At 71.7% G+C, this 54,891-nt stretch carries 54 protein-coding genes and 1 pseudogene (1 of these 55 running past the window's edge); 21 read left to right on the top strand and 34 right to left on the bottom strand.

Annotated elements, in window-relative coordinates; translation table 11 throughout:
• Positions 1 to 1,181, bottom strand: partial view of a geranylgeranyl reductase family protein gene (locus ACFWVP_RS21245; protein WP_384498723.1) — the 5' portion only. The gene continues 37 nt to the left of window position 1, outside the view; 1,181 of the gene's 1,218 nt are visible here — the first part of the coding sequence; the start codon lies at positions 1,179 to 1,181; its stop codon lies off the left edge, out of view.
• Positions 1,182 to 1,376: 195 nt separating this feature from the next.
• On the opposite strand from ACFWVP_RS21245, the gene ACFWVP_RS21240 reads away from it, so the two are divergent.
• On the top strand, positions 1,377 to 2,741 hold the full coding sequence (locus tag ACFWVP_RS21240; protein ID WP_384498721.1) for a dipeptidase: 1,365 nt from the start codon (positions 1,377 to 1,379) through the stop codon (positions 2,739 to 2,741).
• 321 nt (positions 2,742 to 3,062) lie between these two features.
• Here ACFWVP_RS21240 and ACFWVP_RS21235 read toward each other — a convergent pair whose 3' ends face one another.
• The gene (locus ACFWVP_RS21235) at positions 3,063 to 4,100 is read right to left on the bottom strand and encodes an NUDIX domain-containing protein (RefSeq protein WP_384498720.1); all 1,038 of its coding nucleotides are present in this window, start codon (positions 4,098 to 4,100) and stop codon (positions 3,063 to 3,065) included.
• A 316-nt stretch (positions 4,101 to 4,416) separates the two neighbouring features.
• Between ACFWVP_RS21235 and ACFWVP_RS21230 the strand changes: the two genes are divergently transcribed.
• Positions 4,417 to 4,593, top strand: a complete 177-nt coding sequence (locus ACFWVP_RS21230; RefSeq protein ID WP_384498718.1) for a hypothetical protein — start codon at positions 4,417 to 4,419, stop codon at positions 4,591 to 4,593.
• 86 nt (positions 4,594 to 4,679) lie between these two features.
• On the opposite strand, the gene ACFWVP_RS21225 is transcribed toward ACFWVP_RS21230, so the two are convergent.
• Positions 4,680 to 5,645, bottom strand: coding sequence for an ROK family protein (locus ACFWVP_RS21225; RefSeq protein WP_384498717.1), 966 nt, complete (start codon positions 5,643 to 5,645; stop codon positions 4,680 to 4,682).
• 182 nt (positions 5,646 to 5,827) lie between these two features.
• Here ACFWVP_RS21225 and ACFWVP_RS21220 point away from each other — a divergent pair, with 182 nt between their 5' ends.
• Positions 5,828 to 6,856 (top strand): LacI family DNA-binding transcriptional regulator, encoded by a 1,029-nt coding sequence (locus tag ACFWVP_RS21220; RefSeq protein WP_384498715.1) that lies wholly within the window; start codon positions 5,828 to 5,830, stop codon positions 6,854 to 6,856.
• Positions 6,857 to 6,860: 4 nt separating this feature from the next.
• On the opposite strand, the gene ACFWVP_RS21215 is transcribed toward ACFWVP_RS21220, so the two are convergent.
• The 5 genes from ACFWVP_RS21215 to ACFWVP_RS21195 all read right to left on the bottom strand — a co-directional run bounded on the left by ACFWVP_RS21215 (position 6,861) and on the right by ACFWVP_RS21195 (position 11,365).
• Positions 6,861 to 8,159, bottom strand: a complete 1,299-nt coding sequence (locus tag ACFWVP_RS21215; RefSeq protein WP_384498713.1) for a DUF6986 family protein — start codon at positions 8,157 to 8,159, stop codon at positions 6,861 to 6,863.
• 169 nt (positions 8,160 to 8,328) lie between these two features.
• Positions 8,329 to 9,291, bottom strand: coding sequence for an electron transfer flavoprotein subunit alpha/FixB family protein (locus ACFWVP_RS21210; RefSeq protein ID WP_384498712.1), 963 nt, complete (start codon positions 9,289 to 9,291; stop codon positions 8,329 to 8,331).
• Between the two features lie 58 nt (positions 9,292 to 9,349).
• The gene (locus ACFWVP_RS21205; RefSeq protein ID WP_384498710.1) at positions 9,350 to 10,135 is read right to left on the bottom strand and encodes an electron transfer flavoprotein subunit beta/FixA family protein; all 786 of its coding nucleotides are present in this window, start codon (positions 10,133 to 10,135) and stop codon (positions 9,350 to 9,352) included.
• 200 nt (positions 10,136 to 10,335) lie between these two features.
• Positions 10,336 to 10,842, bottom strand: a complete 507-nt coding sequence (locus ACFWVP_RS21200; RefSeq protein WP_384498708.1) for a flavin reductase family protein — start codon at positions 10,840 to 10,842, stop codon at positions 10,336 to 10,338.
• Between the two features lie 196 nt (positions 10,843 to 11,038).
• Positions 11,039 to 11,365, bottom strand: a complete 327-nt coding sequence (locus tag ACFWVP_RS21195; RefSeq protein ID WP_384498706.1) for a TlpA family protein disulfide reductase — start codon at positions 11,363 to 11,365, stop codon at positions 11,039 to 11,041.
• A gap of 220 nt (positions 11,366 to 11,585) precedes the next feature.
• Here ACFWVP_RS21195 and ACFWVP_RS21190 point away from each other — a divergent pair, with 220 nt between their 5' ends.
• The gene (locus ACFWVP_RS21190) at positions 11,586 to 12,308 is read left to right on the top strand and encodes a lysophospholipid acyltransferase family protein (protein WP_384498705.1); all 723 of its coding nucleotides are present in this window, start codon (positions 11,586 to 11,588) and stop codon (positions 12,306 to 12,308) included.
• 31 nt (positions 12,309 to 12,339) lie between these two features.
• Here ACFWVP_RS21190 and ACFWVP_RS21185 read toward each other — a convergent pair whose 3' ends face one another.
• From ACFWVP_RS21185 to ACFWVP_RS21165, 5 genes are all read right to left on the bottom strand, one after another.
• On the bottom strand, positions 12,340 to 13,032 hold the full coding sequence (locus ACFWVP_RS21185) for a B3/4 domain-containing protein (protein ID WP_384498703.1): 693 nt from the start codon (positions 13,030 to 13,032) through the stop codon (positions 12,340 to 12,342).
• 52 nt (positions 13,033 to 13,084) lie between these two features.
• Positions 13,085 to 13,684 (bottom strand): transglutaminase domain-containing protein, encoded by a 600-nt coding sequence (locus ACFWVP_RS21180; RefSeq protein WP_384498701.1) that lies wholly within the window; start codon positions 13,682 to 13,684, stop codon positions 13,085 to 13,087.
• Positions 13,685 to 13,753: 69 nt separating this feature from the next.
• Positions 13,754 to 14,815 (bottom strand): threonine aldolase family protein, encoded by a 1,062-nt coding sequence (locus ACFWVP_RS21175; RefSeq protein WP_384498833.1) that lies wholly within the window; start codon positions 14,813 to 14,815, stop codon positions 13,754 to 13,756.
• Positions 14,812 to 15,579, bottom strand: coding sequence for an SDR family NAD(P)-dependent oxidoreductase (locus ACFWVP_RS21170; protein WP_384498700.1), 768 nt, complete (start codon positions 15,577 to 15,579; stop codon positions 14,812 to 14,814). Before ACFWVP_RS21170 ends, ACFWVP_RS21175 begins: the two co-directional genes overlap by 4 nt.
• A gap of 26 nt (positions 15,580 to 15,605) precedes the next feature.
• Positions 15,606 to 17,003: a DUF6421 family protein gene (locus ACFWVP_RS21165; protein WP_384498699.1), complete on the bottom strand. Its 1,398-nt coding sequence runs from the start codon at positions 17,001 to 17,003 to the stop codon at positions 15,606 to 15,608.
• Between the two features lie 247 nt (positions 17,004 to 17,250).
• On the opposite strand from ACFWVP_RS21165, the gene ACFWVP_RS21160 reads away from it, so the two are divergent.
• Positions 17,251 to 17,934, top strand: coding sequence for a glycerophosphodiester phosphodiesterase (locus tag ACFWVP_RS21160; protein ID WP_384498697.1), 684 nt, complete (start codon positions 17,251 to 17,253; stop codon positions 17,932 to 17,934).
• 19 nt (positions 17,935 to 17,953) lie between these two features.
• On the opposite strand, the gene ACFWVP_RS21155 is transcribed toward ACFWVP_RS21160, so the two are convergent.
• Positions 17,954 to 18,502: a GNAT family N-acetyltransferase gene (locus tag ACFWVP_RS21155; protein WP_384498696.1), complete on the bottom strand. Its 549-nt coding sequence runs from the start codon at positions 18,500 to 18,502 to the stop codon at positions 17,954 to 17,956.
• 177 nt (positions 18,503 to 18,679) lie between these two features.
• On the opposite strand from ACFWVP_RS21155, the gene ACFWVP_RS21150 reads away from it, so the two are divergent.
• The 5 genes from ACFWVP_RS21150 (at position 18,680) to ACFWVP_RS21130 (ending at position 22,108) form a co-directional block, all read left to right on the top strand.
• The gene (locus ACFWVP_RS21150) at positions 18,680 to 19,282 is read left to right on the top strand and encodes a DUF5134 domain-containing protein (RefSeq protein WP_384498695.1); all 603 of its coding nucleotides are present in this window, start codon (positions 18,680 to 18,682) and stop codon (positions 19,280 to 19,282) included.
• Between the two features lie 87 nt (positions 19,283 to 19,369).
• Positions 19,370 to 20,305 carry a M56 family metallopeptidase gene (locus ACFWVP_RS21145; protein WP_384498694.1) on the top strand — a complete coding sequence of 312 codons (936 nt, stop codon included), beginning with the start codon at positions 19,370 to 19,372 and terminating at the stop codon, positions 20,303 to 20,305.
• Positions 20,306 to 20,338: 33 nt separating this feature from the next.
• Entirely contained in the window at positions 20,339 to 21,037 is a 699-nt protein-coding gene (locus ACFWVP_RS21140; RefSeq protein ID WP_384498692.1) for a phosphatase PAP2 family protein, read from the top strand.
• Between the two features lie 30 nt (positions 21,038 to 21,067).
• Positions 21,068 to 21,790 (top strand): HAD family hydrolase, encoded by a 723-nt coding sequence (locus tag ACFWVP_RS21135; RefSeq protein ID WP_384498691.1) that lies wholly within the window; start codon positions 21,068 to 21,070, stop codon positions 21,788 to 21,790.
• Positions 21,791 to 21,928: 138 nt separating this feature from the next.
• Complete coding sequence (locus ACFWVP_RS21130; RefSeq protein ID WP_384498690.1) at positions 21,929 to 22,108, top strand: hypothetical protein; 180 nt, start codon at positions 21,929 to 21,931, stop codon at positions 22,106 to 22,108.
• A gap of 237 nt (positions 22,109 to 22,345) precedes the next feature.
• Here the strand turns inward: ACFWVP_RS21130 and ACFWVP_RS21125 are convergent, their stop codons facing one another.
• Positions 22,346 to 23,836 (bottom strand): LVIVD repeat-containing protein, encoded by a 1,491-nt coding sequence (locus ACFWVP_RS21125; RefSeq protein WP_384498689.1) that lies wholly within the window; start codon positions 23,834 to 23,836, stop codon positions 22,346 to 22,348.
• Between the two features lie 174 nt (positions 23,837 to 24,010).
• On the opposite strand from ACFWVP_RS21125, the gene ACFWVP_RS21120 reads away from it, so the two are divergent.
• Positions 24,011 to 24,679 carry a DUF305 domain-containing protein gene (locus ACFWVP_RS21120; RefSeq protein ID WP_384498687.1) on the top strand — a complete coding sequence of 223 codons (669 nt, stop codon included), beginning with the start codon at positions 24,011 to 24,013 and terminating at the stop codon, positions 24,677 to 24,679.
• An 87-nt stretch (positions 24,680 to 24,766) separates the two neighbouring features.
• Positions 24,767 to 26,146, top strand: coding sequence for an FAD-dependent oxidoreductase (locus ACFWVP_RS21115; protein ID WP_384498686.1), 1,380 nt, complete (start codon positions 24,767 to 24,769; stop codon positions 26,144 to 26,146).
• Positions 26,147 to 26,217: 71 nt separating this feature from the next.
• Here ACFWVP_RS21115 and ACFWVP_RS21110 read toward each other — a convergent pair whose 3' ends face one another.
• The 9 genes from ACFWVP_RS21110 to ACFWVP_RS21070 form a co-directional block, all read right to left on the bottom strand.
• Entirely contained in the window at positions 26,218 to 26,562 is a 345-nt protein-coding gene (locus ACFWVP_RS21110) for an ArsR/SmtB family transcription factor (protein WP_384498684.1), read from the bottom strand.
• A gap of 49 nt (positions 26,563 to 26,611) precedes the next feature.
• The gene (locus tag ACFWVP_RS21105) at positions 26,612 to 27,340 is read right to left on the bottom strand and encodes a class I SAM-dependent methyltransferase (RefSeq protein ID WP_384498682.1); all 729 of its coding nucleotides are present in this window, start codon (positions 27,338 to 27,340) and stop codon (positions 26,612 to 26,614) included.
• 29 nt (positions 27,341 to 27,369) lie between these two features.
• On the bottom strand, positions 27,370 to 28,476 hold the full coding sequence (locus ACFWVP_RS21100; protein ID WP_384498680.1) for an NADH:flavin oxidoreductase/NADH oxidase: 1,107 nt from the start codon (positions 28,474 to 28,476) through the stop codon (positions 27,370 to 27,372).
• Positions 28,477 to 28,635: 159 nt separating this feature from the next.
• Positions 28,636 to 29,040, bottom strand: a complete 405-nt coding sequence (locus tag ACFWVP_RS21095) for a hypothetical protein (protein WP_384498678.1) — start codon at positions 29,038 to 29,040, stop codon at positions 28,636 to 28,638.
• A gap of 27 nt (positions 29,041 to 29,067) precedes the next feature.
• Positions 29,068 to 29,454: a hypothetical protein gene (locus tag ACFWVP_RS21090; RefSeq protein WP_384498677.1), complete on the bottom strand. Its 387-nt coding sequence runs from the start codon at positions 29,452 to 29,454 to the stop codon at positions 29,068 to 29,070.
• Positions 29,455 to 29,667: 213 nt separating this feature from the next.
• Positions 29,668 to 32,070, bottom strand: coding sequence for a glycoside hydrolase family 3 N-terminal domain-containing protein (locus ACFWVP_RS21085; protein WP_384498675.1), 2,403 nt, complete (start codon positions 32,068 to 32,070; stop codon positions 29,668 to 29,670).
• A 51-nt stretch (positions 32,071 to 32,121) separates the two neighbouring features.
• Complete coding sequence (locus ACFWVP_RS21080) at positions 32,122 to 33,018, bottom strand: carbohydrate ABC transporter permease (RefSeq protein WP_384498673.1); 897 nt, start codon at positions 33,016 to 33,018, stop codon at positions 32,122 to 32,124.
• Positions 33,019 to 33,022: 4 nt separating this feature from the next.
• Positions 33,023 to 33,949 carry a carbohydrate ABC transporter permease gene (locus tag ACFWVP_RS21075; RefSeq protein WP_384498671.1) on the bottom strand — a complete coding sequence of 309 codons (927 nt, stop codon included), beginning with the start codon at positions 33,947 to 33,949 and terminating at the stop codon, positions 33,023 to 33,025.
• 2 nt (positions 33,950 to 33,951) lie between these two features.
• Positions 33,952 to 35,196 carry an extracellular solute-binding protein gene (locus ACFWVP_RS21070; RefSeq protein WP_384498831.1) on the bottom strand — a complete coding sequence of 415 codons (1,245 nt, stop codon included), beginning with the start codon at positions 35,194 to 35,196 and terminating at the stop codon, positions 33,952 to 33,954.
• 213 nt (positions 35,197 to 35,409) lie between these two features.
• Here ACFWVP_RS21070 and ACFWVP_RS21065 point away from each other — a divergent pair, with 213 nt between their 5' ends.
• The 3 genes from ACFWVP_RS21065 (at position 35,410) to ACFWVP_RS21055 (ending at position 38,529) form a co-directional block, all read left to right on the top strand.
• Complete coding sequence (locus tag ACFWVP_RS21065) at positions 35,410 to 36,480, top strand: LacI family DNA-binding transcriptional regulator (RefSeq protein WP_384498669.1); 1,071 nt, start codon at positions 35,410 to 35,412, stop codon at positions 36,478 to 36,480.
• Positions 36,477 to 37,019: a GNAT family N-acetyltransferase gene (locus tag ACFWVP_RS21060; protein ID WP_384498667.1), complete on the top strand. Its 543-nt coding sequence runs from the start codon at positions 36,477 to 36,479 to the stop codon at positions 37,017 to 37,019. Before ACFWVP_RS21065 ends, ACFWVP_RS21060 begins: the two co-directional genes overlap by 4 nt.
• Positions 37,020 to 37,443: 424 nt before the next feature.
• On the top strand, positions 37,444 to 38,529 hold the full coding sequence (locus ACFWVP_RS21055; protein WP_384498665.1) for a WD40/YVTN/BNR-like repeat-containing protein: 1,086 nt from the start codon (positions 37,444 to 37,446) through the stop codon (positions 38,527 to 38,529).
• 206 nt (positions 38,530 to 38,735) lie between these two features.
• Here ACFWVP_RS21055 and ACFWVP_RS21050 read toward each other — a convergent pair whose 3' ends face one another.
• The 4 genes from ACFWVP_RS21050 to ACFWVP_RS21035 all read right to left on the bottom strand — a co-directional run bounded on the left by ACFWVP_RS21050 (position 38,736) and on the right by ACFWVP_RS21035 (position 43,106).
• A complete protein-coding gene (locus ACFWVP_RS21050) occupies positions 38,736 to 39,152 on the bottom strand; it encodes a universal stress protein (protein ID WP_384498663.1) in 417 nt (138 codons plus the stop codon).
• Between the two features lies 1 nt (position 39,153).
• Complete coding sequence (locus tag ACFWVP_RS21045) at positions 39,154 to 40,701, bottom strand: APC family permease (RefSeq protein ID WP_384498661.1); 1,548 nt, start codon at positions 40,699 to 40,701, stop codon at positions 39,154 to 39,156.
• Between the two features lie 120 nt (positions 40,702 to 40,821).
• Positions 40,822 to 42,042 carry a saccharopine dehydrogenase family protein gene (locus ACFWVP_RS21040; RefSeq protein WP_384498659.1) on the bottom strand — a complete coding sequence of 407 codons (1,221 nt, stop codon included), beginning with the start codon at positions 42,040 to 42,042 and terminating at the stop codon, positions 40,822 to 40,824.
• A gap of 386 nt (positions 42,043 to 42,428) precedes the next feature.
• Entirely contained in the window at positions 42,429 to 43,106 is a 678-nt protein-coding gene (locus ACFWVP_RS21035; RefSeq protein ID WP_384498658.1) for a uracil-DNA glycosylase, read from the bottom strand.
• A 181-nt stretch (positions 43,107 to 43,287) separates the two neighbouring features.
• On the opposite strand from ACFWVP_RS21035, the gene ACFWVP_RS21030 reads away from it, so the two are divergent.
• Both ACFWVP_RS21030 and ACFWVP_RS21025 read left to right on the top strand, forming a co-directional pair.
• Positions 43,288 to 44,313, top strand: coding sequence for an N-acetylglucosamine kinase (locus ACFWVP_RS21030; protein ID WP_384498656.1), 1,026 nt, complete (start codon positions 43,288 to 43,290; stop codon positions 44,311 to 44,313).
• A 138-nt stretch (positions 44,314 to 44,451) separates the two neighbouring features.
• Positions 44,452 to 45,375, top strand: a complete 924-nt coding sequence (locus tag ACFWVP_RS21025) for a sirohydrochlorin chelatase (protein WP_384498654.1) — start codon at positions 44,452 to 44,454, stop codon at positions 45,373 to 45,375.
• A 190-nt stretch (positions 45,376 to 45,565) separates the two neighbouring features.
• Here ACFWVP_RS21025 and ACFWVP_RS21020 read toward each other — a convergent pair whose 3' ends face one another.
• Complete coding sequence (locus ACFWVP_RS21020; RefSeq protein WP_384498652.1) at positions 45,566 to 46,642, bottom strand: lactonase family protein; 1,077 nt, start codon at positions 46,640 to 46,642, stop codon at positions 45,566 to 45,568.
• Positions 46,643 to 46,741: 99 nt separating this feature from the next.
• The gene (locus ACFWVP_RS21015) at positions 46,742 to 48,253 is read right to left on the bottom strand and encodes an FUSC family protein (protein ID WP_384498829.1); all 1,512 of its coding nucleotides are present in this window, start codon (positions 48,251 to 48,253) and stop codon (positions 46,742 to 46,744) included.
• A gap of 325 nt (positions 48,254 to 48,578) precedes the next feature.
• On the opposite strand from ACFWVP_RS21015, the gene ACFWVP_RS21010 reads away from it, so the two are divergent.
• The 3 genes from ACFWVP_RS21010 (at position 48,579) to ACFWVP_RS21000 (ending at position 51,232) form a co-directional block, all read left to right on the top strand.
• Complete coding sequence (locus ACFWVP_RS21010) at positions 48,579 to 49,061, top strand: Lrp/AsnC family transcriptional regulator (protein WP_384498650.1); 483 nt, start codon at positions 48,579 to 48,581, stop codon at positions 49,059 to 49,061.
• 24 nt (positions 49,062 to 49,085) lie between these two features.
• The gene (locus tag ACFWVP_RS21005; protein WP_384498649.1) at positions 49,086 to 49,802 is read left to right on the top strand and encodes an HAD family hydrolase; all 717 of its coding nucleotides are present in this window, start codon (positions 49,086 to 49,088) and stop codon (positions 49,800 to 49,802) included.
• 239 nt (positions 49,803 to 50,041) lie between these two features.
• Positions 50,042 to 51,232, top strand: coding sequence for a serine/threonine-protein kinase (locus ACFWVP_RS21000; RefSeq protein WP_384498828.1), 1,191 nt, complete (start codon positions 50,042 to 50,044; stop codon positions 51,230 to 51,232).
• A 10-nt stretch (positions 51,233 to 51,242) separates the two neighbouring features.
• Here ACFWVP_RS21000 and ACFWVP_RS20995 read toward each other — a convergent pair whose 3' ends face one another.
• Positions 51,243 to 52,235 (bottom strand): aldo/keto reductase, encoded by a 993-nt coding sequence (locus tag ACFWVP_RS20995; protein WP_384498648.1) that lies wholly within the window; start codon positions 52,233 to 52,235, stop codon positions 51,243 to 51,245.
• Positions 52,236 to 52,475: 240 nt separating this feature from the next.
• Here ACFWVP_RS20995 and ACFWVP_RS20990 point away from each other — a divergent pair, with 240 nt between their 5' ends.
• Positions 52,476 to 53,081 (top strand): DNA polymerase ligase N-terminal domain-containing protein, encoded by a 606-nt coding sequence (locus ACFWVP_RS20990; RefSeq protein WP_384498647.1) that lies wholly within the window; start codon positions 52,476 to 52,478, stop codon positions 53,079 to 53,081.
• Positions 53,082 to 53,209: 128 nt separating this feature from the next.
• On the opposite strand, the gene ACFWVP_RS20985 is transcribed toward ACFWVP_RS20990, so the two are convergent.
• The 3 genes and pseudogenes from ACFWVP_RS20985 to ACFWVP_RS20975 all read right to left on the bottom strand — a co-directional run.
• A complete protein-coding gene (locus tag ACFWVP_RS20985) occupies positions 53,210 to 53,656 on the bottom strand; it encodes a hypothetical protein (protein WP_384498645.1) in 447 nt (148 codons plus the stop codon).
• 102 nt (positions 53,657 to 53,758) lie between these two features.
• A complete protein-coding gene (locus ACFWVP_RS20980; RefSeq protein ID WP_384498644.1) occupies positions 53,759 to 54,475 on the bottom strand; it encodes a class F sortase in 717 nt (238 codons plus the stop codon).
• A gap of 123 nt (positions 54,476 to 54,598) precedes the next feature.
• Positions 54,599 to 54,891 (bottom strand): annotated as a pseudogene (locus ACFWVP_RS20975) (hypothetical protein); the annotation flags it as partial.

Below are 54,891 nucleotides of genomic sequence, written 5' to 3'. Positions count from 1 at the left end.
GGATGCGTACGCACCAGCTCGGCCAGGGACGTCGTCCCCCGGGTGATCCCGGCGAACGCGCTCCAGGCCGGGCGGAAACCCGTCAGCACCGCGTGCAGGATCCCGGGGCGCCGCTCGAACAGCTTGAGCATGCGCCGGCCGACACCCATTTCGACGCCCAGCCCTGCCTTGATGGCGAACGCGTAGTTGAGTGCCTGCCGCCGGGCGTCCACCGCGTCGTGCGATTCGGCGATCCGGACCGCCCACTCACCGGCGAGCCGGCCCGAACGCAGGGCGAAGGAGATGCCTTCCCTGGTCCACGGCTCCAGCAGTCCGGCCGCGTCGCCGCAGACCACCACGCGACCGCGGGAGAGCGGGGAGTCCTCGCTGCGGCAGCGCGTCAGATGGCCGGAGGAGATCGTCGGCTCGAACCCGGCGAGGCCCAGCCGGCCGATGAAGTCCTCCAGGTAGCGCTTCGTCCCCGCACCGTCGCCACGCGCCGCGATCACTCCGACGGTCAGCGTGTCGCCCTTGGGGAAGACCCAGCCGTAACTCCCGGGCAGCGGACCCCAGTCGATGAGCACCCGCCCCGCCCAGTCCTCGGCCACCGTCGCCGGTACCGGGATCTCGGCCTCCAGACCGAGGTCCACCTGGTCGAGCTTCACCCCGACATGGGCTCCTATGCGCCCCGCGCTGCCGTCCGCGCCGACGACGGCCCGTGCCAGAACCGTCTCGCCGTCGGCCAGAACCACCGCGACCGTACGCCGGTCCGGCACGGCGGGTCCGTGCTGCTCGACCCGTGCCACCGCGGCACCGGTGCGCAGCTCGGCGCCCGCCTTCTGCGCCTCCTCGACCAGACCGGCGTCGAACTCCGGACGGTTGATCAGCCCGAAGAGCATGCGCTTGGATTTGCGCGTGCGGGACAGCTTCCCGTTGAGCGAGAAGGTGACGGCGTGGATGCGGTCCTTCAGGGGCAGTTCGAACCCGGGAGGCAGTGAGTCCCGCGAGAACCCGATGATGCCGCCGCCACAGGTCTTGTAGCGGGGAATCTCCGCCTTCTCCAGCAACAGCACCCGGCGGCCCGCGACGGCCGCCGCGTATGCCGCGGAAGCTCCCGCCGGACCCGCGCCGACCACGACGACGTCCCATACCGACGACGACTCTTCCGGCTCACGTCCGGCGTCTGCGTTCTCGCTGCTCACGATGTGCTTCTGCTCCCGATCCCGACCAGTGGCCCCAGTTGCTCACGGCATCCTACGGCGCGTTGCGGCCGAGCCCCGCTGTGGGAGGATCAGCCATGTTTTCGTCATACATGCGACGCCGCGTGCACGGCGTCGCCGACGGTCGCGTACACACCGCGCCATAGTCCTAACGTCGCACCCACGAGGAGCGTGCCCATGACCGCCCGTCCGATTTCCGAGACCATTGCCTCGCTGATGCCCCGCGCGAAGGCGGAGCTGACCGAGTTGGTGGCCTTCCGGTCGGTGGCGGACCCCGCGCAGTTCCCGAAGAGCGAGTGCGAGGCGGCGGCCGACTGGGTCGCCGACGCGCTGCGCGCCGAGGACTTCCAGGACGTCGCCCTGCTCGACACCCCCGACGGAACCCGGTCGGTGTACGGCTTCCTGCCCGGCCCGGCCGGTGCGCCGACCGTACTGCTCTACGCGCACTACGACGTGCAGCCGCCGCTGGACGAGTCCGCCTGGCTCTCCCCGCCGTTCGAGCTGACCGAGCGCGACGGCCGCTGGTTCGGCCGGGGCGCGGCGGACTGCAAGGGCGGCTTCATCATGCACCTGCTGGCGCTGCGTGCTCTCAAGGCGAACGGCGGCGTCCCGGTCTCCGTCAAGGTGATCGCGGAGGGCTCCGAGGAGCAGGGGACGGGCGGCCTGGAACAGTACGCCGAGGCGCACCCGGAGCTGCTCGCGGCCGACACGGTCGTCATCGGCGACACCGGTAACTTCCGGGTCGGCCTGCCCACCGTCACCGCGACGCTGCGGGGCATGACGATGCTGCGGGTGCGGTTGGACACCCTCGAAGGAAACCTGCACTCCGGGCAGTTCGGCGGCGCGGCCCCGGACGCGCTGGCCGCGATGATCCAGCTGCTGGCGTCGCTGCGGGCCGAGGACGGCACGACGACGGTCGACGGGCTCACGACGGACACCGAGTGGGACGGACTGCAGTACCCGGAGGGCGAGTTCCGCAAGGACGCCAAGGTGCTGGACGGTGTGGAGCTGATCGGTAGCGGGTCCGTGGCCGACCGCATCTGGGCGCGGCCCGCGGTGACCGTCATCGGGATCGACTGCCCGCCGGTGGTCGGTGCCACTCCGTCGCTGCAGGCGAGCGCGCGGGCGCAGATCAGCCTCCGGGTACCGCCGGGCCAGGACGCCGCCGAGGCGACGAAGCTGCTGACCGCCCATCTCCGGTCGCACGCCCCGTGGGGCGCCCGGGTGTCGGTCGAACAGGTCGGCCAGGGCCAGCCGTTCCGCGCCGACATCACCAGCCCCGCGTACACGTCGATGGCCGAGGCCATGCGGGTCGCCTATCCGGGCGAGGAGATGCAGTCCTCCGGCATGGGCGGCTCGATCCCGCTCTGCAACACCTTGGCCGGGCTGTACCCGGAGGCGGAGATCCTGCTGATCGGTCTGAGCGAGCCCGAGGCGCAGATCCACGCGGTGAACGAGAGTGTGTCCCCCGAGGAGCTGGAGCGCCTCTCCGTCACCGAGGCGCTGTTCCTGCGGAACTACGCGGAGTCCAAGAAGGTCTGAGGCCCACTGCCGCGCCGCCGGGTGCCGGGCGGATGTCGCCCGGGGCTGATCTCCGGGCGACGTCCGCCTGCTCGTGCGTACGTTCGCGACACGGATCTCGCCGGCGCCGCTCCTCGGCCGCACTTCGGTCCAGGTGGCGCCGGACACCTTCAACTCGGACTGGGCGCGGGCCTTCACGACGTATCGGTGCTCGGGCGCCCTGGTCACCCGCCCGATTCGGTCACAGCGGTCCGTTCACCGGGAACACGGGCACGCCGGTCATCGGGGGCTGAGGCACGCCGCCGGTGACCGCGGCGGGCCGCTGACCTGCAGACCGTCCCCTCAGCCCACCGGCACCCCGGCCTCCAGGTTCAGGACGGTGGCCCGTTCGCGGGCGCGCAGGGCCCAGCGAAGCCGTTCGAGGCGGGTGGGCGGCAGCATGGCGGCCGCCTCCTCCTCGGTGACGAACCGCCAGCCGCGCAGCTCCGCACCGGGAAGCAGCAGCTGTGCGGCGTCCTCTCGGGGCAGGAGTCCGCCGTCGAACAGGAAGCGCAGGCCCCCGTACGCGGGCGGCTCCGGCGCCTCCCAGTCGACCACGAGGAGTTTCGGGACCGTGCGGAGGCGGAGCCCCAGCTCCTCGGCGACCTCCCGGATCCCGGCCTCGGCCGGTGCCTCTCCCGGCTCCACGACCCCGCCGGGGAACTCCCAGCCGGGTTTGTAGGTCGGGTCGACGAGCAGGACCCGGTCCTGCTCGTCGAAGAGCAGGACACCGGACGCGACGGTCTCCGCGCGCGGTTGCGGGGTCTGGACTATCCCGCACTCCCTGGCCTCTCCCGTGCGTACGGCCTCGGCGATCCGCTCGGCCGTCTCGCGCGGGGTGAGGGCGCTGGTGTCGATCGTGAGGGCGTCCGCGGTGATCCACTCCAGGGCGGCCAGGTAGGGCTCGATGTGTTCGTACACCCACTGCCCGGAGCGCTCGTTGTGCCCGGGACGGCCGGCGTATTCCTCACGGTCGGCTATCCGCCTCCGCAGGATCGTTTCCTCAGGTGAGAGCAGTACATGGCACACCGGAATGCGCCGGGAGGCGAGTCCGCCGAAGATCTCGTCGCGGTACTCCTGCCTCAGCAGTGTCATCGGCACCACGAGCACTCCGGGAAGCTCTGCGAGCAGCGCGGCCGCCGTATCGACCACCAGACGCCGCCAGATCGGCAGGTCCTGGAAGTCGGTCACTTCGGCGAGCTTCTTCTGGGGCAGCAGGTGGCGCAGTCCCCCGCCGATCAGTTCGGGGTCGTAGAAGGTGCTGTTCGGGATCAGGTCGATCAGTTCGCACGCAGCACTGGTCTTGCCCGCACCGAACGCACCGTTGATCCAGACGATCACGGGTCCCCCTCTTCCGTAGCCCCCTGTGGCTTGCCCGCAACACCCTGCTGCGGAAACCCCGCCGGGGCGACGCTTGTTACGGCGAGGCGACCGCCGGGGGCGCGGGGGGCGCGGGGGGCGCGGGGGGCGCGGGGGGCGCGGGGGGCGTCCCACTGTACGAGCCCGGCCGGGGGCGCGGCCGTAACGGGGGACGCCGGCTGTCGTTGGAGCGGACAGCGCAGGAACCACAGCACGCGCAGCACAAAAACCACGGCACGCGCAGCACGCGCAGCCCAGGAACGACGCAGGCAGCACAGGACGAACGGGGGTACGCGCGGTGCGCCGTACGGTGATCGAGCGGTTCCCCGCGGGCGGACCGCGGGGCAGCAGGCCCGCCGAGGAGTTCGCGGCGGCCCGCCGCGGCGAGGGCATGCCCGCCGAGGTGGTGATGGACATGGACCAGGACGCGTTCCTCGTGGTCGTGCCGCGGCAGCCCGCGGACGGGGACCGCTGAGGACCCGGACGGTCCGCCGGAAGACCGGGACCGCCCGTGCGGCCGCCGGTCCGCCGCGAGGCCTCCGTGCGGCCCCACCCGGTCCGCTACGGGGCCGCCACGGCCCGTACGTCCGCCTCGGCGTGACGGACCGCCGACGCGGCGGCGGCGGCGCCCACCAGGCCCGCGTCGGTCCCCATCACGGCCGGCGTCACCGCGATGCCCTGGACGAAGGAGAGCGTGGCGTAGTCGCGCAGGTACCTGCGCAGCGGCCCGAAGAGCACCTCGCCCGCCCCGGCCACTCCCCCGCCGATCACCGCGATGTCGATCTCGGTCAGTGTGGCGGTCGCGGCGATACCGGCGGCGAGCGCCTGGGCGGCCCGCTCGTACGAGGCGACCGCGGCCGGGTCGCCGGCCCGCGCGGCGGCGGCCACCGCGGCTGCGGTGGTGTCGCCGTCCGGGCCGGGCAGCCATCCGTTCTCCAGGGCGCGCCGCGCGATGTTCGGCCCGCTGGCCAGGCGCTCGACGCAGCCACGCGCCCCGCACGGGCAAAGGTCGCCGTCGAGGTCGACGCTGATGTGGCCGATGTGGCCCGCGTTTCCGGTCGGCCCCCGGTGCAGCTTCCCGCCCAGCACGAGGCCCCCGCCGACACCCGTGGAGACGACCAGGCAAAGAGCGTTGTCGTAACCGCGGGCGGCGCCGAGCCAGTGCTCGGCCGCCGTCATCGCGACACCGTCGCCGACCAGCGCGACCGGCAGTCCGCCCGCCGCCGCGCCGACCCGCTCGACCAGCGGGAAGCACCGCCAGCCCGGCACGTTGACCGGACTGACCGTACCCGCTGACGCGTCCACGGGGCCCGCGCTGCCGATGCCGACCGCGCGCGCCCTGTGCCACAGCGGCGAAGCCCTGAGCTCGTCCAGGACGGCGTCGACCGCCCCCATCACCGTTTCGGCGTCCTCACGTGCGGGGGTCGGCCGCTGGGCCCGCACCAGCAGGGATCCGCCGCCGTCCACCAGCGCGCCGGCGATCTTGGTGCCGCCGATGTCGAGCGCGGCGACGAGGTCGGTATGCATCGGTGTGGACTCTCCGGAGGGGTGCGGGGCGGGACCTGCGAGTTCAGTCGGTGGTGGTCACAGTCTCTATTCTGTTGACAACGTTGTCCAGGGCCTATGCTCGACGCCACAGCCTCCGGTCCCTCCCTGCACCACTCAGGGACGGCAGGAACGCCCCGCACCCGACGACAGGACAGCGCACCGTGGCCGAGACCGCCCGTCATCCCGAGTCCCGCTACGGCAACAGGCCGACCATGAAGGATGTGGCAGCCCGTGCCGGAGTGGGACTCAAGACGGTCTCCCGGGTGGTGAACAGCGAACCCGGCGTCACCCCCGACACCGAGCGCCGCGTCCAGGAGGCGATCGAGGCCCTCGGATTCCGCCGCAACGACAGCGCGCGCGTCCTGCGCAAGGGCCGCACCGCCTCGATCGGTCTCGTGCTCGAAGACCTCGCGGACCCCTTCTACGGCCCGCTGAGCCGCGCCGTCGAGGAGGTGGCCCGCGCCCACGGCGCCCTGCTCATCAACGGTTCCAGCGCCGAGGACCCGGACCGTGAGCAGGAGCTCGTCCTCGCGCTGTGCGCCCGCCGCGTGGACGGCCTCATCGTGATCCCGGCGGGTGACGACCACCGCTATCTGGAGCCCGAGATAAAGGCCGGGATCGCCACCGTGTTCGTCGACCGGCCGGCCGGCCGGGTGGATGCCGACATGGTCCTGTCGGACAGCTTCGGCGGCACGCGCGAGGGTGTGGCCCATCTGATCGCGCACGGCCACCGCAGGATCGGCTTCATCGGTGACCAGCCCCGCATCCACACGGCTAAGGAGCGACTGCGCGGCTACCACGCCGCCCTGACCGATGCCGGGATCACCGTCGAGGACTCCTGGGTCTCCCTCGGCCCGACCGATCCGGCCCGGGTCAGGGCCGCCGCCGAGACCATGCTCGCGGGCCCCGCGCCGGTCACCGCGCTCTTCGCGGGCAACAACCGTGTGACGGTCACGGTTGTCCGGGTCCTCGCGGAGTGCGACCGCAGGATCGCGCTCGTCGGCTTCGACGACATCGAGCTGGCCGACCTGCTGGGCATCACCGTGATCTCCCAGGACGCCGCGGCGGTCGGCCGTACCGCCGCGGAGCACCTCTTCCGCCGTCTGGACGGTGCCGACCACGCCCCGGCCAGGGTCGAGCTGCCGACGCGGCTCATCCCGCGCGGCTCGGGCGAGCTCCCGCCCGCCTGAGCCGCTACGGAGCGGTCACGGTCAGCCCGCCGCGGCGGGGTGAGGCGAAGGTGTCCAGGTCGGCGCGGGTGAGGCCGGTGAGCGCGGCCACCTCCGTGGTGTCCAGGGCACCGCAGTCGATGCCCCGCAGCAGGTAGCCGCTGAGGGCCTTCGCGGTGGCGGGCTCGTCCATGACGTCACCGCCGGCCTTGGCGACGTACGCGGCGAGCCGGGACGCGGCCTGTCCCAGGCCCTCGCGGTAGAAGGTGTAGACGGCCGCGTAGCGGGTGGGCAGGTGCCCGGGGTGCATGTCCCAGCCCTGGTAGTAGGCGCGGGCCAGGGCCCTGCGGGTGAGACCGTGGTGGAGGCGCCAGGCGTCGTGGACCTGCGCGGTGGGGCCGACGGGCAGCACGTTGGTGGAGCCGTCGCAGACGCGGACGCCGGTGCCCGCGGCGGCGACCTGCATGACGGCCTTGGCATGGTCGGCGGCGGGGTGGTCACTGGCCTGGTAGGCGGGGCTGACGCCGACGCAGGCGCTGTAGTCGAAGGTCCCGTAGTGCAGGCCGGTCGCCCGGCCGCGCGCGGCGTCGATCATGCGGGCCACGGCCGCGGTGCCGTCGGCGGCGAGGATGGACTGGCTGGTCTCGATCTGGATCTCGAGGCCGAGGCGCCCGGCCGGCAGGCCATGGGCCTCCTCGAAGGCCTCCAGCAGGCGGACGAAGGCCGCGACCTGCTCGGGGTACGTCACCTTCGGCAGTGTGAGGACGAAACCGTCGGGGAGGCCGCCCGCCCGCATCAGACCGGTGAGGAAGATGTCCGTGGTGCGGATGCCACGGTCGCGTACGGCCGCTTCCATGCACTTCATACGGATGCCCATGTAAGGGGCCGCGGTGCCGTCGCCGTACGCGGCGGCCACCAGCCGGGCGGCGCGGGCCGCCGCCTCGTCCTCCTCGGCGTCCGGGCGCGGCCCGTAGCCGTCCTCGAAGTCGATGCGCAGGTCTTCGACGGGCTCGCTCTGCAGCTTGGCCCGTACGCGGTCGTGGACGGGCTCCGCGAGCTCCTGGGGGATGCCCAGGACCCCGGCGAGGGCGTTGGCGTCGGGGGCGTGCTCGTCGAGGGACGCCAGGGCCCGGTCGCCCCAGGAACGGATCGTCGTGGCGGTGAAGGCGTCGGCGGGGACGTAGACGGTGTGGACGGGCTGGCGCGTACCGGGGTCTCCCGGGTAGCGGCGGACGAGTTCCGCGTCCACCTCCGCGAGGGAGGCACCGATCTCCGCGCCGACCGCGCCGGCGAGGCTCGTCGCCACCTTCTCCTGCTGACCCATGACCGCACCCTCCATCTGACAGCGTTTCCGCTTCCCGGAATCATTCATCCGCATAGTGAAGTTATAAGTCGCCAATGCCTGCGTCAATGGTGATCGGAAACGGCCCGGGGCCGCGCGGCGAGAACACCACGCGGCCCCGGGCCGTCGTACGGGTACGGCTTCCGCCGGATCAGCCCTTGCGGGTCTTGACCTCGTCGGTCAGCTGCGGGACGACGTCGAAGAGGTCGCCGACGACGCCGTAGTCGACGAGGTCGAAGATCGGGGCCTCGGCGTCCTTGTTGATCGCGACGATCGTCTTCGAGGTCTGCATGCCGGCCCGGTGCTGGATCGCGCCGGAGATGCCCGAGGCGATGTACAGCTGCGGGGAGACCGACTTGCCGGTCTGGCCGACCTGGCTGGTGTGCGGGTACCAGCCGGCGTCGACGGCGGCGCGGGAGGCGCCGACGGCGGCACCGAGCGAGTCGGCGAGGGCCTCGATGATTCCGAAGTTCTCCGCACCGTTGACGCCACGGCCGCCGGAGACGACGATCGCGGCCTCGGTCAGCTCCGGGCGGCCGGTCGACTCACGCGGGGTGCGGGAGATGACCTTGGTGCCGGTGGCCGTCGCGGAGAAGGACACCGCGAGGGCCTCGACGGCGCCGGCGGCCGGAGCGGCCTCGACGGCGACCGAGTTCGGCTTGACCGTGATGACCGGAGTGCCCTTGGAGACACGGGACTTGGTGGTGAACGAGGCGGCGAACGCGGACTGCGTGGCGACCGGGCCCTGGTCACCGGCCTCCAGGTCGACGGCGTCGGTGATGATGCCGGAACCGATGCGGACCGCGAGGCGGGCCGCGATCTCCTTCGCCTCGGCGGAGGAGGGCAGCAGCACGGCGGCCGGGGACACCGCGTCGTACGCGGCCTGGAGCGCGTCCACCTTCGGTACGACGAGGTAGTCGTTGAACTCCGGCGCGTCGGCGGTCAGGACCTTGACGGCACCGTGCTCGGCGAGCGCGGCGGCGGTGTCGGCGGCCCCGTTGCCGAGGGCTACGGCGACGGGCTCGCCGATGCGGCGGGCGAGCGTCAGCAGCTCCAGGGTGGGCTTGCGGACGGCACCGTCCACGTGGTCGACATAGACGAGAACTTCAGCCATGGGACTTCAATCTCCTGCGTGCGAGGGAGTGCGGGGCGGTTGGGGGAACAGCCGGGGCTCAGATGAACTTCTGGCCCGCAAGGAACTCGGCCAGCTGCTTGCCGCCCTCGCCCTCGTCCTTGACGATCGTGCCCGCGGTGCGGGCCGGACGCTCGGCCGCGGAGTCGACCGCGGTCCAGGAACCCGCCAGGCCGACCTCGTCCGCCTCGATCTCCAGGTCCTCCAGGTCGAACGACTGAACCGGCTTCTTCTTCGCCGCCATGATGCCCTTGAAGGACGGGTAACGGGCCTCGCCCGACTGGTCGGTCACCGAGACCACGGCCGGGAGGGACGCCTGGAGCTGCTCGGACGCGCTGTCGCCGTCACGGCGGCCCTTGACGGTGCCGTCCTCGACCGAGACCTCGGAGAGCAGCGTGACCTGCGGGACGGAGAGTCGCTCCGCGAGCAGCGCCGGAAGCACGCCCATGGTGCCGTCCGTCGACGCCATGCCGCAGATGACCAGGTCGTAACCGGTCTTCTCGATGGCCTTGGCCAGCACCAGCGAGGTACCGATGACGTCGGTGCCGTGCAGGTCGTCGTCCTCGACGTGGACGGCCTTGTCGGCGCCCATCGACAGCGCCTTGCGCAACGCGTCCTTGGCGTCCTCGGGGCCCACCGTCAGCACGGTGATCTCCGCGTCGTCCGCCTCGTCGGCGATCTGCAGTGCCTGCTCGACCGCGTACTCGTCGAGCTCCGACAGCAGACCGTCGACGTCGTCACGGTCCAGGGTCAGGTCATCGGCGAAGTGCCGGTCGCCGGTGGCGTCGGGCACGTACTTCACACAGACAACGATCCTCAAGCTCACGCCGGCTCTCCTACTGCATCGTCATTTCTGGGCTGCCTTGTTGCACGCAGCATAGGCGCCTTATGGGGCGGATCCGGTCGGGGCGACCGGTGCTCCGAGGGCGATATTACTCGTCAGTACACCCAGCATATTCCCCATAAGCAAGCGCTTGGAACTGTGACGTAGCCAACGCGCGCCGCTCAAGTGCCGCCTGCGTGCCCTCAGTCTCGCAGAGCCGTGAAACGGCCCTGGTGGTAGACCAGTGGGCGGCCACCGCCCGCCGGATCCCCGAGCACCGCCTGGGCGATCACGATGCGATGGTCCCCCGCCGGGATCCGGGCCACCACCCGGCACACCAGCCAGGCAACCACACCGCCGAGCAGCGGTACGCCCTCGGGTCCGCTGCGCCAGTCGGTGGGCGGGCCGAACCGGTCGGCACCGCTGCGCGCGAAGGTGGCGGCCAGCTCCCGCTGGTCCTCGCCGAGTATGTGCACACCGACGTGCTCCGCCTCGGCCACGACGGGCCAACTGGACGACGAGGTGCCCACGCCGAAGGAGATGAGGGGCGGATCGGCCGCGACGGAGTTGAGCGAGGTGGCGGTGAAGCCGACCGGCCGCTCACCGGCCGCGGTGATCACGGCGACCCCGGCGGCGTGCTGCCGGAAGACGGAGCGGAGAAGTTCGGGCGAAGCCGTCCGGGGAGTGCCGAGATCGGGCGATGCCGTCATGGAAAGGTCCTTCTGCGAGGGGGCGTACGGGGCCGTGGGTTCTTCAGGCACCCGGACAGCGCGCACCGGCGTGGCGCACCAGGTCGACATGGACCCGGCCGAAGAGAAGGAGTTCTGGCGGCATAACGTCAGGGTGACGATGTGCGGCGTGTGCGGTCAAGCGTGTCCCGGTATGTGGGAGATGTGTCACGGTCCGTCACATCGCCTGTCCCAGTGCGGCGACGACGTCCGCGGTACGCGGCTGCCCCACCGCCCTGCGGACGATCCGGCCGGCCGCGTCCAGCACCAGGACGGTCGGTGTGCGGCTGATGCGGAGTCTGCGTACGAGAGTGAGATGCGCCTCCGCGTCGATCTCCACGTGGGCGACGCCCTCGACCGTCGCGGCCACCTCGGCGAGCGTGCGCCGGGTGGCGCGGCAGGGCTGGCAGAACGCGCTCGAGAACTGCACGAGAGTCGCCCGATCACCCAGTTCAGCGCCGAGTTGGGCTCGGTCCAGCATGTCGGCAGCCGTCTGCCCGTCCATCCGCGGCCTCCTTCTCAGAGCTCTGCGCAAAGAGTCAGCACCGGGCCGCGGCATTACATTCCCGGAGGATTCACGTGACGAGAATCTCGCGCCCTGGGCCCTTTGGGGCTGGCCACGGCGTCGCACATGGGGCACGATCGCCACAATGCCGAATACCTACGGCTGCGTAACTTACGCCGGGAGAACCCTCCCCAGGCACTGAAGAAAGGTCTTCATCCAGATGGCAGAGCTCGTCTATCGGCCGGTCATCGGCGCCGCTCGCACGCTGTTCAAGGCGCTCGACCTGAAGATCGACACACAGGGTTCGGAGCACATCCCGAAGACCGGTGGCGCGGTACTGGTGAGCAACCACATCAGCTATCTGGACTTCATCTTCACCGGACTCGGCGCCCTGCCCCAGAAGCGGCTCGTCCGGTTCATGGCGAAGGAATCGGTCTTTCGGCACAAGGTCTCCGGACCGCTGATGCGCGGCATGAAGCACATCCCCGTCGACCGCAAGCAGGGCGAGGACGCCTACGCGCACGCGCTGGCGTCGCTGCGGTCCGGCGAGATCGTCGGGGTGTTCTCCGAGGGGACCATCTCCGAGTCCTTCATGCTGAAGAGCTTCAAGTCGGGTGCCGCCCGGCTGGCCCAGGAAGCCGGCGTTCCCCTGATTCCGATGGCGCTGTGGGGCACCCAGCGACTGTGGACCAAGGGCTACCCGCGCAACTTCCGCCGCAGCCACATCCCCGTCACCATCCGGGTCGGTGAGCCCATGGCCGCGCCCTCCGACCAGTACGCGGGCGCGATCACCCGTCGACTGCGGGAGCGCGTGCAGGAGCTGCTGGAGGCGGCACAGCGCGCCTATCCGGTGCGCCCCAAGGACGCGAGCGACACCTGGTGGATCCCGGCCCACCTCGGCGGCACGGCCCCGACGCCCGACGAGGTACGCGAGCGCGGCTGACGACGGGGCACGGCCGGGCACGACGGAGGCTTCACGCCGGTGCGTGGAGGGTGATCCGCGCTCCCGGGCTCAGCTTCTCCAGCGACTCGGCGAGTTCGGTGGCCGCGGCCCCGAGCTCGCCGGGTGTGCTGGGGGCCAGGCCTTCCAGCAGGAAGACCGCGTTCACCGAATCCTCGGTGAGGCGGGTACGGACGCCCTGGCGCCAGTTCCAGCGTCGACAGGTGACGGCCTCGTCGTCGCACCAGACGACCTCGCCGGGCTCCGGGTTCTCCACGACGTCCGCCCCGCCCGCGGCCGTGGGGAACGGCTCCCGGCCGGTCGCACGCACGAGCCGCATGGCGCCCTTGATGTGATCGGTGTCCTCGCCGCCGACCGGGATCAGGTGGGCGACGCTGATCGCGTTGTAGAGGTCGACCAGCCGGTTGATGCGGGGCAGCCCTGCATCGGTGAGCGCGCGCCGGGCGAGGGCTTCGGCCGAATTGCGGGTGCGGGACGGCTTGGCGCCGAACGCCGCGTACACCTCGCGCCAGGCCGCGACATGCGGGTCCTCGTGCGGCGCCCGGCCGCCGAGCCGCTCGACGAGCCTGCGGGTCGCGTCGTCCAGGAGGGCCGAACTGCCTTCGTCGCTCGGCCCGTTCACCAGCCCGCGCGCCTCGACGGCGAGGTGGGTGAAACCGGGGGCGAGGCTGCGGACCTCGTCGGAAACGGTGATCGTCAGGGTCATCGTCTGCCTTACGTCGATGCGGTACGGGGAAGGACCGCGCCCGGCGCGGGCGTCAGAGCGCGGTGGGCAGGTTCCGCCACAGCTCCGAGCGGTCCCGGGCGCTCCGCAGCGCACGGAGAACCTCCGGGTGCGGTACTGCATAGAGTACCGGATAGTCCACTTCGCTGAACTGCGCCCGTGGCGCCCAGGCCAGCCGCTCCGCCCCGGCCGAGAACTGGGCGTCGATGCCCGGCTTGTTCCCGCGCGGATCCTGCCGCACCCAGCGCTCCGTCCCCGGGAGCCTCACCGCCACCAGTCCGTGGACGGCCGGGTCGGCACCCTCGTCATCGGTGAGCCGCTGGTAGCAGAGACCGGCCGGGATCCCCGCGGCCCGCAGCAGGGCCGCCAGGGCGTGCGTCTTGGCATAGCAGATGCCGGTACGCGCGGCGAGCACGTCGGAGGCGCGCCAGGTGACCCGCGGATCACCGGCGTCCGCCGAGTGCGGGATGGTGTCGCGCACGAACGTGAACGCGGTGGCGGCGTATGTGTATGCATCAGCCGTCTCGGCACCGAGGCGGCCGGCCGTCTCGCGCACCAGCGGGTGATCATGGTTGACGACCTCGTCTGCGGCGAGGTAGGCAGAGATCCCGGGGGTGTGCTGAATCAGCTCCATGCCCGCCGAGCGTAACGATGCGACCGACCGAAAGCCACTGACTTTCCGGTCGGCCGCATACTTATGCCACTAGTGCGCCATCTCTTCCTTGAGCGCCTGGACGAACGCGTCGACGTCCTCCTCGCGGGTGTCGAAGGCGCACATCCAACGGACGTCACCCGCCTTCTCGTCCCAGAAGTAGAACCGGAAGCGCTTCTGCAGCCGCTCGGACACCGCGTGCGGGAGCCGCGCGAAGACGGCGTTGGCCTGGACCGGATGAAGGATCTCCACGCCGTCCACCGCGCTGACGCCGGCGGCGAGCCGCTGCGCCATCTCGTTGGCGTGCCGGGCGTTGCGCAGCCAGAGATCGCGCGCGAGCAGGGCCTCCAGCTGGACCGATACGAAGCGCATCTTGGAGGCGAGCTGCATCGACAGCTTGCGCAGGTGTTTCATCGCACGGACGGCGTCCGGGTCGAGGACGACGACGGCCTCGCCGAAGAGCGCGCCGTTCTTGGTTCCGCCGAAGCTGAGGACGTCGACGCCGACCGCGTTGGTGAACGTGCGCATCGGCACGTCCAGGGACGCGGCGGCGTTGGCTATCCGGGCGCCGTCCAGGTGCACCTTCATGCCCCGCTCGTGCGAGTGCTCGCAGATGGCCCTGATCTCGTCGGGGGTGTAGACGGTACCGAGCTCGGTGTTCTGCGTGATGGAGACGACCTGCGGCATCGCCCGGTGCTCGTCGTCCCAGCCGAAGGCCTGGCGGTCGATGAGCTCCGGAGTGAGCTTGCCGTCCGGGGTGGGGACGGTGAGCAGCTTCAGCCCGCCCATCCGCTCAGGCGCGCCCCCCTCGTCCACGTTGATGTGGGCGGACTCGGCGCAGATCACCGCACCCCACCGGTCGGTCAGCGCCTGGAGGGCGACGACGTTGGCGCCGGTGCCGTTGAACACCGGGAACGCCTCGGCGGTGGGGCCGAAGTGGCTGTGCATGACCCTCTGGAGATGGCCGGTGTAGTCGTCCTCGCCGTAGGCGACCTGGTGGCCGCCGTTGGCGAGGGCGATGGCCGCGAGGATCTCCGGGTGCGCGCCCGCGTAGTTGTCACTGGCGAAACCGCGTACGTGCGGGTCGTGATGCCGCCGCGCGTCGGTCCTCAGGGTTGCGGGGTCAGCCACAGGCGCTTTCCGTTCACTTCTCCGGCGGGCACGTCCCAGACTCCGGCGATGGCCTCGGCCAGCTCCTTGACGTCGGTGAAACCCGCGAACTTCGCATTCGGGCGCTCGGCGCGCATCGCGTCGTGCACCAGTGCCTTGACGACCAGGATCGCAGCAGCCGCCGTCGGCCCTTCGTCGCCCCCCGCCTTGCGGAAGGCGTCACCGAGGGCGAGCGTCCAGGCCTCGGCCGCCGCCTTGGACGCCGCGTAGGCGGCGTTACCGGCTGTGGGGCTGCTCGCTCCGGCGGCACTGATCAGCACGTAGCGGCCGCGGTCGCTGCGCTGGAGGACGTCCTGGAAGGCGAGCGAGGTGGACTGCACGGTGCGGATCAGCAGCTTCTCCAGGAAGTCCCAGTCCGCCAGGCTGGTGTCCGCGAAGCCGGCGCTGCCGCGCCAGCCCCCGACCAGGTGGACCAGCCCGTCGACCCGGCCGAATTCCTTCTCCGTCTTGGCGGCCCAGTCCTTGGCCGCCTCCAGGTCGAGCAGGTCCACGGTCTCCCCGGTGACGGTCGCCCCGCCGTGCGCGTAGCGCGCCGCGTCGACCGCCTCGGCGAGCCGCTCGGGGTGGGCGTCGGAGGCGACCACGGTCGCACCCGCCTCCGCGAGCCTGAGCAGGGTGGCCCGGCCGGCGGCTCCCGCCGCTCCCGCCACCGCGATCACCGCACCGTCGAGCACACCGCTCCCGTCGCCCATGGCTGTTGCGTTCATGGCCACCGCCTCCTCAGAACGTGCGCTCACGCGGCTGCCCGCCCGGCATCCGCCGCGGTGATCCCCTTGGTGGAGGCGATCACGTGCTTCAGCTTCTTGGAGAGCGCCTCATAGAACATGCTCAGGGGAAACTCGTCCGGAAGCACGTCGTCGACGAGCTTACGCGGCGGCTGTGTCACGTCCAGGGCGTCCGGGCCCTTGGCCCAGCGGGAGCCGGGGTGCGGTGCGAGGTACTCGGCGACCAGGTCGTACGCCGCGAACCAGTGGACCAGTTTCGGGCGGTCGATACCGTCGCGGTAGAGCTTCTCGATCTCACCGCAGAGCTGGTTGGTGACCTGCGGGGCGCGGGCCCAGTCGATCTTCAGCGTGTTGTCGGTCCAGCGGACCACGTCGTGCTTGTGGAGGTAGGCGAAGAGGAGCTGGCCGCCGAGCCCGTCGTAGTTGCGCACGCGCTCGCCGGTGACGGGGAAGCGGAACATCCGGTCGAACAGGACGGCGAACTGCACGTCACGGCCCTGGCCGAAGCCGTCGGCCTCGAGCTTCACGGCCTCCTTGAAGGCGGTGAGGTCGCAGCGCAGTTCCTCGAGCCCGTACATCCAGAACGGCTGGCGCTGCTTGATCATGAAGGGGTCGAACGGCAGGTCACCGTGGCTGTGGGTGCGGTCGTGGACCATGTCCCAGAGGACGAAGGCCTGCTCGCAGCGCTTCTGGTCGCCGATCATCTCGCGGATGTCGTCGGGCAGCTCCAGCCCCAGGAGGTCGACGGACGCCTCGGTGACCTTGCGGAAGCGGGCGGCTTCGCGGTCGCAGAAGATGCCGCCCCAGCTGAAGCGCTCGGGGGCCTCGCGTACGGCGATGGTCTCGGGGAAGAGCACCGCGGAGTTGGTGTCGTAACCCGAGGTGAAGTCCTCGAAGGTGATGCCGCAGAACAGCGGGTTGTCGTAGCGCGTGGCCTCGAGGTCGGCGAGCCACTCGGGCCACACCATCCGCAGCACGACCGCTTCGAGATTGCGGTCCGGATTGCCGTTCTGCGTGTACATCGCGAAGACGACGAGGTGCTGGAGGCCGTCGGCGCGGTCCTTGGCCGGCTGGAAGGCGAGCAGGGAGTCGAGGAAGTCCGGGACGCCGAAGCCGTCCGCGGCCCAGCGACGGAGGTCCGCGACGAGCGCACGGTGGTAAGCGGCGTCGTGCGGGAGGAGCGGGGAGAGCTCCTCGACCGCTGCGGCGACCCGCTCGATGGTGGCTCCGGCCGTCGCGGCCGAGGGGGCGTCCTCGGCCGCGAAGTCGATGGACCCGTCCTTGGACTGCCAGGGGCGGAACTCCTCCACGGCACTCTTGAGCGCGGTCCAGGCCGGGTGCTCGACGACCCGCTGGGCAGCAGCTATCGCGTCGGGGGCGGTGGCGTGCTCAAGAATTTCCGTCATAACTCTTCCTTCACGGGAGAACCTCGCGTCAAGCAACCGTATCCATGTGCGGTTCCTTCAGACAAGTGGGGTCCAGAAAATTATCCTGTCGCCCCTCATTTTCACCGACATTTTTCCTGCCACACATCCATCGGACAACTTCTTCCGTCGGGCAGGCGGGACATACCTGGTCCTCCGTACGGGACCTGGTTCCCTGGGGGTAGGAACAGCACGCGGGGTGTCGACGACGGACGGAAGCGGGATCGCCTTGACTTTTCTCACCATCGGCCATCGCGGAGTCATGGGTGTCGAGCCCGAGAACACCCTGCGCTCGTTCACGCACGCGGAGCGGGCGGGTATGGACGCCGTCGAGCTGGATCTTCATCTGAGCAAGGACGGCGCGCTCGCCGTCATGCACGACGCCGCCGTGGACCGCACGACGGACGGCAGCGGGCTGATCGCGGAGAAGACGCTGGCGGAGCTCCGACAGCTCGACGCCGGGCAGGGCGAGCGCGTGCCGGTCTTCGAGGAGGTGCTCGACGCGGTCGGTTCACCGGTGCAGGCCGAGATCAAGGACGTGGCCGCGGCGCGGGCGCTGGCCGAGGTGATGCTGCGGCGCGATCTCGTCGGCCGGGTCGAGGTGTCCTCGTTCCACGACGAGGCGGTCGCCGAGATCGCCCAGCTGGTTCCGGGGGTGCGGACGGTGCTGATCGCGAGCCGGTGGGGCGGCGACGTGGTGGATCGGGCGAAGGCGGTGGGCGCGATGACGCTGGCGCTGAACATCCGCCGTCTCACCCTGGAGGTGGTCGAACAGGCCCACGCGGAAGGCCTGAAGGTGATCGGCTGGGTGGTGAACACCCAGGACCATCTGCGTCTGGTGCGTGCGCTGGGCCTGGACGGCGCGACGACCGACTATCCGGAGATCCGTCGCGCGGGCCGTTTCACCGCCTGAGCCCGCCGCGGGCCGCCGGTCATAGCTCCTTGACCAGCAGTTCGAAGACGAGGTCGTCGCGCTGCGGGATACCGAAGCGCTCGTCGCCGTACGGGAAGGGGGTCGTCGTGCCAGTACGGCGGTAGCCGCGGCGCTCGTACCAGGCGATCAGTTCCTCGCGGACCGAGATGACCGTCATGTGCATCTCCTTCACACCCCAGCTCTCGCGTACGGTGCGCTCCGCCTCGGCGATGATCATCTTGCCGAGGCCGGAGCCCTGCAGCCCGGGGGTGACCGCGAACATGCCGAAGTAGGCGGCGTCGCCCCGGTGTTCGAGCTGGCAGCAGGCGACAGGGGCGCCGTCCCGCTCCGCCACGAGGAGCCGTCCGGCGGGGGCCGTGACCACCTCGCGCACCCCGTCCGCGTCCGTCCGCCTGCCGTGGAGGATGTCCGCCTCCGTGGTCCATCCGGCGCGGCTCGCGTCGCCGCGGTAGGCGGACTCGACGAGCTCCACGAGGACCGCGACGTCCTCCTCGGTCGCGTCACGGAAGCTCAGCTGTGCCTGGTCGGGGGAGGGTGCGATGCCCATGCGAGGTACTCCGTTTGTCTGCTGCCGACGGTGCCGTCCGAGACTAACCCGGCAGCGTCCGCCCCTCACAGGCCCCTGGCGCGCTCCCCCGCACCTCAATGCGCCCCGGTAGGACCGTCCCGGGCTGGGCATCGTCTGGACGACACCGGCGTCGTTCGCCGTAGGGGGAGGTGGGCTGTGCACGGACCTGCGTTGTCCGGCTGGCTGCTGATGCTGCTGTGCGGGGGCACGGGTGCGTACTGCCTGCTGCGTGCGCGCAGTGGTCCGACGGGGGAACGCGGTGCGGCGCGCGCGGAGGCCGTGATGGGGTTCGGGATGGCCGCGATGGCGGTTCCCGCGGCCCTGTTCACACTGCCGGACGGGATGTGGGTGGTCTACGTGGTGGTGTTCGGGGGCGCGGCGGCGCGCGCGCTCGTCGGCGCGCGGCGCGGCGGGCACCATCTGCACCATCTGGTCGGTTCGCTGGCGATGGTCTACATGGCGGTGGCCATGGCGCCGGGGGCGGGGCAGGTTGTTCACGGCGCCCACGGGGCACACACGGCCGCGGGGACGGCCGGAGGCATACCCCTGCTGACGGGAGCGCTGCTGGCCTACTTCGCGCTCTATGTGCTGGGCACAGCGGGACGGCTGATACCGGTGGACGCCGTCGCCGCGGGCGGCGGTTCGGGCGACAGGGCGTCCGGTGGGGCGGGCATCGCCTGGGGCGCGCGGCCCGAGCTGGCGATGGCGTGCAGGTCGACCATGGGCCTGGCCATGTTCGCGATGCTGCTCACCCTGTGAGACAGCGGGTCCGACAAACCGTGTCCTACGTCACTTGGGACGCACGGCCATACCCGTGGGTACCGCCGCACTCATAGGCTGAGGGTCATGGTGGTCTCCCTCACGCTGCTGATGCTCGGTGCGCTGGCCGCTGTCCTGGCCCCGGGACTGATGGCCAGGGCCCGCTGGCCGGAGCGTGAGCCGGTCGTGGCGCTGTGGGTCTGGCAGTGCGTGGTTGCGGCGGTGCTCCTGTCGTTCGGGCTGTCGATGACCTTCAGCGCGGCAGCGGCCTGGCAGGCGGTCCGCGGACATGTCTTCGCGCCCGCCCCGCACGCGGTGGTGGAGGCGTACGCCCTCGGCGCGTACGGACCGTGGTCGGCGGTCATCGCGGTGCTGCTCGCGCTCGGCGGCCTGTGGACCGCGGCCATGCTCGTACGGGAGGTCCGCCGGGCCCAGGTGCACCGCAGGAAGCGGCGCACGGAACTGCTGGTCCGTTCCCCGCTGATGCCGGGCGAGGAACCGGGCAGCGGTCGCCTCGTGGTGTTGGAGGGTGAGCGCCCGGACGCCTGGTGGCTGCCCGGGGCGGCGCCCCAACTGGTCATCACCACCGCGGCGCTGGGCAGGCTGAAAGGCCGTCAGCTGGACGCCGTGCTCGCCCATGAGCAGGGGCACGCGCAGGCGCGCCACGATTGGCTCCTGTACTGCTCGGGCGCGCTCGCGACCGGATTCCCGCAGATTCCCGTGTTCGCGGCGTTCCGTGACGAGATGCACCGGCTGGTCGAGCTGGCCGCGGACGACGTGGCGTCACGGCGCTTCGGACGCCTCACCATCGCGCTCGCCCTGGTCGAACTCAACGAGGACCGCGGGGTGTTCGGACCCTGCCCGACCCCGGACGCCCAGGTGCCGCTCCGGGTGGAACGCCTGCTCGCCCCCGGGAACCGCCTCACCGCGGGCCGCCGGCTGCGGCTGACGGCGGCAGCGGCATTGGTGCCGGTCGTGCCGCTGTTGGTGGCGTTCGTGCCGGGGCTCAGCGCCCTGGGATAGCTAAACGCGCGGACCTTCCGCGAGGATCACCCCATGCACTCCCCCACACTCCCCCCACCCACCCGGGTCTCCCTGCTGGGCGCCGGCCTCGTCTGCGCGGCCCTGTCCGTCGTCCTGCTCGTCATGGTCGCGGTGCGCTGGTCGCCCCTGATGTCGCTGGACACCACGGTGGCCGAGGCACTGCACCGCAGAGCGGTGACGGAACCCGGGCTGGTCCACGTCAACCGCGTGCTGACGGACTGGGTGTGGGACCCGTGGACGATGCGCGTCCTGATCGCCGTGGCCGTCATCGGGCTGTGGCGGCACGGTGCGCGCCTGCTCGCCGCGTGGCTGGCCCTGGTCAGCGCGATCTCCTCCCTCGTGCAGCAGGGGCTGAAGGCCGCCGTGGGCCGGGAGCGTCCGCAGTGGCCGGACCCGGTGGACTCGGCGAACTACGCGGCCTTCCCGTCGGGCCACGCGATGACCGCGATGGTGAGCTGCGGTCTCCTCCTGTGGCTGCTGCGCCTGTACGACACGCGGCCCCCCTGGTGGCGGGCCGCGCTGACCCTGGCCGTGGTCTCCGTGGCGGGCGTGGCCGTCACGCGGGTCTACCTGGGTGTGCACTGGCCGACCGACGTGCTGGGCGGGCTGCTGCTGGGTGCGGCCGTGGTCGCGTTCGCCGTGGTCGGATACGGCGTGATCGCCCGGTACGCAGCGCGCCGGACGGCCGGTGGCGCGGGTGCGCCCTTGTAGTGCGGCCCCCGGAGCGGCGACGATCGGCCCATGCAGATCAAGGGTGTGCTCTTCGACTTCTCCGGGACCCTCTTCCGTATCGAGCCCGTCGGTTCCTGGCTGCGCGCCGTGCTCGACTCGCGGGGCACGGTGGTGGAAGAGGATGATTTCGAACGGTATGTACGGCAACTGACCTTCGCCGGTGCGCTTCCCGGCGGTCCGAACCCCCAGCGGATCCCGCCGCGGCTCGCCTCCGTGTGGGCCGCCCGCGACCGGACCGCCGAGCAGCACCGGGAGGCGTACACCGGCCTGGCCCGTGAGGTGTCCCTTCCCGACCCGGAGCTGTACGACGCGCTGTACGAGCGCCACAGGAGCCCCGAAGCCTGGCAGCCGTACCCCGACGCGGCGGAGGTGCTGCGGGGGCTGCGCGACCACGGGATCGCGGTGGGGGTCGTGAGCAACATCGGCTGGGACCTGCGGCCCGTCTTCCGGGCACACGGCCTGGACGAACTGGTCGACGCATACGTCCTGTCCTACGAGCACGGCATCCAGAAGCCGGACCCGCGCCTGTTCGAAGCCGCCTGCACGCTGCTGGGGCTCGACCCTTCGGACGCCGTCATGGTCGGTGACGACCGCCGCGCCGACGGGGGCGCGGCCACGCTGGGCTGTGAGGTGCGTTTCGTGGACCACCTGCCCGTGACGGAGCGCACGGACGGGCTCAGGGCGCTCGATCTGGTGGCACTCGCACGGCGGGGCACACGCGACGGGTCGTGAAGCGGTTCACAAAGCGGTGGGGAAGCGGTTCACCAAGCGGTCGCGAAGCGGTTCGTGAAGGATTCCGGGAGGTGGTGTGAGGGATATCCCTGTCTCCCGATGGGGTACAAGGCCCGACCGGGGCCTAGCCTTGTACCCATGTCCCCGCAACCGAACACATCTGTCTCCGCGCGTCCTGCCTCCGTGGTCAACGAAGCGATTCGTGACCTGTGGCAGCGCTCGGGCGGGATGCTGTCCCCGGACGACGAGCGGGAGTACCAGCGCCTGCTGGTGGAGTGGGCCGCCGCGGCGGGCACGAGCGTGCGTCCGACCGCCTGAGCGGGCGCGGACTCGCCCCCTGCCCGAGCGGGTACGGTCGGCTCCGGTCCGCCGCGCTCAAGTGCTGGTCCCCCCTGATTCCGGCGATCCCCCGCGTCGCCGGAATCAGGGGTACAGCATCTCCCCATGCGGCTCACCGGTCAATGAATTATGCGTGCCCCGCCAGGTGGAACCACCCGGCGGGGCACTGCTTTCCCATACCCTTCCCGTACGCGGGGAACGGGACGTGCGGGTGGGTCAGCGGTCGAAGTAGTCCGGCTGCGTCTGCACGTTGAGCTCCTTCAGCCGCACCTTCTTCGCCGGGTCCGTGCGCCGGTCGTCGAGCTTCAGGACGTCGAAGCCCTTGGCGATGTCGTTGGAGTAGATGTAGCCGTTGTAGTAGTACGCCGACCACGGGCCGGCCGTGGTGACCGCCTCCGTGGAGACCGGACCGCGCTCGAAGAACGCGATCTCCTTCGGCTTCGAGGAGTTGGTGAAGTCCCACACGGAGACCCCGCCCTGGTACCAGGCCTGGACCATCAGGTCGCGGCCCTCGACCGGGATGATCGAGCCGTTGTGCGCGACACAGACCTCGGTGTCGGCCTGCGGACGGTCGATCTTGAAGTAGCTGCGGAACACGAGCTTGCGGTGGTCGCCCCGGCCGGTGATGTCGTAGATGCCGTCGGCACCCCGGTTCGGGCCGATCTCGTCGTTGCAGGTGGCCGCTCCGCCGCCACCGAGCTCATCGGTGAAGACGACCTTGTCGGCCCCCTGGTTGAAGGTCGCGGAGTGCCAGAACGCGAAGTTCACGTTGTCCTGGACCCGGTCGATGATCTTCGGGTTCTCCGGGTCCTTGATGGAGAACAGCAGACCGTCGCCCATGCACGCCCCTGCCGCCAGGTCCTTCGAGGGCAGCACCGTGATGTCGTGGCAGCCGGTCGTCCTGGAGACGCCCGGGTTGGTCGGCGCACCGGGGTTGCCGCCGTCCGGGAAGAGCACCGGGAAGTTCACGATCCGGGACGTCTCGGGAGCACCGCGCGGCACCTTGATGACGGAGATGCCGTCGTGCGGCGGCCGGCAGTCGGGGAACGCCTCGTTCGGCGAGTACGAGGAGACGTACACGTAGACGCTCTTGCGTTCGGGAAGGATCGTGTGGGTGTGCGAACCGCACGCGGTCTCGACTGCGGCGACGTACTTCGGGTTGCGCTTGTCGCTGATGTCGAAGATCTTCATGCCCTCCCAGGAGGACTTCTCCGTGGCGGGCTGCGTGGTGCTTGCACAGGAGTTGTCACTGCGCGAGGAGTCGGTGGACAGGAAGAGCAGGTCTCCCGAGACCGAGATGTCGTTCTGCGAGCCGGGGCACAGGACCTGCGCGACGGTCCTGGGCTTCTTCGGGTTGCTGACGTCGAAGATCCGGAAGCCGTCGTAGTTGCCGGCGTAGGCGTACTTCCCCTGGAAGGCCAGGTCCGTGTTGAGCCCCGCGAGCGCGTCCTTGGGGACGTTGGCGAGGTGCTCGATGTTGTCGCTGTGGACGATCTCGTCCACGCCGGGTATCTCACCGCTCTCGATGGCGGCTTCGGCCTCGGCCTGCTGACTCACGGAGATACCGCTGCGGTTGGCGGCGGTGTCACCGGGGTCGGGGGTCGCGGCCGCGGGTCCGGCCGTCAGCAGAGTGGCGATGAGCCCGGCCGCGGCTGCCGCCACACCCAGACGTCTGCGCCGCACTCTGGTGGTGTGCAACGAGGTCACTGCGTCCTCCCTTGTGTCCGTCCGCAGAGGAACGGTTCATGGACCCCGGCAGTATCGTCCCTCGCATGTACACACCAACAGATGGCAACAGAGACGTAATAAAGTTTTTGATCATTGCCTGGTGGAAGGTGTTAGGACGGTCTGCAACACATCCAAGTGGCACAGGAGGTCGCCGTGCTGATCCCCCGTCGGTCCACGCGCACCCGCGCGGCAGCTCTCACGGCTGCGCTCGCGGCTGCCGTACTCGCCCTGAGCGCCTGCGACCCGGGCGGCGACGGTGGGAAGAGCGACGCGGCGGACAAGGGCCTCACGGTGGTGGCGCCCGGGAAACCGGGTGAACCGGCCACGACCATGTCGGCCGAGGACGCTGTGAAGGCCGCCGCCGGGAACGACATTCCCAACTCCGCGGACTTCCGCTACACCAGGATGATGATCGAGCACCACGAACAGGCCCTGGTCCTCACCGGGCTTGTCCCCGACCGGGCGTCCTCCACCCCCGTCAAGCGGCTCGCGGAGCGCATATCGGCGGGCCAGAAGCCGGAGATAGCCGCCATGGAGGGCTGGCTGACGAACAACGACGCGGGCGCGCGCGAGGAGACGCACGACCACTCCGCGATGCCAGGGATGGCGACCGAAGCCCAGCTGGAGAAGCTGCGCGCGGCCCGGGGCAAGGCGTTCGACACGCTGTTCCTGGAGCTGATGATCACCCACCACCAGGGCGCGGTCACCATGGCGACGGAGGCCCTCGCGGACGGGAACAACGTGCTGGTGGAGGAGATGGCCAACGACGTCGTCGCCCAGCAGACCGTCGAGATCGACCGGATGCGCGGGCTGATGTCCTGACCCGCCCCGGAACCGGGCCCGCGCCGCACCTCCCCGGTTCCGTACGGCGGTGCCATGCTGGAGGCACCCTGCGGGAAGAGGTGCGTCGTGCTCCGTGTCGCAGTCGTCGGTTCGGGTCCCAGCGGGGTCTACACGGCCCAGGCCCTGCTGCGGCAGTCGAGGGTTCCGGATGTGCGGGTGCACGTGCTGGACCGGCTGCCCACGCCCTACGGTCTGGTGCGCTACGGCGTGGCGCCCGACCACGAGAAGATCAAGTCGCTCCAGAGCAGTCTCCGGGCGGTGCTGGAGGACGACCGGATCACCTTCCTGGGGCACGTCGAGGTGGGCGGCCCGGCCGGGCTTTCACCCGCCCGGCTGAAGGAGCTCTACCACGCGGTCGTCTACTGCGTCGGAGCCGCGGTGGACCGCCCGCTCTCCGTCCCCGGGGAGGATCTGCCGGGCAGCTTCTCGGCCACCCAGTTCGTCTCCTGGTACAGCGCCCATCCGGACGTGGCGGCCGACGGCTTCGCGCTGCGGGCCGGTTCGGCCGTGGTCGTCGGGGTCGGCAACGTGGCGGTCGACGTCGCCCGGATCCTCGCGCGCGGCGCGGCCGAGCTGCGATCCACCGATGTGCCGCGGGCCGCGCTGGACGCGCTCGGGGCGAGCCGGGTGCGCGAGGTGCACATCGTGGGCAGGCGCGGCCCTTCGCAGGCCAGGTTCACCACCAAGGAACTGCGCGAACTCGGTGCGCTGCCGGGTGCCCGAATCGTCGTGGACGGCGCGGAACTCGCCCTCGACCCGGCCTGCGCGGCCCCTGCCGGTGGGCCCGGTACGCCGCCGCTGCCCGCCGTGATCCGCCGCAATCTGGAGGTGCTGCACGACTGGTCGCGGAATCCGCCGCCCGCCGCGCACGACGGGGAGCGCCGCATCCGGCTGCGGTTCTTCCTGCGCCCGGTCGAGCTGCTGGAGCGGGGCGGCCGGGTGGCCGGGGTCCGGTTCGCACGGACGGCTCCGGACGGTTCCGGAGGCGTGCGGGACACCGGCGCGTACGAGGACGTCGAGGCGCAGCTCGTCCTGCGGGCCGTGGGATACCGGGGGACACCGCTGCCGGGGCTGCCCTTCGACCCAGCGCGGGGCACCGTGCCGCATCTCGCCGGCCGGGTGCTCAGGGACGGCGTGACGTCCCCAGGGGAGTACGTCGCCGGGTGGATCAAGCGTGGCCCGACCGGAGTGATCGGTTCGAACAGGTCGTGCGCCAAGGAGACGGTCGCCTCGCTGGTCGAGGACGCCGCACAGCTCGTACGCGGGGAGGTGGCCCCCGATGCGCTGGGCGCCCTGCGGGAGTCGGGTCTGCGGCCGGTGGAGTGGGACGGCTGGCTGTCGATCGAGCGTGCCGAGGCGGAGCTGGGGCGCTCGCTGGGCCGTGGCCGGGTGAAGATCCCGGACTGGTCCGGCCTGCTCGACGCGGCCCGGGGCGAGGGCTCCTGACCGAGGCGCCGGGGAGGTTCCGGCCCCCTCACCCCGGCTAACTCCACCCGGCCCTCGCCCGGCAGCTCCGCTCAGTCCTCGCCCAGTCGCCTCGCCTGGAGGTCCGCCGCACCGAGGACGCTGCTCAGCAGTCCGGGGAAGAGGGCGTCCAGGTCCTCTGTCCGCAGGGCGCTCAGCTTGGCGGTACCCCGGTAGGTCTGCTGGATGACACCGCTCTCGCGCAGCACCCGGAAGTGGTGCGTGGTGGTCGACTTGGACACGGGTAGCTCGAAGCGTGAGCAGGCCAGCTCGTCCGCCGCCCCCGCCAGTTGGCACACGATCCGCAGCCTCATCGGGTCGGAGAGGGCATGGAGCACTCCCTCGACGCGGATCTCGTCGCGCGAGGGATGGGCGAGCGCGCGGGCGTTCGTCGTCACGGTGGCTCCACTTCGTCCAGAGTTTCCATGGTACGAGATCTGCCGTAATTCAACGACGGGTCGCGACGACCAGACGTGCGCGGGGGCTGCCGTCGGGGCGGCGGCCGAGCTCCTCCAGGGGCAGCAGCCGCACCTCGAACCCGGTGTGCACGAGGTCGTCCACCACTTCGGGCAGCGGGAAGGTGCGGTAGTACATGACGAATCGCGGACGCCACAGGGCGTTGCGCACCCGCATGGCCACGTCGAAGCCGAGCAGCGACCAGTAGGCCCGGGAACCCACCGCGGGCGGCGCGCCGACCGGGAAGACGAACGTGCCGCCCGGCCGCAGCGAGGCGTGCACCCCGGCGAAGAGCCCGGGCCGTTCCCGTGGCAGGAAGTGACCGAACGCGCCGAGGCTCAGTGCGAGGTCGAAGGCCGGCGCGAAAGGCAGCGCCCGGGCGTCGGCCCGTACCCAGCCCACCGAAGGACCCCCGGCGGTCCCGGCGTGCCCGGCCTGTGCCACCGCGAGCATGCCCGCACTGAAGTCGACCCCGGTGGCCTGCTCGTCGCACAGCCTGCGCAGGACACCGACGCCCGCTCCGGTGCCGCAGCAGACGTCGAGCCCCCGCGCGAACGGGCCGAGCGGCCGCACGGCCCGTTCGACGGCGTCGAGGACCCGGTCCGGGGTCCGGTAGGGCGTCCGGTCGAACTTCGGGGCGAGCAGGTCGTATCCGCGCATCGTCGAGGAGAGTGCCTGGACGGCCAGTTCGCGGAGGGTGGGGCCCTGTGGAGTGAACATCGCGGCACAGCGTACCGACAGACGCGGTGTCAGACCGCCCAGCCGTACTGTTCGGGGACCGCCACCTCGCCGCCCAGCGCGCGTGAGGCGCCGCGGGCGAAGTAGGGGTCGCGGAGCAGTTCCCGGCCGAGCAGGACCGCGTCGGCGCTGCCGTCGGCGACGATCTTCTCGGCCTGCACCGGGTCGGTGATCAGCCCGACGGCGGCCACGGGGAGGCCCGTCTCGGTCCGCACCCGCTCGGCGAACGGCACCTGGTAGCCCGGGCCCACGGGAATCCGGGCCCGGGGGGCGAGCCCGCCGGTCGAGACGTCCAGCAGGTCGACGCCGTGCGCCCGCAGTCCGTGCGCGAGGCGGACGGTGTCGTCGGCGGTCCAGCCCTCACGTCCGTCGTCCGTGTTCTCGGTCAGCCAGTCGGTGGCGGAGACGCGGAAGAACAGCGGGAGTTCCTCGGGCCACACGGCCCGTACCGCGTCGACGACCTCCAGGGCGAAGCGGGTGCGGTTCTCGAAGGAGCCGCCGTACTCGTCGGTGCGGTGGTTGGTGTGCGGGGAGAGGAACTCCCCGATCAGGTAGCCGTGCGCGCCGTGGATCTCGGCGACGCGGAATCCGGCCGCGAGCGCCCGGCGGGCTGCGGCCGCGAACTGTGCGACGACCCGCTGGATCTCCTCGGCGGTCAGCTCGTCGGGCACCGGGTGGCCCTCGTCGTACGCGACGGGGCTCGGGGCGACCGGCTGCCAGCCCTCGCCGCCGGGGGTCGTGGCGTCGACGGGGCCGCCACCGCGCCAGGGTCGCTCGGTCGATGCCTTGCGTCCGGCGTGGGCGAGCTGGATGCCGGGAACGGTTCCCTGGGCGGCCAGGAAGGCGGTGATGCGGCGGAACGCCTCCACCTGCCGGTCGTTCCAGATGCCGAGGTCGGCGGGGCTGATCCGGCCCTCGGGGCTGACGGCGGTGGCCTCCACCAGGATCAGGCCCGTGCCGCCCGCCGCACGGGCGGCGTAGTGGGCGAAGTGCCAGTCGTTGGCCGTGCCCGCGTCCTGGCCGGACGCCTCCGCGCTGTACTGGCACATGGGGGCCATCCAGATGCGGTTGGGGACGGTCAGCGAGCGCAGGACGTAGGGCTCGAAGAGTGCACTCACAGGAGGCTTCGCTTTCTCGGGGGGACGGACAGGCGGGGGCCGCCGGTGGTCCGGACACGGTGGACCACCGACTCGTACGAGATTCACCGTACTACGAGATTCGCCGTAGTACGAGAAGGACCGTACTAAGCCGACCCCAGGACCCTCCGAAGCCGCCCCTCACCTTCCCGGCCGCCGCCTGCGCCGGAGCCTGATGTCGGTCTCGGCCGCGTAGACCTGGCTCCAGCTGCGTCCACCGCCGGAGGTCCACGTCACCTGTACGTCCGCCCCGTCCGGCCGGACGGCCTCGACCGTCATGAGGCGGTCGCCGTCCCTGACGTCCCCGCGCAGCAGTTCGCGTGCCTTGACGGTGACGGGAGCGCCCGACCGCGCGTTCTCCGCCTCCTCGGCGGCCCCGAGGAGCGCCGTGGCCAGTTCCCGGGCCGCCGCCGGGGAGCAGGACCAGGAGCCGCTCGCCGTCGGTCCCTCGATCAGGATCGCGACCCCGACAGGGCCCTCGGCCGGGCCGGGGGTCACCGCCAGCGTCGCACCGCGTCCGCCTGTGTCCTCGATCTCGATACTCATCCTTGTCGCCTCCTCGTCCCGCTCCGGTCAGCTCGGCCGGAGGCTCTCCGGCGGGCCCAGGTAGCTGCCGGGCTCGATGCCGCCGGTGGCCACCACGAGGTCCTGCAGCACCACCGTGGGGTCGGCCATCCAGAATTTGAGCACATGCGTGCCGGCCCGGCCGATGCGGTACGTGGCGCTGGTGCGGTGGACGTCGTCCGAGGTGTCGCGGGCCCGCCGCGGGTTCATCGTTCCGTCGTCGGACCCGGTGACCGCGGCGATGTCCACGGACCGCGGCGCCTCGGGAACGGAGTTCCGGGCGAGAACGGGCCGGACCCCGGTGACGCGCTCGATGTCGTCACGGAGATCGCCCGCCACCCGTACGAAGCCCGCGTGGTCGTCCTCGGCGACCACGACCGAAACCGCCCCGCCCACCCTGACAGCGGGAAGGCGTTCGCACTCGGGGTAGGGGAGATGTACGCGCCGGGGTCCTCGGGCCGTGCGGGCCTGGGCCGCGGGAGCCGCCCGCCGTTTCCGGGCGCGCCCGGCGCCGCAGGGGCATCACGGGTGCCGGGTGGCCTTCGAAAGTTTCGGGAGGCTCCCCGCGCACCCCTGCGGGAGTGCGCGGGGACAACCGCCCACCGCCCGTCAGAGGGCCGCGGGCACCGGTTCCGTCGAGGTGGCGCAGACCAGGCGGCGCCGGTGGTCGACGGTGCGTTCCGGGCCGGTGAGGCGCAGTCGTACCGTGTGCCGGACGTCGGCGGGGTCGCTGGAGGTGGCGAAGCGCAGCTCCAGGTCGCCGGGTTCGACGATCCGGTGCCCGCCGATCCCGGTGAACGAGACCAGGTCCGCGTGGAAGGCGAAGCGGACCCGACAGGACTCGCCCGCGGCGAGCGGCACCCTGACGTAGCCGATCAGCCGCGACTCCGGGCGGGTGGTCTGGGCGACCGGGTCGTGGACGTAGAGCTGCACCACCTCGGCCCCTTCCCGGTCACCGGCGTTCGTCACCGTGATCTCCAGGTCGGTGGCGCCGTCGGTGGGCAGATCGGCCGGGACCCCGCTGCCGGGCTCCCAGGCGAACGAGGTGTACGAGAGCCCGTGGCCGAACGGGTAGAGCGGGGTCGGGTCCAGATTGCTGACCCCGTTGGCCCGGCCCAGCGGCGGCTGCAGATACGTCCACGGCTGTCCGCCCGGACCATGGGGGACGCCTACGGGCAGCCGCCCGGAGGGGTTGACCCGCCCGGAGAGCACACCCGCCAGCGCCGGACCGCCCTCCTCGCCGGGGAAGAACGCCTGCACACAGCCGGCCAGCCGGTCCGCCCGGCCGCCGAGCGCGTACGTGCGCCCCGTCAGCAGCACCAGGACGACCGGGGTGCCCGTCGCCAGCAGTGCGTCGAGCAGCTCGTCCTGGAGACCGGGCAGGGACAGGTCGGCCGCGTCGCAGCCCTCCCCCGAGGTGCCGCGGCCGAACAGCCCGGCCCGGTCACCGAGCACGGCCACACAGACGTCGGCGCCCGCCGCCAGTTCGGCGGCTTCCCGGATCCCGGAGGCGTCCGTGCCGTCCACGTCGCATCCCCGGGCGAAGTCGACGCCCGCACCCGGCAGTTCCGCGCGCAGCGACTCCAGCACCGTCGGGACGGCGATGCCCATCGGCACCTCGGGGTGGGAGACGCCGACATGGCTGGGGAAGGAGTAGCAGCCGAGCATGGCCAGCGGGTCGTCGGCGCGGGGGCCGACGACCGCGATCCGGCCGGTCCCGGTCAGCGGCAGCGCGTCGCCGGGGTTTGCCAGCAGGACGCAGGACCGCTCGGCCAGGAGCCTGGCCAGGGCCCGGTTCCCGGGCGGGTCGAGGTCCACGGTGCCGCGGGCCGCCTCCGGCTCCACCCCGTCGTGCACTCCGGGCAACGGAGGCCGGTGCGGGTCGAGCAGGCCGAGCTCGCACTTCTGCAGCAGGACGCGGTGCAGGGCCCGGTCCACGAGCTCCTCGGCCACGGCTCCGTCGCGGACGGCGGCGACGAGCGCGTCGCCGTAGCTGCGCACGGTGGGCAGTTCGACGTCGACCCCGGCCGTGAGCGCGAGGCGGGCGGCGCCGGCACGGTCCGCGGCGACCCTGTGCAGGGTCTCCAGGAAGCCGATGCCGAAGTAGTCCGCGACGACCGTGCCGGTGAATCCCCAGGTGTCCCTGAGGAGTCCGGTGAGCAGGGCGGGGTCGGCGGCGGCCGGGACCCCGTCGACCTCGGCGTACGAGTGCATCACCGAACGGGCGCCGCCGTCGCGGATGGCCATCTCGAACGGCGGCAGGATCACATCGGCCATCTCCCGGGCACCGGCCCGGACCGGGGAGAGGTTGCGCGCACCGGCCGACGCGGAGTAGCCCGCGAAGTGCTTGAGCGTGGCGACGATCCCGGCGGACTCCAGACCCCGGACATAGGCCGTTCCGATGGTGGCGACCAGGTAGGGGTCCTCTCCGATGGTCTCCTCGACCCGGCCCCAGCGCAGGTCCCGGACCACGTCCAGGACGGGGGCGAGCCCTTGGTGGACGCCGACCGACCGCATGTCGCAGCCGATCCGGTGCGCCATCTCGGCGACCAGCTCCGGGTCCCAGGCCGCGCCCCAGGCGAGCGGGACGGGGTATGCGGTGGCGCCCCACGCGGTGAAGCCGGCCAGGCACTCCTCGTGGGCGAGGGCCGGAATCCCGAATCTGCCCGCCTCGGCGATCCTGGCCTGGGCCCGGGCGAGCGCGACGGCGCCGACACCCGGGTCCACCGGAGCGGTGCCGAACGGCCGGGTGAGCTGGCCGAGTCCGCGGGTCGTGAGTTCCTCGAAGTCGACGGGGTCGACCATGTCGTTCTGGTGCGGTGCGACTCCGTCGCCGTCGGCGTCGGCGCCCACCCAGACGCCGTACAGCTGCGCTGCCTTCTCCTCGAGCGTCATCCGGGCCGCCAGATCGGCCACCCGTTCCTCGGGGCTGAGTGACGGGTCGCGCCACGGGCCGTCTACGGAGGGGGCCGGATCGGCATGTCGGGCGTGCGGGACGGGGGTCGTTGCCATGGCGGCAGGGGTTCCTCTCATGAGTGCGTGGTCCGGGGCGGCAGGGGTGTCCTATTTGCCGCCCACCCCCATCAGTCCGTTGACCAGCGCCCGCCGGGCCACGAGGTACACGGCGAAGATCGGTACGACGGAGAGGACGATCGCGGCCAGCACGGCGGGGATGTTCACTCCGAACTGGGTCATGAAGTTGAACAGCCCCAGCGTCAGGACGCGGTTCTCCTCCGACTGCGTGAGGATCAGCGGGAAGAGGAAACCGTTCCATGCCTGGAGCGCGGAGAAGATGGCCACCGTGCTGATCCCGGCCTTGGACAGCGGCACCGCGAGCTGCCAGAGCATCCGGAAGGGCGAGGCCCCGTCGAGGGACATCGCCTCGTACATCTCCTCCGAGACGTCGCGCATGGTGCCGCTGAGCACCAGGACCGCGACCGGCATCGAGAAGGCCGCGGTGGGCAGGATGATCGCGTACAGGGTGTCGTACAGGCCCATCTTGCCGATCAGCAGGTACAGCGGCACGATCACCGCCTGCGCCGGGATCGCCACGCCGAGCAGGAAGGTCCGGAAGGCGAGCGACGAGAGGCGGCTGCGGGTGCGCACCGCCACGTACGCCACCGGGACGGAGAGCACCAGCACGATGGCGACCGTGGCCACTGCGACGATCGCGGTGTTGCCGAGCAGCGCGAGGAAGCCGCTGTCCAGCACGGCGTCGTAGTTGTCGAGCGTCGGATCGGTCGGGAAGGCCAGCGGGTCGCCGTTCAGCGCCTCGTCCTGACGCATCACCGATGCGGAGACCAGCGTGTAGAGCGGCACCAGGACGAGGACGAGCCAGACCAGGGAGCCCAGGCCGGCCAGCGGGTTGCCCCGCCTCCTGCGACGGCGGGCCGGAGCCGGGCGGCGCGGGGTCACGGGCGATGCGTGCTGCGGTGCGGCGGGGCGGGTGTCGGTCGACATCTCGTCACATACCTTCCCGGGTGGACCGCATGGATCCGAAGCCGCTGAAACGGACCAGGATCAGCGACAGACCGGTGGCCACGACGACGAGGGCGGTGGCGATGGCGGCCGCGTAGCCGAGGTCGTAGGTCTGGAAGCCGGTCCGGTACATCAGATAGGGCAGGATCGTCGTGTCCGTGCCGGGACCGCCCTTGGTCATGATGAGCACGGTGTCGAAGTACGTCAGCGAGCCGACGATCATCAGGACCGACGAGGTCGTCATGGTGTGGCGCAGCTGCGGCAGGGTGATGTGGAAGAACTGCCGCACCATGCCCGCGCCGTCGATCGACGCGGCCTGGTAGAGGACTTCCGGGATCTGCCGGGCACCGCCCTGGTAGATCAGCGTGTGGAACGGCATGAACTGCCAGCCGCCGACGAAGGCCACCATGAGGAGGGCGCCGGTGGACGAGCCCATGACGTCGGGGTCGATGCCGATCCAGGGGCCGATCTCCTTGATCACCCCGAAGTTGGGGTCGAGGAGGGCGTGGAAGAGCATGGCGATCGCGGTCGTGGAGAGCAGCAGCGGGATGAAGAAGATCGCCGACAGCACGGCCCGGCTGCGCTGGCGGCCCGCCGCCCAGACGCCCAGCAGCAGGGCCACGGGAGTCTGGAAGGCCCAGCTGATCGTGGTGAGCAGGAGGCTCAGCCAGGCGGCCTGGCCGAATTCGGGGTCCTTGAACAGCCGGGTCCAGTTGTCCAGGCCTGTCGGGGTCGGGGAGTTGAGCCCGTCCCATTCGCAGAAGGAGAGGTAGACGGCGATCGCCAGGGGGACGATCGCGAAGACGGCGAAGAAGAGGATGCCGGGCACGGCCCAGGCGACCGGGGGGCGGCCGACGTTGCCGACGGCCGCCTTCGTGTCTCCGCGCCTCTTCGCGGGAGTGTGGTGGGACATCGTTACCTTGTGGCCTTCATCGCTTCGACGAACTTCTCGGGAGTCGTCGTGCCGGCGAACAGCTTGCTGATTTCGGTGAGCATCGGGGTGGCGTACCGGGCCTCCAGCGCCTGGTCCCACGAGAGGGTGAAGCTCGGGGCCTTCTGGACCATCTGGTACTGGTCTTCCGCGAACTCGGGGTTGGGTGAACTACTCAGCATCGAGGCCGCGTTGGAGGTGGTGGGGATGTCACCGTTGTCGACGAGGGCCTGTGCGTAGGTCTCCGAGGCCATCGTCTTCAGGAACGCGATGGCGGTGTCCTTGTGCTTGGTACGGGCGTTGACGGACCAGTAGTTGGTCGGGTTGCCCACCACGTTCGCCGGGTCGCCCACTCCGCCCTCCACCGTGGGGAACGCGGTCCAGCCGAGGTCCTTCTCGGCGAATTCGGGTGCCTTGCCCAGCTGGGTCGAGTACTCCCACGAGCCCATGAGGTGCATGGCGGCCTTGCCCTTGTTGAGCAGGGTCGGGGCTCCGCCGTTGCCGTAGTCGACCGAGTTGAAGTTCTTGCCGAACGCGCCGTCGTCGATCAGTTCCCTGACGGTCTGCGCCGTCTTGAGCACCGCGGGGTCGCCCCAGCCGTCGGTGTCGCCGTTCTGGATCTTCCGGAAGACCTCGGGTCCGCCGATCCGGTCCAGCAGGTACTCCATCCACATCAGCTCGGGCCACTTGTCCGCCCCGCCCAAAGCGAAGGGGATGATGCCCGCGGCCTTGAAGGTGGTGACGGCCTTCTGCAGGTCCCCCCACGTCTCGGGGACCTGGAGCCCGTGCTCGGCGAACAGGGACTTGTTGTAGAAGAGCATCACGGGCTGCATGCCGCGCATCGGCACCCCGTAGATCTTCCCGTCGAGACTGCCCGCGGTCATGATCGACGGCAGGAAGCCGTCCTTGAGCGTGGCGTCGTTCTTGACGGTCGAGGTGAGGTCGACCAGGTTCTTCGAGTCGACGTAGGGCTTGATGGAACCGCCGCCCCAGTTGAAGAAGATGTCCGGGGCGCTGGGCGAGCCCATGGAGCTGCGCAGCTTGTTCACGTAGTCGGTGCCGGGTACCGACACCAGCTTGACCTTGACGTCGGAGGTCTTGTTGAAGGAATCGGCCGCCGCCTGCTGGACCTTGACCGCGTCGTCACCGTAGACGTAGGCGGTGATCGTTCTGTCTCCCCCGCCGCTGTCCCCGGACCCGCAGCCGGCCAGCAGGCCGGCCATGGCCATCGCCGCGCCGGCTGCGACCCATCTCGTCGTACGTGTGCCTGAAGTGAAAATGCCCGACCGCATGACCGCACCTCTGTCGAATGTTTCGGTGTGCCGTTCGAATGTTGCCGGAACCGTACGGTCGTGTTTCGAGCCCGTCAAGAGGGTGGGAGCAAGGATTTCCGGACCGCGCCCGGCCGCCTGCCCGGGGCGCCGGGAGGCTACGATTCGTGCATGAGCCCTGCAAAGGTCCAGCCCCACCAGGAGAAGGCGCCCGTCGACGAATCGTCGGAGAGCACCGCCACGCTGGCAGAAATCGCCCGAGCGGCCGGAGTCTCGGCTCCGACAGTTTCGAAGGTGCTGAACGGGCGGGCGGACGTCGCCCCCGGCACACGGTCACGGGTGGAGGAGCTGCTGCTTCTGCACGGCTACCGCCGCAGGCGCGGCGCCTCCCAGCAGTCCCAGCTGATCGACCTGGTCTTCCACGAGCTGGACAGCGCCTGGGCGATGGAGGTGGTCAGGGGCGTCGAGAACGTCGCCCGGGAGGAGGGGCTCAGCCTGGTCCTCTCGGAGAGCGCCGGGCGGCTCACCCCGGGCCAGACGTGGGTGGACGGCGTCCTGGCGCGGCGGCCGGCCGGCGTCATCCTGGTGCTGTCGGACCTGGACGCCGCCCAGCGCGCCCAGTTGACCAGCCGTTCCATCCCGTTCGTCGTGGTGGACCCGGCGGGCGACCCCGGTGACGACATCCCCTCGGTGGGGGCGACCAACTGGCAGGGCGGTCTGGCCGCCACCCGCCATCTGACGGGTCTCGGGCACCGGCGGATCGGCGTCATCGGCGGGCCCTCCCGCATGATGTGCAGCCGTGCCAGGCTCGACGGCTACCGGGCCGCTCTGGAGACCTCGGGGGTGCCGATGGACCCCGAGCTCGTGCGCGAGGGCGAGTTCAACCACGAGGACGGCTACACGGCGGCCCTCGAACTGCTGCGCCTGCCGGAGCCACCCACCGCGATCTTCGCGGGCAACGACCTCCAGGCGCTCGGCGTGTACGAGGCGGCGCGCGAGCTGGGACTGCGGATCCCGGAGGACCTCAGCGTGGTCGGCTTCGACGACCTGCCGCTCACCCGCTGGATCGGTCCGCCGCTCACCACGGTGCGGCAGCCGCTGATCGAGATGGCCGAGACCGCCGCCCGTCTGGTGCTCGACCTCGGCCGGGGGCGGCGGCCCGCGACCACCCGGGTCGACCTGGCGACCAGTCTGGTCGTCCGCAGCAGCACGGCCCCGCCGGCCGTCCCGGAGCCGCGATGACCCCGGTGCTGCACACGGAGCGCCTGCTGCTGGAGCCGTACACACCGGCCGACGAGGACGTGTTCGTGGCCCTGTTCCAGGACGTGCGGGTGTCCCGCTGGATGGGTGACGGGCCCTCGACCGAAGCTGAGGACCGCGCCCTGTTCGGGCGGGTCTTCACCAAGGTCTACGCCCGGGGACTGTTCGACGTGTGGGCGGTGCGCTCCCGCGAGGACGGCAGGACGGTGGGCCACGCCGAGATCAAGCCGACCGAGGAGTCGGGCGGCCACGAGATCATCTACGCGCTCGCGCCGGACGCCTGGGGCCGGGGCCTCGGGACGGAACTGGCCTCCGGTCTGCTCGACTACGGATTCCGCCGGCTCGGCCTGCGGTCGGTGCACGCCACGGTCGCCGCGGAGAACGGCAGCTCGCTGGCGCTCCTGCGGCGCGTCGGCTTCCGGCACGTCCGGGACATCGAGGAGTCCGACGGGAGCACGACCCTGCTCCTGACCCACGTCCGGGAGGACAGCCCGCCGGCCGCCGCCGGCCGGCCGCGGTAGTGCCGCGGCCCGGTAGAGCCCGGGGTCCGGTAGAGCCCGGGGTCCGGTAGAGCCCGGGGTCCGCGATCGTGGCGGGCGGGCGGGAAGGCGAGCACGGCGTCGCCGGTGTCCGGCAGCCCGCTGTTCTCCATGAGGACGACAATGCTCAGCCCGCCGTTGTTGACGAGGTGGTGGATCGTGCGCGGGGTGAACGGGACGAGGGCTCCGGGCGCCATGAGGCGGCGCACGCCGGCCGGATCGGCCGACCCGGCCGGCGTGCGCAGGTCGAGGCCCGCCGGTCCTGCCGCCCGCTCACGCCCCCACCACTGCCTCAGCCCCGCCTTCGCCGGTCTCACCTGCGCTGACGTGGATCCGCGCGCCACTGTCAGTGGCCGGGTGCAGACTGACCCGTATCCGGCACAACGGCGTTTCGGGAGGTCGTGTCATGACTGAGGTACTGCTCACCGTGGGCACCCGCAAAGGACTCTTCATCGGCCGCAGGCGTGGTGGCACATGGGAGTTCGGTGCTCCGCACTTCAACGCCCAGGCCATCTACTCGATCGCGATCGACACCCGTGGCCCGGCGCCCCGGCTGCTGGTGGGGGGCGACAGCGCGCACTGGGGCCCCTCGGTCTTCCACTCGGACGATCTGGGCACGACCTGGGTCGAGCCGGAGCGGCCGGCGGTGAAGTTCCCCCAGTTCACCGAAACGTCGCTGGAGCGCGTCTGGCAGTTGCAGCCCGCCGGGCCCGAGGCCCCCGGCGTGGTGTACGCGGGCACCGAACCAGCGGCCCTGTTCAGGTCGGAGGACGGCGGTGAGTCGTTCGAGCTGGTCCGTCCGCTGTGGGAGCATCCCACCAGGTCCCGGTGGGTGCCGGGCGGGGGCGGCGAGGGCCTGCACACCATCCTGACCGACCCCAGGGACGCCCGCGCCGTGACGGTCGCCGTGTCCACCGCCGGGGTGTTCCGCACCGAGGACGGCGGTGAGCGGTGGACCCCTTCCAACAAGGGCGTGTCCGCGGTGTTCCTGCCGGATCCCGACCCCGAGTTCGGCCAGTGCGTGCACAAGGTCACGCGGGACGCGGCCGACCCGGACAGGCTCTATCTGCAGAACCACTGGGGGGTTTTCCGGAGTGACGACTCCGGGGGTACCTGGAAGGACATCGGCGCGGGCCTGCCGTCGGACTTCGGGTTCGCCGCCGCTGCCCACCCGCACCGCGCGGACACGTTCTACGTCTTCCCGATCAACGCCGACGCCGACCGGGTCCCCGCCGGTCACCGCTGCCGGGTGTTCCGTACGCGGGACGCGGGAGAGACCTGGGAGCCGCTGACCAGGGGCCTGCCGGACGGCGACCACTACGGCACGGTGCTGCGCGACGCACTCTGCACGGACGACGCCGACCCCGCGGGCGTCTACTTCGGCAATCGCAACGGCGAGGTGTACGCGAGCGCGGACGACGGGGACAGCTGGCAGCAGCTCGCCTCGCACCTGCCCGACGTGCTGTGCGTGCGGGCGGTGGTGCTCGGCTGACCGGCGTACGGGGGCAGGGGCACGAGGTCGCGGGGCGGGGGCCGGGACATCGGTCCGGCCATGGCCGTACGCGGCGACGACGGCACCGGCGTCGCGCGGCGGCGATCAACACGCGGGCGGACGCGGCGGCGGGCCGCACGTGAGCCGGCGCGGCGGCCTCGGCTGTCGGCACGCGGGCGGGCGCGTCCGCGGCCGGCACCGGTGGCTCACGCGTCGGTCGGCACGCAGAGCACCGGCACGGTCGACAGGTGCAGGAGCTTGTGCGGGGTCGAGCCGAGCAGCGCCCCGCGGATCGGGCTCTCGCCCCAGCTGCCCACCACGATGACTCTCGCCCCGTGCCGTGCGGCGGCCTCGATCAGTGCCTGCGCCGGACTCCGGTCGATGACCTCGACGACCGCCGGTACGCCGGCTTCCTCGGCCGCGGCGACCGCGTGTTGCAGTCCTGTCCGCCCGGCCTGGCGGATGGCATCGTAGTGGGCCCGGTACTCCTCCCCGGAAGGGCCGGGCGGCGCCGCTCCGTAGACCAGGACGAGCTGTTCGCCGAATGCCCCGGCCACCTCGATCGCGGCCCGCAGCGCGCGTGCGGCGCCGGGTGACTCGTCGTACCCGAGGACCACGGACATGTCAGGACTCCTTGCCGTGCACGAGATCGGGGTCGACCACACTGCGGCGTTCGGTCCAGAAGGCCGACGACCGGAACCGCAGCACCACCATGAGCACCACACCGACCAGGCTGATGCAGATGCCGATGACGAGCGGCGGGCCGAGCCCGAACCAGGAGGTTCCGCTGTAGGAGTTCGCCGGGTCCGACATGTCGATGACCGACCGCACGAGCAGCCAGGTCAGCAGACCGGATCCGATCAGCGGGCCGAGGCCGATGAGGAAGAGGTTGCGCACGCTCTCCGTGAGATGGCGGCGGTAGTAGACCGCGCATGCCACGCCGGTGAGCGCGTAGTAGAAGGCGATGAGCAGGGACAGGGCCGTCAGTGAGTCGAAGAGGGCGTTCTCACTGATCTGGTTGACGACGAGGTACCAGCCGATGGCGATGGCGGCCACCCACCATGTGCTCACGTCAGGGGTCCGGAACCGCGGGCTGATGTGCGCGAAGTGCGTCGGCAGGGCGTGCCGGCGGGCCATCGACAGAGCGGTGCGCGACGCGGGAATGATGGTGGTCTGGGTCGAGGCGACGGCGGAGGTCGCGACCGCGAGCAGCACGATCCAGTCCCAGCCCCCCATGACCTCGTCGGCGAGGAGGGCGAAGATGAACTCCTCCTCCTCGGCGTTCTCGGTCAGGTACGCCGTTCCGGCGAACGCGACGACCGCGAAGCCGACGGACAGATAGGTCACCAGCAGGATGACGGTCGACCAGACGCCCGCCTTCCCGGGTGCGGTGGCGGAGTCCTCGACCTCCTCGGTGAGGTTGACGGCCGATTCCCAGCCCCAGTAGATGAAGACGCCGAGCAGCAGACCGCTCGTGAGCCCGGCGCCACCCGCGCCGAAGGGGTTGAGCCACTCGGCCGACGGTCTGACGGAGTCGAGCGACGTCGTGCCCGCGTAGACGCGGTAGAGCGCGACGATCACGAAGACCAGCAGGAAGGCCACCTGCGCCAGGATCAGGACGTTCTGCACCTTGGCCGACAGTTCGGTCCCGATGACGCACAGGCCGGTCATCACCACGATCAGGAGCACGGTGAGCAGTTGGCGTACGAAGGTGTTCTCGGCCCAGCTGTCGAGGCCGACGGCCAGCAGACCGAAACTGACGGCGACATCCGCGAGTGACCCCACCACGAGCACACCGGTCATGGCGATGGCCCAGCCTCCGAGCCACCCGGTCCACGGCCCCATCGCTCGGGTCACCCAGGAGAAGGTCGTCCCGCAGTCCTGGTCGACCTTGTTCAGGTAGTAGAAGGCCGATGCGATGAAGAGCATCGGCACGAAGGAGGCGAAGAGCACTCCCGGTGCGTAGACACCGACGAGCGCCACGATCGGGCCGATGACGGCCGCCACCGAGTAGGCCGGGGACGTGGCGTTCAGTCCGATGACCAGTGCGTCGACGAAGCCGATCGCGTTCGGCTTCAAGCCGACGGGCCGTACGGATCCGACGGGCCGTACGGGTCCGGCGGGCCGTACGGGTCCGGCGGGCTGTGCGGGTCCGGCGGGGTCCTCTGCCATGCTCCCTCGCTCCGGTCACAGGGCTGAAGAGAAAGCGGAATAGTTCGTTCTCATGCTAGGGACGTGCCTGAGGGTGCGCACATCCGCCGACGCGTCATCCGGCGGACCGCCGGGGTCGCCTCACTGCTCGCGCATCCCCCAGGGCGCGCCGTACTCGGTGAGCAGATCGAGGAACGGCCGCGGCGGCATGGCCTCCGGTCCGAGCACCCCGCTGCCGCCCCAGACACCTCCGGCGAGCAGTTCGAGAGCGGCGACGGGGTTGATCGCGGTCTGCCAGACGACGGCCTGGGAGCCGTACTCGCGCATCGACCACTGGTTGTCGACCACGTGGTAGAGGTAGATCTCCCTGGGGCGGCCGTCCTTGACGCCCTTCACCCAGGTGCCCGCGCAGGTCCTGCCGCGCATCCTCTCACCGAGCCCCGCCGGGTCGGGCAGACAGGCGGCCACCATGTCGCGGGGCGAGACCGCTGCGACGCCCAGGTCGCTCCGCACGGGGACGGGGTCCGTGCGGTCGAGGCCGAGCTTGTGGAGTGTCCGCAGCACCGCGATGAACTCGTCGCCCAGGCCGTACTTGAACGTGACCCGGCGGGCCTTCAGCCACCGCGGCACGAGGAGGACCTCCTCGTGTTCGACGTTGACGCACTCCACGGGCCCGATGCCCTCGGGGAAGTCGAAGACCTCCGGTTCGCTGAAGGGGGCCGTGGTGAACCAGCCCCGCCCCTCCTCGTACACCACCGGTGGGTTGAGGCACTCCTCGATGGTCGTCCAGATGCTGAAGGAGGGCGCGAAGTCGTAACCCTCCACCGTCAGGTCGGCGCCGTCGCGGATCCCGATCTCCTCGATCTCGTCGAAGAGCTCGTCGGCGGCGTATCGGGCGAACACGTCCGAGAGCCCGGGTTCCACCCCCATCCCGACCAGTGCGAGACGGCCCGCGGCCTCCCATTCACAGGCCCGTTCGAACTGCGCGTCCCCGAGCTTGACCCCGCATTCCTCGTACGGGCGGGTCGGATGCGGCCGGGACAGCGACATGGCCATGTCGAGGTAGTGCGCGCCGTGCGCGAGAGCCGCCTCGAACAGGGGCAGCACGAAGCGGGGGTCGGTGGCGTTGAGCAGGACGTCGCAGCGGTGTTCGTCGAGGGCGGCGCGCACCGCCGCCCGGTCCCCGGCGTCCAGCCGGACGGCACTGAACCGGTCCCTCCGCTCCCCGAGGGCCGCGACGGCGGCTTCCGCCCGTCCACGGTCGTGGTCGGCGACCGTCATGTGCGAGAGGAAGGGCCGGCGGGCCGCGATCCTGGTGATCGCCGTGCCCACACCCCCCGCTCCGACCAGGAGGACACGCATGGAACCCGCTCCTTCGCCGTGCTGCCGCGGCCCGGGGTACAGCCTGCCGGCCCGGTGGAGTGGGGACCGTAACAGCACGGGGGCCGGGAGGCGCGCAACCCTCCGGGCGGGGTCACACGACCGGAGGAGGCGTACGCCTGCGGGGGCCCTGGCCCGGACCATGATTCGGCCCCGTCGGCGGGGGGATGCCGACGGGGCCGAGGGGGCTCACGCAGGTGGGGGTGACCTGCGGGAGCTCGGGTCACAGGGTCTCGTGCCCGGGAATCGAGGGGATATGCGTGATAACCGGTCCGAAGCCGCATCCGTCGTCGGCGGCAGAACGACGCCGGACCTCGAAGGCCACCCACACCGGGCCCCTGCGCATGGCCCCGCGGGCCTGTCGGCGTCTACGGCAGACGCCAGTCCACCGGTTGTTCGCCCGCGCGCACCAGGAAGTCGTTGGTGCGGCTGAAGGGCTTCGATCCGAAGAATCCGCGGTCCGCCGACATGGGCGAGGGATGGGCGGACTCGACCGCGGGCAGGTCGCCGAGCAGCGGGCGTACGTCGCGCGCGTCGCGCCCCCACAGCACGGATACCAGCGGCTTGCCCCGGGCGGCGAGCGCGCGGATGGCCTGCTCGGTCACCTCTTCCCAGCCCTTGCCGCGGTGGGCGGCGGGCTTGCCCGGGGCGGTGGTCAGCGCCCGGTTGAGCAGGAGGACCCCCTGCTTCGTCCACGGCGTCAGGTCTCCGTTGGAGGGCCTCGGAAGATCGAGATCGCTGTGCAGCTCACGGAAGATGTTCTCCAGGCTGCCGGGCAGCCGCCGCACGTCGGGCGCCACCGCGAAGCTCAGGCCGATGGCCATACCCGGTGTGGGGTAAGGGTCCTGACCGACGATCAGGACCCGTACGTCGTCGAACGGCTGCTGAAAAGCACGCAGGACGTGTTGCCCCGCGGGCAGATAGGTACGGCCGGCCGCGATCTCGGCGCGGAGGAAGTCCCCCATCGCCGCGACGCGTCCGGCCACGGGGGCAAGTGCCTCGGCCCAGCCGGGCTCAACTAGTTCACTCAACGGTCGTGCTGCCACAGCCCGTCACTCTACCGGCCCACACGGACCCGGTCGATCATGAGGGTCCCGCCGGGGCCCTGGCCGGGGGTAGGGTGCCGGTCGTCGCCACAGCCCCTTTCCCTCCGGAGCGGTTCATGAGGTCACGCAGGAAGACGTCCGGCAGCGGGCCGCGTCCGGGGCGTGCTCCCGGAATCACCCCGTGCCCCTCCCCCGGGCGGCCCTCGTGACCACCGCGGCGCGGGGCGCGTTCGTCCTCGGGGTGGACTCGGGCGGTTCCGGGCTGCGGGTGGCGCTCGGCCCGGCCGACGGGCGGCAGCCGGTGTCCACAGCGGTCTGCGCGGAACCGGTGCGTACGGGGGTGGAGGGCATCGACGCCGGGCATCTGCTGGAGCAGCTGATCCCGGTGGCCCGGCGGTTGCTGGCGGAGGCCGGGCCGGGCACCGCGATCACCGCAGCGGTGGTCGGGGCCGCGGGAATGGCGACGCTCGGCGAACAGCTGCGTGCCCGGCTGCCCGCCGCGCTCGCGGACGCGCTGGGCGTACGCCAGGTGGCACTGGCGGCCGACGCCGTGACCGCGTACGCCGGAGCGCTCGGGCAGCGGCCCGGGGCGGTCGTCGCCGGCGGCACCGGCATGATCGCGCTCGGCACCGACCTCACGACGTGGCGCAGGGCCGACGGCTGGGGCCATCTGCTGGGCGACAGCGGCGGCGGCGCCTGGATCGGCCGTGCCGGGCTCGACGCGGCGATGCGTGCCCACGACGGCCGGCGCGGAGGTTCCGACGCGCTGCTGGCCCGGCTCCGGGCGGTCTTCGGGCCCGCCCCGGGTCTTCCCGGCCTGCTCTACCCGCGTACGGACCGTCCCGCGCTCCTCGCCTCGTTCGCCCCCGAGGTCGCCGCCTGCGCCGCCGTCGACGAGGTCGCGGCGGAGATCCTGCGGGAGGCCGCCGCCCACATCGCCGAAGCGGCGGCGGCGGTGTGCCCCCGGCCTGCGGAACCCGGCGGGGAATTGTGCGAAGTCGCCCTGACCGGTGGCCTCTTCAGGATGGGTGACCCGCTTCTCGGGCCGCTCGGTGAGGAACTGGCGTGGCAGATTCCCCACGCGCGCGTCGTCCCGGCGGCAGGTGATCCGCTGCGGGGCTCACTGGAGATCGCCGGCGCGCTCGCCCGGTCGGAGCTGCGCCTGCCGGCCCACCCGACACTCCTGTTCGTACCAGGCGTAACGTAGAGAATTCGAGCGGACAACCGGCCGGACAGAGCAGGGCAGTCCACTGGTATGCCGCTCAACAGACATAAACGGACAGATAACGCCCGACCGCCCCCTCCCCGAACGGAGGGGCACCCAAAACCAGTAGCATGCGGCGCCATGAGCACCCCCACTGGGCCCGCTTCCGGCCTGCCTGTACGAATGCCGCGACCTCGCCAGTCCGGACGGCACCGCCGCCCGGAGCCCGTGGTCGCACCTGAGGGCGCTGCCGCGCTCGTTCTCGCCGTTCCCGGTATTCCCTCCTCGGCCACGCGCGGCCTGGCCGAGGAAGTGATCAGCATCGCCCGTTCCGAGCTTCCCGGTCTGAACGCGCGGATCGGCTACCTCGACGGTGACGACGCCGAGTACCCGACGCTCGCCTCGGTACTCGCCCATGCCGCCGTCGAGCGCACCGCGCGCTACGACCAGGCCACGGCCGCGGGCCGCGAGGTCCCCGCGCCCGGGGGGCCGTCCGCAGTCGTGGTGCCGCTGCTCGCGGGGCCGGACAGCGCCAACATCCGGCGCATACGGCAGGCCGTGATGGACAGCGGTACGCAGGCCGACCTGACCGATGTGCTCGGTCCGCACCCGCTGCTCGCCGAGGCGCTGCACGTACGTCTCTCGGAGGCCGGGCTGGCGCGCGCCGACCGCGCCAGGCTGTTCACCGTGGCGACCGCTGCCGACGGCATCGTGCTGGCCACGGTGGGCGGCGAGGAGGCCGTGCGGGCCGCCGGGATCACCGGGATGCTGCTGGCCGCGCGCCTCGCCGTGCCGGTGATTGCCGCCGCCCTGGACGTGGAGGGTTCGGTCGCCGCGGTCGCCGAGCAGCTGCAGGGCTCCGGTTCCGCGCAGCTCGCGCTCGCGCCGTACCTGGTGGGTCCGGAGATCGACGCCGGGCTGCTGGACGCCGCCGCGAAGGAGGCGGGCTGTGCGACCGCCGAGCCGCTCGGCGCGTACCCCGCGATCGGCAAGCTGGTGCTCTCGCTGTACGCGACGACGCTCGGGATCACCCCGGCGACGCCGCAGGGGGCCCAGGTGCACTGAGCCGTGCCCGGACCTCGCCCGGTCGGGCGGCTGCGGTCCGCGAGCCGGAGCCCTGCCGGAACAGGCGGCACGGACCGGCTCCCCGGTCCGTGCCGCCTGATGTCTGTTCCCCGGTCCGTACCGCCGGTGCCCCGCGGGTCCCGGGACGACGCCCGCCGGCGCCCATGCCCCGGGGACCGCGAGCGGGCCGTCAGACGAAGACCACGCAGGAGGCCGCGGGGGCCTCGACGGAGCCCGCGTGGGCCGGAATTCCCGTCTCCGCGTCGACGGCGAACCAGCTGACGTCGCCGCTGTGCTCGTTGGCGACGTACAGCCACCGGCCCGTGGGGTCCAGGGTGAGGTCGCGGGGCCAGCGCCCGCCGCAGCCCACGGCCGCGGCCAGGACCGGCTTCTCGGCCGTGTCGTCGAGGGTGAGCACGGAGATGCTGTCGTGTCCGCGATTGGCGGTCCACAGGAACCGTCCGTCGTGGGAGACCGCCAGCTCGGACGGGTAGGTGCGCGCCCCGTCCCCCGCGTCCGCGCCGTCGGGCAGCACCGGCACCTCGCCCACCGGGTCGAGGGAGCCGTCGGCCGCGTTCCAGCGGCACACCGTGACGGTCGGTTCCAGCTCGTTCAGAACGTAGACGTGTCCCCCGGACGGGTGAAAGGCCAGATGACGTGGACCGGTGCCCGGGCGCAGGGCCGTCTCCGCGTGGAGCCGTAGCGTCCCGGTGCCCTCGTCGAGGGCGCAGACGCGTACGGAGTCGGTGCCGAGGTCCACGCTCAGCACCCACTTCCCCGAGGGGTCGGCGAGCACCTGGTGCGCGTGCGGCGACGCCTGGCGGCCCGAGTCGGGGCCGCTTCCCTCGTGCCTCAGCACGGAGGCCACCGGGCCGAGCCCGCCGTCGTCCCGCACGGGCAGCGCGGTGACGCCGCCCGAGCCGTAGTTGGCGGTGAGCAGGTGTCCGGCGGCCAGGGCCAGGTGGGTCGGGCTGTCCCCGGCCACGGCCCGCACCTCGCCGATCAGGCGTGGCGGGCCGTCGTCGACGGCGAGTGCGGCGGCACCCCCCTCTGGGGTCTCGCTGACCGCGTACAGCACGGTGGCGCCCGTCCCGGGGGCGGTGCCGACCGCGAGGAAGGACGGGTCCGGGACGGCGGCCGTGTCCGCGAGGACGGCCAGCGCCCCGGTGTCCGCGTCGACGGCGACGGCGGTGATCCCCCGTCCTCCCGCCGAGGTGAACGACCCTATGAATGCCCGTCGGGCCCGCCCGGCACTGCTGCTGCTCATCCCGCTACCCCTCTTCACGTCTGCCGCGATCTTCCCGGCCGACGGTAGCAGGCAGCCTTCTCTGGTCCAGACCAATATGGCGGTGTGTGGGCGGTCGGCTCAGGCACCGATCAGCGGGGCGCGCGGGGAACTGTGCAGCGGCGCGGCGAGCTCGGCGAGTGCCCTCTCCAGGCTGTGCAGATGGGCGAGTGCGGGTTCGACGACACCGGCGGGCGGCAGGACCCCTGCGACGACGGACGGTTCGCGGCGCTTGCGCACCGGTGTCGTGAGCGCCTCCACCGAGGCTTCGACGCGCCAGCAGGCGGCGGCCAGCCGGGCGTCGTGGGACGCCTCGGGGTCAGCCGCGACGGATGCCAGGCCCCGCACCTCACGCGCGCACACGTCGAGAAGCACGAGCACCTGCCCGGCCCGTGCCTTACGGGCGCGCAGCGGGCTCAGCGGATGGACGAGGGGGCCGAGCGACAGCCGCACCCGCCCGAGGAGCGCCTCCAGCTCGGCGACGCCCGGGGCCGGGTCGGCGGTCGGCGAGCCCGCGAGCCGCGCGGCGGCCTCCGCCGTGCAGGCGTGCACGCAGCGCAGGGCGCGCTGGATCCAGGCGTCGGTGGTGGCGTGTGTGGTGACCGGCAGTACGAGGAGCACCGCCACCGTCGCGCCGAGCGCCCCGACGCCGGTCTCCACGACGCGCAGTGCGAGCAGCGCGGGGTCCAGCACGCCGAGCAGCCCGTAGAGCGCCCCGGCCATGACCGTCACCGAGAACATCATCCAGGTGTACGAGACCGCGGCGGCGTAGAAGATTCCGAAGACACCGGCCGCCACCAGGACGGCGGTGGGCGCGGCGGCCCCGTGCAGCGGCACGACGGCGACCAGGCCGACGGGTACGCCGATCAGCGTGCCCAGCACCCGGCGGAATCCGCGCACCAGCGTCTCGCCCCGCGACGTGGTGTTCACGAACACCCACCAGGTGGCGCCCACCGCCCAGTACCAGCGTTCCTCGGAGAGAAGCTGGCCCGCCAGGAGCGCGAGGGTTCCGCCCACGGTCGCCTGGACCGCCTGGCGCGTGGTCGCGCGGGCGAACCCGCGGCCGGCCACGGGGGCGAGCACGGTGGCGGCGGGCATCCGCCGCTCGTAGCACCACAGGCCGAAGCGGACGGCCGAGGAGGCCAGCAGGGAGAGCCCGACGGCCGAGTACAGCTCGGGCAGCTGCCCGGGGAGTGTGTGGAGGAACTGGGTGATGAAGAAGGCCATGAAGGCGAACACGCCGAGCGAGTGTCCGCGCGGCCCCCAGCGCCGGGCGTAGACGCCCGCGCCCATGACCGCGAGGAACGCCACGTCGCGCGCCACCGGATGGGCGTGCAGCCCCGCCGCGAGGGCGAGCACCGGCAGCCCCGCCACGGGCAGCAGCGCGGTGGTGACCAGCTGCCCGCGCACGGTGGTGTCGGTCACCGTGAACAGGGCCAGCAGCGCCGCGAGGCCGCCGGTGACGGCCGCGACGAGCGAGAGCCCGGCGAAGCCGCAGGCGGTGACCGCCAGCCCGATGCCGAGAACGGCCCGAAGGGCGCCGCGCAGCCGGAGCCTCCCCGGATCCGGCGCGACGAACATCCTCTTCAGCACCACATGGTCCCCCTTCCGCACCCCGGCCCCTGCGTACCGGCATGAAAAAGGCGCCACGGGGATCCGCAGCGCCATCGACAGGTCCATCAGAGCATCCCGGAACCCCGTGGCTCAAATCGATGCGAATCAACTGGACCATTGGTGCATCGAATGACCGTTTCACTGCACCAGGAGTAGGCCATCGGACCCGTCGACGGAGAGAGCCGTGCGAGGGGGTCGGCGGCCGCTGCGCCGCTTCGGGGCCGATGGCGCCCGTGGCCGGTCCCGGGCTGTGCCATGGGTACAGTCGGCCGACCGATCACCGAGCCGGAAGGAACAGCCGGACATGGCCGTGGACGCCCTCGACACCCGCATCCTGCGCCTGCTCATCGAGCAGCCGCGCACCAGTGTCCGCGAGTACGCGCGCATCCTGGGCGTGGCGCGCGGCACCCTCCAGGCCCGTCTGGACCGCCTCGAACGGGACGGCGTGATCACCGGCACGGGCCCGGCCGTGTCCCCCGCGGCCCTCGGTCACCCGGTGCTCGCATTCGTGCACCTGGAGGTCACCCAGGGGCATCTGGACGAGGTGGGGGACGCCCTCGCGGCCGTCCCGGAGATCATCGAGGCGTTCTCGACGACCGGGGGCGGGGACCTCCTGACCCGGGTCGTGGCCCGCGACAACGGGCATCTGGAGGACGTGATCCAGCAGCTGATCCAGCTCCCCGGCGTGGTCAGGACACGGACCGAGGTCGCCCTGCGCGAGCGGGTGGCGCACCGGGTACTGCCGCTGGTCGCAGCGGTGGGGCGGACGGCGGGCGGCACCGGCTGACCCCCGTCCGGCATCCTGGGCCGTATGAGTCCCCTGCCCGTCCCGGCCCCGTGTGTCCTCCTCGATCTCGACGGCACCCTCGTCGACAGCGAGCCGAACTACTACGAGGCGGGACGCCGGCTCCTCGCCCGGTACGGCGTGGCTGACTTCGACTGGGACGACCACGCCCGCTTCATCGGGATCGGCACCCGCGAGACCCTCACCGTCCTGCGGGAGGAGTACGGGATCGAGGCACCGGTCGACGAACTGCTGGCCGGAAAGAACGCCCTGTACCTGGAGCTTGCCGGTACTTGCACGAAGGTCTTCCCGGAGATGCGCCTCCTCGTGGAGCGGCTGCACGAGGAGGGTGTCCCGATGGCGGTGGCCTCGGGCTCCTCCCGGGCGGCGATCGAGGCCACCCTCGCGGTCACCGGACTGGACGAGTACCTCCCGCTGTACGTGTCGGCCGAGGAGGTGCCGCACGGGAAGCCGGAGCCCGATGTGTTCCTGGAGGCCGCCCGGCGGCTCGGCGCCGAACCGGCGGCCTGCCTGGTGCTGGAGGACGCCGCCCCGGGCGTCCGGGCGGCGCACGCGGCCGGGATGCGCTGTATCGCGATCCCGTACGCCACGGGCGCCACGGGCGCCACGGGTTCCGAAAAGCGCGCGCACGAGGCGGTGTTCGGGCAGGCGGAGCTGCTCTTCCCCGGCGGACAGGCCGAGTTCGAGGCCGCTGCCGTGCTGGAGTGGCTCGCCGAGGGTTGAGTGCGGGCCGACCGGGCAGTCGGATTGGCCTGATTCAGCGGGACGGCGGCCGGCCGGGCTCGCGGAGGTCCGGCGGACGGATATCCTGATCATGCCGCGCGCCTACGCACCGTACCGAGCCGATCAGCCGGATGAGGTCACCGCCGCGGCAGTCGGAGCGGGCCACAGTTCGAGATTGGTGTGCACAGGTGCTGGTAGCTGGACGGTACCGGTTGATATCCCCCATCGGCCGTGGCGGCATGGGTGAGGTGTGGCGCGCCACGGACGAAGTGCTGGGCCGGGCAGTGGCGGTGAAGCTGCTGCTGGGGGACCAGGCCGACGCCTCGTCGACTGCGAGGTTCCGCCTGGAGGCGCAGACCGCGGCGCGTTTGAGTCACCCTCATCTGGTGGCCGTGTTCGACTTCGGCTCGTGGGAGGACCGCTTCTTCCTGGTGATGGAGCTGGTGGAGGGCCAGAGCCTCGGGGATCTGCTGGCGGCTCAGGAGAAGGTGCATCCCGAGCAGGTGGCCCTGATCGCCGGCCAGGCGGCCGCCGGTCTGGCGGCGGCACACCGGCAGGGCATCGTGCACCGTGACATCAAGCCCGGAAACCTGATGCTGGATGCCGAAGGGTCCGTGAAGATCGGGGACTTCGGCATCGCCCAGTTCGTCGACGACCCCTCGACGGCGCTGACCACGGCGGGACACATCGTCGGCACGAGCCTGTATCTGGCTCCGGAGCGGGCGTTGGGCCGCACGGCCGACTCCGCGTCGGACATGTACTCCCTCGGCTGCGTCGTCTACCAGCTCCTGGTCGGCCAGCCGCCGTTCCGCTCGGACACGGCGACCGCCACGCTCTACCAGCACGTGGACACTCCCCCGGTGCCGGTGAGACAGCGGGGGGTCGAAGTCTCCCCCGCCTTCGATTCGTATCTGATGGGTCTGCTCGCGAAGAAGCCGGAGGACCGGCCGAGCGCGCAGCAGGTCTCCGACTGGTTCCGCACCGATGCCTGGCGCGGGCGTGCGGAACCGCTGCCGCGCCACGTTCCCGCCGGCCCGGTGACCGCCGTTCCGGCCGCGCGCCCACCGTCCGCCGCCGGGGCACCGACCGCCGGGGGCGTTTCGACGTACCGGCTCCCGCAGGCCACCGGGCGCAGACGGGCCGCTCCGGCGCCCCGGGCCGCGCGGTCGGCGGCCACCCGCCGGATGAGGACGAGTGAGGCGATCCGCCGTCGGCCCCGGGTGGCGAGCGCCGTCGCCGGTGCGGTCGCGTTCGTGGCGGCGGTGTATCTGGGTACGGTCCTGTTCGCGCCGGACTCCGGTGCGGCGGACACCCCGGACCCGGACACCACCCCGACGGCCGTGGTCGAATCGCCCGGGTCCGAGGGTCCCGCCGACCCTGCCGGGGACGCTCCCCCGCAGGACGGCGACAGCGACGACGAGGACGACTGAGTCCCGCCGGTCACCAGCGTGTGTGGACCTCCGCGCGGATGCGGCGGTCGTACAGGTCGTGCACCGCGTCCAGCGTCTTGTGCGGCAGCGCCGGGAGTGCGGCGGCCGCCGCGTTGGCCCGGGCCTGTTCCACGGACCGCGCGCCGGGGATGACGCTCGTGACACCCGGCTGCTGGATGATCCAGCGCAGCGCGGTCTGTGCCGGGGTGGCGCCCTCGGGGACGAAGCCTGCGAACTCCGCGGCGGCGGCCACGCCGGTCGCGTAGTCGACGCCGGAGAAGGTCTCGCCCTGGTCGAACGCCTCGCCGTGGCGGTTGTACGTGCGGTGGTCCTCGGGGGCGAAGACGGTGTCCGCGGTGTACTTCCCGGACAGCAGCCCGGAGGCGAGCGGAACCCGCGCGATGATGCCCACCCCTGCCGCCTCGGCCGCCGGGAGGACCTCGTCCAGCGGCTTCAGCCGGAACGGGTTGAGGATGATCTGGACACTGGCGACACCGGGCCTGGCGATGGCCGTGAGCGCCTCCGCACACGTCTCGACGCTCACCGCGTAGGCGGCGATCCGCTGTTCGGCGACAAGCGTGTCCAGGGCGTCGTAGACCGCGTCCGAGGAGTAGACGCTCGTCGGCGGGCAGTGCAACTGGACGAGGTCGAGCGTGTCGACGCCGAGGTTGGCGCGCGAGCGGTCGTTCCACGCGCGGAAGTTGTCCAGGACGTAGTTCTCGGGGACTTGGTCGGCGCGCCTGCCCATCTTGGTGGCGACGAGGATGTCCGCGTCCGGCCGGTCCTTGAGATAACGGCCGATGAGCTGTTCGCTGCGGCCGTCCCCGTAGACGTCCGCGGTGTCGAAGAAGGTGACTCCCGATTCCACTGCGGCGTCCAGGACGCCGAAGGCGTCGGCCTCCCGCACCTCGCCCCAGTCCCCGCCCAGCTGCCAAGTGCCCTGTCCCACGACCGATACGTCACGGCCGGTCCTGCCTAGTGTCCGCTGCTCCATACGGATCATGCTACGTCGGTACGCGGGACCGGCACGGACAGCGGGAGTGCCCGTCCGCCGGTCGTGCGGCACGTGGTCGCGCCGGTCGGGCGCCGAGGCCGACGCGGTACTCCACCGGCACAGGGTCCGTGCCGCGCACGACGGCGGCCACGCGGTGGGGGTCGCGAGGCCGCCGTCGTGCGCGGCACGGCCGGCGGCGGCACAGTGGAGGTACGGGTTCGGACCGTGCGGGTCCCACCGGGACGGCCGATGGGTGGACAGGGTCCGGCCGCATCCCGGCGGAAGGAGTCAGCCGTGAACAGCGACGGCGGACGGCGTTTCGTGGTGCAGATCCATGACGCCCGGCGGATGCACTTCGACTTCCGGCTGGAGGTCGACGGCGTACTCAGGTCCTGGGCCGTGCCTCGCGGCCCCTCGGACAATCCGCGTGACAAGCGGCTGGCCGTGCCGACCGAGGACCATCCGCTGGAGTACCGCGAGTTCGAAGGCGTCATCCCGCGGGACGAACAGGGCAGCGGCACCGTCATCGTCTGGGACCAGGGGACCTACCGGCCGCTCAGCCACGACCCCGGGGGCGCGCCCGTCCCCTTCGCCGCGTCCCTGGAGCGCGGGCACGCGACCTTCTGGCTCGACGGGGCGAAGCTGCACGGCGAATTCACCCTCACCCGCTTCCAGGTGGGCGACGGGGGCGACTCGCGGGCGCCCGAGGCGTGGCTGCTGATCAAGGCCAACGACCGGCAGGCCGTCCACGACAGGCCGGGAAGCCCGGATCCCTACCACGCGCGCTCGGCCCGCACCGGCCGGACCCTGCACCAGGTCGCCACGGCGGAGGGACATGGCCTGCGCACCGGCTGAACCGTACGCGGCGACGGCCCCTGCCCTGCCCCGGTCCCGGGAGACCGGCGGTCGCCCGGCTTCGGGAGACCGCCGGTCTCCCGGCTTCAGAGACCCGCGTGCGTCCGGCGACTCCGGCCGCGAGCCGCTCACGCAGCCGGGTCAGCCGCTCGGTCTCCGCGTCGAGCACGGCCAGCCGCCGTGCCGCGACGCCGTCGCCCTCCACGCTTCCTTCGCCGAACCCCGAGCACTCCGGGAGGTCCAGGCGCCAGGGCGCCCTGGGACAGGTAGGCGACGGGGTCGGGCAGTTCCCCGTCGAACGAGGTGCATCCGGCGGCGGGGACCAACGCGTACTCACGCCGGCCGAGGTGGTGCGACACCTGTGCGCCGACCGGTGGTCCGCCGGGGCCCGGAGCGGCCACGACCTCAGCGACGGCCGCACCGAACAGGGGGCCACCGGGGCTCACACCGGGGAAGGGCGCACCCTCCGCTCCCCCGCCGATGACCGTACGCAAGGCGGGGAAAGCCCGGAAGTGCGTGTTGCGCACCAGCACCTCGCCGGGCCCCGGCCGCGGCAGGGTCGGGCGAACGGTCATGCGGGGCTCCCCGTCTGCGTACCGTGCCGCCGGCCGGCCGGTCGGCGGCACGCAGACGCTCAACCCTCACCTTCGCGTCAAGGTCAAGCCCACTGGCGCCCGTCACGAGTTCCTGGCGCCCACCAGGTGGGCGAACACCACCACGTTGTCCTTGTAGTCCTTCTCCTTCTTGTCGAACTCGCCGCCGCAGGTGATCAGCCGCAGCTGGGCCGTGCCGTTGTCGGCGTACACCCGGTCGTTCGGGAAGTCCGCCTTGCTGAAGGTCTCGACCGAATCCACCTGGAAGACGGTGTCGATGCCGTCCTCCCGCGTAATGCTCACCTTGTTGCCCGCCTTGAGCGTGCTCAGCAGCAGGAACACGGCCGGGCCCGTCTTGGTGTCGACGTGACCGGCGACGACGGAGGTGCCGCGCTCGCCGGGGGTGGCCCCGTCCTTGAACCAGCCGGCCAGATTCATGTCGTTCGCGGGCGGCGCGTCCAGCCGGCCCGACGGGCCGATGGCAAGCGGTGTGAAGGGGGCGTCGACCGCGATCTTCTTGATCCTGATCCGCTCGGGTTCGGACCGGGGCAGTCCGTGGCCGACGGCGGGCGCGGAAGCCGACGGCTCGGGCGTGGGCGACGGTGAGGGCAGCGCCGGAGCGGTGACGGCGGGGGCGGGGGCGGAAGCCACGGCGGCGACGGGCGGCGGGACCCCCGCGGAGGCGTCGATCGAGTTGTAGACGAGGAGGAAGCCGAGTCCCACCGCGGCGGCGGGCCACAGCAGGGAGCGGCCGAGGGCAGGGGAGGCGGGGTCTGAGTCGGACGGCTGCTGGGCGGCCATGCGCGTGCTTCCTTTCGCGTGAGGGAAGAGGCTGAGGTGCGAGGACCGGGAAAAAAATCGGCGCGGCCACCGCCCGGGGAGGGCGGCGGCCACGACAGATTTCGTTCAGTGGTGTGGGCCCTGTCAGACGGCCGCGGCACCCGAGGCGTTGCGGCGGCGCATCTTGTACGCGGCGGCACCGAGGCCGCCGAGCATCAGCACCGAGCCGGCGGCCAGACCGCTGCCGGACAGGGCCATCGCGCCACCACCGGTGTGCACTCCGCCCTCAGGCTTCTTGTGCTCCCAGGAACCCGACTTCTCGCTCTCGCCCGTCGTGTGGCCGGACTCGGACTCCTTGTCCTTCTGCCAGTCGTCCGCCGTGATGCCGGCCAGCGCACCACCACCGGTGTGCACACCGCCCTCGGGCTTCTCGTGCT

The organism is Streptomyces sp. NPDC058637 (genome assembly GCF_042717325.1).
Classification (GTDB): domain Bacteria; phylum Actinomycetota; class Actinomycetes; order Streptomycetales; family Streptomycetaceae; genus Streptomyces.
Note: the sequence above shows the minus strand (reverse complement) of the source record. Positions and strands in the feature narration are given on the sequence as shown.

Bases quoted from the DNA above. Each gene is read 5' to 3' on its own strand.
- ACFWVP_RS20980 (WP_384498644.1), bottom strand. From the start codon at position 54,475: ATGGCCGCCCAGCAGCCGTCCGACTCAGACCCCGCCTCCCCTGCCCTC.
- ACFWVP_RS21195 (WP_384498706.1), bottom strand. From the start codon at position 11,365: ATGGACGGGCAGACGGCTGCCGACATGCTGGACCGAGCCCAACTCGGC.
- ACFWVP_RS21240 (WP_384498721.1), top strand. From the start codon at position 1,377: ATGACCGCCCGTCCGATTTCCGAGACCATTGCCTCGCTGATGCCCCGC.
- ACFWVP_RS21105 (WP_384498682.1), bottom strand. From the start codon at position 27,340: ATGTTCACTCCACAGGGCCCCACCCTCCGCGAACTGGCCGTCCAGGCA.
- ACFWVP_RS21085 (WP_384498675.1), bottom strand. From the start codon at position 32,070: ATGGCAACGACCCCCGTCCCGCACGCCCGACATGCCGATCCGGCCCCC.
- ACFWVP_RS21025 (WP_384498654.1), top strand. From the start codon at position 44,452: ATGAGCACCCCCACTGGGCCCGCTTCCGGCCTGCCTGTACGAATGCCG.
- ACFWVP_RS21130 (WP_384498690.1), top strand. From the start codon at position 21,929: ATGTCCCCGCAACCGAACACATCTGTCTCCGCGCGTCCTGCCTCCGTG.
- ACFWVP_RS21070 (WP_384498831.1), bottom strand. From the start codon at position 35,196: ATGGCCATGGCCGGCCTGCTGGCCGGCTGCGGGTCCGGGGACAGCGGC.
- ACFWVP_RS20985 (WP_384498645.1), bottom strand. From the start codon at position 53,656: ATGACCGTTCGCCCGACCCTGCCGCGGCCGGGGCCCGGCGAGGTGCTG.
- ACFWVP_RS21065 (WP_384498669.1), top strand. From the start codon at position 35,410: ATGAGCCCTGCAAAGGTCCAGCCCCACCAGGAGAAGGCGCCCGTCGAC.
- ACFWVP_RS21005 (WP_384498649.1), top strand. From the start codon at position 49,086: ATGAGTCCCCTGCCCGTCCCGGCCCCGTGTGTCCTCCTCGATCTCGAC.
- ACFWVP_RS21190 (WP_384498705.1), top strand. From the start codon at position 11,586: ATGGCAGAGCTCGTCTATCGGCCGGTCATCGGCGCCGCTCGCACGCTG.
- ACFWVP_RS21010 (WP_384498650.1), top strand. From the start codon at position 48,579: ATGGCCGTGGACGCCCTCGACACCCGCATCCTGCGCCTGCTCATCGAG.
- ACFWVP_RS21000 (WP_384498828.1), top strand. From the start codon at position 50,042: ATGGGTGAGGTGTGGCGCGCCACGGACGAAGTGCTGGGCCGGGCAGTG.
- ACFWVP_RS21165 (WP_384498699.1), bottom strand. From the start codon at position 17,003: ATGACGGAAATTCTTGAGCACGCCACCGCCCCCGACGCGATAGCTGCT.
- ACFWVP_RS21075 (WP_384498671.1), bottom strand. From the start codon at position 33,949: ATGTCCCACCACACTCCCGCGAAGAGGCGCGGAGACACGAAGGCGGCC.
- ACFWVP_RS21135 (WP_384498691.1), top strand. From the start codon at position 21,068: ATGCAGATCAAGGGTGTGCTCTTCGACTTCTCCGGGACCCTCTTCCGT.
- ACFWVP_RS21215 (WP_384498713.1), bottom strand. From the start codon at position 8,159: ATGGGTCAGCAGGAGAAGGTGGCGACGAGCCTCGCCGGCGCGGTCGGC.
- ACFWVP_RS21080 (WP_384498673.1), bottom strand. From the start codon at position 33,018: ATGTCGACCGACACCCGCCCCGCCGCACCGCAGCACGCATCGCCCGTG.
- ACFWVP_RS21155 (WP_384498696.1), bottom strand. From the start codon at position 18,502: ATGGGCATCGCACCCTCCCCCGACCAGGCACAGCTGAGCTTCCGTGAC.
- ACFWVP_RS21040 (WP_384498659.1), bottom strand. From the start codon at position 42,042: ATGCGTGTCCTCCTGGTCGGAGCGGGGGGTGTGGGCACGGCGATCACC.
- ACFWVP_RS21140 (WP_384498692.1), top strand. From the start codon at position 20,339: ATGCACTCCCCCACACTCCCCCCACCCACCCGGGTCTCCCTGCTGGGC.
- ACFWVP_RS21055 (WP_384498665.1), top strand. From the start codon at position 37,444: ATGACTGAGGTACTGCTCACCGTGGGCACCCGCAAAGGACTCTTCATC.
- ACFWVP_RS20990 (WP_384498647.1), top strand. From the start codon at position 52,476: ATGGGTGGACAGGGTCCGGCCGCATCCCGGCGGAAGGAGTCAGCCGTG.
- ACFWVP_RS21180 (WP_384498701.1), bottom strand. From the start codon at position 13,684: ATGGAGCTGATTCAGCACACCCCCGGGATCTCTGCCTACCTCGCCGCA.
- ACFWVP_RS21200 (WP_384498708.1), bottom strand. From the start codon at position 10,842: ATGACGGCATCGCCCGATCTCGGCACTCCCCGGACGGCTTCGCCCGAA.
- ACFWVP_RS21050 (WP_384498663.1), bottom strand. From the start codon at position 39,152: ATGTCCGTGGTCCTCGGGTACGACGAGTCACCCGGCGCCGCACGCGCG.
- ACFWVP_RS21185 (WP_384498703.1), bottom strand. From the start codon at position 13,032: ATGACCCTGACGATCACCGTTTCCGACGAGGTCCGCAGCCTCGCCCCC.
- ACFWVP_RS21060 (WP_384498667.1), top strand. From the start codon at position 36,477: ATGACCCCGGTGCTGCACACGGAGCGCCTGCTGCTGGAGCCGTACACA.
- ACFWVP_RS21045 (WP_384498661.1), bottom strand. From the start codon at position 40,701: ATGGCAGAGGACCCCGCCGGACCCGCACAGCCCGCCGGACCCGTACGG.
- ACFWVP_RS21225 (WP_384498717.1), bottom strand. From the start codon at position 5,645: ATGCATACCGACCTCGTCGCCGCGCTCGACATCGGCGGCACCAAGATC.
- ACFWVP_RS21145 (WP_384498694.1), top strand. From the start codon at position 19,370: ATGGTGGTCTCCCTCACGCTGCTGATGCTCGGTGCGCTGGCCGCTGTC.
- ACFWVP_RS20995 (WP_384498648.1), bottom strand. From the start codon at position 52,235: ATGATCCGTATGGAGCAGCGGACACTAGGCAGGACCGGCCGTGACGTA.
- ACFWVP_RS21170 (WP_384498700.1), bottom strand. From the start codon at position 15,579: ATGAACGCAACAGCCATGGGCGACGGGAGCGGTGTGCTCGACGGTGCG.
- ACFWVP_RS21020 (WP_384498652.1), bottom strand. From the start codon at position 46,642: ATGAGCAGCAGCAGTGCCGGGCGGGCCCGACGGGCATTCATAGGGTCG.
- ACFWVP_RS21210 (WP_384498712.1), bottom strand. From the start codon at position 9,291: ATGGCTGAAGTTCTCGTCTATGTCGACCACGTGGACGGTGCCGTCCGC.
- ACFWVP_RS21095 (WP_384498678.1), bottom strand. From the start codon at position 29,040: ATGAGTATCGAGATCGAGGACACAGGCGGACGCGGTGCGACGCTGGCG.